The organism is Nonomuraea jiangxiensis (genome assembly GCF_900099965.1).
Lineage (GTDB): Bacteria > Actinomycetota > Actinomycetes > Streptosporangiales > Streptosporangiaceae > Nonomuraea > Nonomuraea jiangxiensis.
Genome location: NZ_FNDJ01000002.1, coordinates 166,397 through 223,413, shown reverse-complemented (window position 1 = coordinate 223,413; position 57,017 = coordinate 166,397). Strand labels below are relative to the sequence as shown.

50 protein-coding genes and 1 pseudogene (2 of these 51 running past the window's edge) are annotated in these 57,017 nt (G+C 71.2%); 24 read left to right on the top strand and 27 right to left on the bottom strand.

Features of this window, described 5'->3' with window-relative positions:
- Positions 1-335 carry the 3' portion of an OsmC family peroxiredoxin gene (locus tag BLS95_RS04305; RefSeq protein ID WP_090929536.1) on the top strand. It extends 91 nt beyond the left edge of the window, so only the last 335 of its 426 coding nucleotides appear in the window; its start codon lies off the left edge, out of view; the stop codon is at positions 333-335.
- A gap of 164 nt (positions 336-499) precedes the next feature.
- A complete protein-coding gene (glgX, locus tag BLS95_RS04300; protein ID WP_090929535.1) occupies positions 500-2,629 on the top strand; it encodes a glycogen debranching protein GlgX in 2,130 nt (709 codons plus the stop codon).
- A 61-nt stretch (positions 2,630-2,690) separates the two neighbouring features.
- Here the strand turns inward: glgX and BLS95_RS04295 are convergent, their stop codons facing one another.
- Positions 2,691-3,074, bottom strand: coding sequence for a hypothetical protein (locus BLS95_RS04295; protein WP_245764879.1), 384 nt, complete (start codon positions 3,072-3,074; stop codon positions 2,691-2,693).
- A 164-nt stretch (positions 3,075-3,238) separates the two neighbouring features.
- On the opposite strand from BLS95_RS04295, the gene BLS95_RS04290 reads away from it, so the two are divergent.
- Genes BLS95_RS04290 through BLS95_RS04280 form a run of 3 tightly spaced genes read left to right on the top strand, consistent with a single transcriptional unit; the run spans position 3,239 to position 5,477 of the window.
- A complete protein-coding gene (locus tag BLS95_RS04290) occupies positions 3,239-3,961 on the top strand; it encodes a pyrimidine reductase family protein (protein ID WP_090929531.1) in 723 nt (240 codons plus the stop codon).
- Entirely contained in the window at positions 3,958-5,100 is a 1,143-nt protein-coding gene (locus tag BLS95_RS04285; protein ID WP_090929529.1) for an ATP-dependent DNA ligase, read from the top strand. The genes BLS95_RS04290 and BLS95_RS04285 overlap by 4 nt, the downstream gene beginning before the upstream one ends.
- Before the next feature lie 26 nt (positions 5,101-5,126).
- Positions 5,127-5,477, top strand: a complete 351-nt coding sequence (locus BLS95_RS04280) for a hypothetical protein (protein WP_090929527.1) — start codon at positions 5,127-5,129, stop codon at positions 5,475-5,477.
- 33 nt (positions 5,478-5,510) lie between these two features.
- Here BLS95_RS04280 and pgeF read toward each other — a convergent pair whose 3' ends face one another.
- The 3 genes from pgeF to BLS95_RS04265 all read right to left on the bottom strand — a co-directional run bounded on the left by pgeF (position 5,511) and on the right by BLS95_RS04265 (position 7,701).
- Positions 5,511-6,218 carry a peptidoglycan editing factor PgeF gene (gene pgeF, locus BLS95_RS04275; RefSeq protein ID WP_176993010.1) on the bottom strand — a complete coding sequence of 236 codons (708 nt, stop codon included), beginning with the start codon at positions 6,216-6,218 and terminating at the stop codon, positions 5,511-5,513.
- 26 nt (positions 6,219-6,244) lie between these two features.
- The gene (locus BLS95_RS04270) at positions 6,245-7,015 is read right to left on the bottom strand and encodes an enoyl-CoA hydratase/isomerase family protein (RefSeq protein ID WP_090929525.1); all 771 of its coding nucleotides are present in this window, start codon (positions 7,013-7,015) and stop codon (positions 6,245-6,247) included.
- 101 nt (positions 7,016-7,116) lie between these two features.
- Positions 7,117-7,701: a GNAT family N-acetyltransferase gene (locus tag BLS95_RS04265; protein ID WP_090929523.1), complete on the bottom strand. Its 585-nt coding sequence runs from the start codon at positions 7,699-7,701 to the stop codon at positions 7,117-7,119.
- A gap of 78 nt (positions 7,702-7,779) precedes the next feature.
- On the opposite strand from BLS95_RS04265, the gene BLS95_RS04260 reads away from it, so the two are divergent.
- From BLS95_RS04260 to BLS95_RS04250, 3 genes are all read left to right on the top strand, one after another.
- On the top strand, positions 7,780-9,213 hold the full coding sequence (locus BLS95_RS04260; RefSeq protein ID WP_176993009.1) for an aldehyde dehydrogenase family protein: 1,434 nt from the start codon (positions 7,780-7,782) through the stop codon (positions 9,211-9,213).
- 19 nt (positions 9,214-9,232) lie between these two features.
- On the top strand, positions 9,233-10,108 hold the full coding sequence (locus BLS95_RS04255) for a tetratricopeptide repeat protein (protein WP_090929519.1): 876 nt from the start codon (positions 9,233-9,235) through the stop codon (positions 10,106-10,108).
- Positions 10,109-10,255: 147 nt separating this feature from the next.
- On the top strand, positions 10,256-12,781 hold the full coding sequence (locus BLS95_RS04250) for an ATP-binding protein (protein ID WP_090929517.1): 2,526 nt from the start codon (positions 10,256-10,258) through the stop codon (positions 12,779-12,781).
- Positions 12,782-12,876: 95 nt separating this feature from the next.
- On the opposite strand, the gene BLS95_RS04245 is transcribed toward BLS95_RS04250, so the two are convergent.
- From BLS95_RS04245 to ligD, 3 genes are all read right to left on the bottom strand, one after another.
- Complete coding sequence (locus BLS95_RS04245) at positions 12,877-13,611, bottom strand: class F sortase (protein ID WP_245764820.1); 735 nt, start codon at positions 13,609-13,611, stop codon at positions 12,877-12,879.
- Positions 13,601-14,062 (bottom strand): hypothetical protein, encoded by a 462-nt coding sequence (locus BLS95_RS04240; RefSeq protein WP_143043578.1) that lies wholly within the window; start codon positions 14,060-14,062, stop codon positions 13,601-13,603. The genes BLS95_RS04245 and BLS95_RS04240 overlap by 11 nt, the downstream gene beginning before the upstream one ends.
- Before the next feature lie 143 nt (positions 14,063-14,205).
- Positions 14,206-15,213 (bottom strand): non-homologous end-joining DNA ligase, encoded by a 1,008-nt coding sequence (ligD, locus tag BLS95_RS04235; RefSeq protein WP_090929513.1) that lies wholly within the window; start codon positions 15,211-15,213, stop codon positions 14,206-14,208.
- Between the two features lie 321 nt (positions 15,214-15,534).
- Here ligD and msrB point away from each other — a divergent pair, with 321 nt between their 5' ends.
- Positions 15,535-15,936, top strand: a complete 402-nt coding sequence (msrB, locus tag BLS95_RS04230; protein ID WP_090929511.1) for a peptide-methionine (R)-S-oxide reductase MsrB — start codon at positions 15,535-15,537, stop codon at positions 15,934-15,936.
- Between the two features lie 190 nt (positions 15,937-16,126).
- On the opposite strand, the gene BLS95_RS04225 is transcribed toward msrB, so the two are convergent.
- The 4 genes and pseudogenes from BLS95_RS04225 to hemG form a co-directional block, all read right to left on the bottom strand.
- Positions 16,127-16,969, bottom strand: a complete 843-nt coding sequence (locus tag BLS95_RS04225; protein WP_143043577.1) for a hypothetical protein — start codon at positions 16,967-16,969, stop codon at positions 16,127-16,129.
- Positions 16,970-17,066: 97 nt separating this feature from the next.
- Positions 17,067-17,171: pseudogene (locus BLS95_RS59735) on the bottom strand (glycine zipper family protein); the annotation flags it as partial.
- A 245-nt stretch (positions 17,172-17,416) separates the two neighbouring features.
- Complete coding sequence (hemQ, locus tag BLS95_RS04220; protein ID WP_090929507.1) at positions 17,417-18,118, bottom strand: hydrogen peroxide-dependent heme synthase; 702 nt, start codon at positions 18,116-18,118, stop codon at positions 17,417-17,419.
- A 5-nt stretch (positions 18,119-18,123) separates the two neighbouring features.
- The gene (gene hemG, locus BLS95_RS04215; RefSeq protein WP_090929504.1) at positions 18,124-19,527 is read right to left on the bottom strand and encodes a protoporphyrinogen oxidase; all 1,404 of its coding nucleotides are present in this window, start codon (positions 19,525-19,527) and stop codon (positions 18,124-18,126) included.
- A gap of 129 nt (positions 19,528-19,656) precedes the next feature.
- Between hemG and BLS95_RS04210 the strand changes: the two genes are divergently transcribed.
- A complete protein-coding gene (locus BLS95_RS04210) occupies positions 19,657-20,670 on the top strand; it encodes a DUF4349 domain-containing protein (protein ID WP_090929503.1) in 1,014 nt (337 codons plus the stop codon).
- A gap of 6 nt (positions 20,671-20,676) precedes the next feature.
- Here BLS95_RS04210 and hemE read toward each other — a convergent pair whose 3' ends face one another.
- Positions 20,677-21,705, bottom strand: a complete 1,029-nt coding sequence (hemE, locus tag BLS95_RS04205; RefSeq protein ID WP_090929501.1) for a uroporphyrinogen decarboxylase — start codon at positions 21,703-21,705, stop codon at positions 20,677-20,679.
- A gap of 609 nt (positions 21,706-22,314) precedes the next feature.
- On the opposite strand from hemE, the gene BLS95_RS04195 reads away from it, so the two are divergent.
- From BLS95_RS04195 to BLS95_RS04175, 5 genes are all read left to right on the top strand, one after another.
- Complete coding sequence (locus tag BLS95_RS04195; RefSeq protein WP_090929498.1) at positions 22,315-22,911, top strand: DUF3000 domain-containing protein; 597 nt, start codon at positions 22,315-22,317, stop codon at positions 22,909-22,911.
- Between the two features lie 45 nt (positions 22,912-22,956).
- Positions 22,957-24,183: a ribonuclease D gene (locus tag BLS95_RS04190; protein WP_090929496.1), complete on the top strand. Its 1,227-nt coding sequence runs from the start codon at positions 22,957-22,959 to the stop codon at positions 24,181-24,183.
- Positions 24,184-24,304: 121 nt separating this feature from the next.
- Positions 24,305-25,450, top strand: a complete 1,146-nt coding sequence (locus tag BLS95_RS04185; RefSeq protein WP_090929494.1) for a Gfo/Idh/MocA family protein — start codon at positions 24,305-24,307, stop codon at positions 25,448-25,450.
- Positions 25,447-26,613, top strand: a complete 1,167-nt coding sequence (locus BLS95_RS04180; RefSeq protein ID WP_090929493.1) for a dihydrodipicolinate synthase family protein — start codon at positions 25,447-25,449, stop codon at positions 26,611-26,613. Before BLS95_RS04185 ends, BLS95_RS04180 begins: the two co-directional genes overlap by 4 nt.
- Positions 26,610-27,512: a sugar phosphate isomerase/epimerase family protein gene (locus BLS95_RS04175; RefSeq protein WP_176993008.1), complete on the top strand. Its 903-nt coding sequence runs from the start codon at positions 26,610-26,612 to the stop codon at positions 27,510-27,512. Before BLS95_RS04180 ends, BLS95_RS04175 begins: the two co-directional genes overlap by 4 nt.
- A 108-nt stretch (positions 27,513-27,620) precedes the next feature.
- Here the strand turns inward: BLS95_RS04175 and BLS95_RS04170 are convergent, their stop codons facing one another.
- The 6 genes from BLS95_RS04170 to BLS95_RS04145 all read right to left on the bottom strand — a co-directional run bounded on the left by BLS95_RS04170 (position 27,621) and on the right by BLS95_RS04145 (position 35,974).
- Complete coding sequence (locus BLS95_RS04170) at positions 27,621-30,272, bottom strand: PEP/pyruvate-binding domain-containing protein (RefSeq protein ID WP_090929491.1); 2,652 nt, start codon at positions 30,270-30,272, stop codon at positions 27,621-27,623.
- Between the two features lie 79 nt (positions 30,273-30,351).
- Positions 30,352-31,272 (bottom strand): alkaline phosphatase family protein, encoded by a 921-nt coding sequence (locus BLS95_RS04165; RefSeq protein WP_090929489.1) that lies wholly within the window; start codon positions 31,270-31,272, stop codon positions 30,352-30,354.
- Between the two features lie 8 nt (positions 31,273-31,280).
- Complete coding sequence (locus BLS95_RS04160) at positions 31,281-32,054, bottom strand: sugar phosphate isomerase/epimerase family protein (RefSeq protein ID WP_090929488.1); 774 nt, start codon at positions 32,052-32,054, stop codon at positions 31,281-31,283.
- The gene (locus tag BLS95_RS04155; protein ID WP_176993007.1) at positions 32,051-33,061 is read right to left on the bottom strand and encodes a LacI family DNA-binding transcriptional regulator; all 1,011 of its coding nucleotides are present in this window, start codon (positions 33,059-33,061) and stop codon (positions 32,051-32,053) included. Before BLS95_RS04155 ends, BLS95_RS04160 begins: the two co-directional genes overlap by 4 nt.
- 65 nt (positions 33,062-33,126) lie before the next feature.
- Positions 33,127-34,392, bottom strand: a complete 1,266-nt coding sequence (locus tag BLS95_RS04150) for a hypothetical protein (protein WP_143043576.1) — start codon at positions 34,390-34,392, stop codon at positions 33,127-33,129.
- A 151-nt stretch (positions 34,393-34,543) separates the two neighbouring features.
- A complete protein-coding gene (locus BLS95_RS04145) occupies positions 34,544-35,974 on the bottom strand; it encodes an LCP family protein (RefSeq protein WP_090929483.1) in 1,431 nt (476 codons plus the stop codon).
- A 316-nt stretch (positions 35,975-36,290) separates the two neighbouring features.
- On the opposite strand from BLS95_RS04145, the gene BLS95_RS04140 reads away from it, so the two are divergent.
- From BLS95_RS04140 to BLS95_RS04125, 4 genes are all read left to right on the top strand, one after another.
- Entirely contained in the window at positions 36,291-37,019 is a 729-nt protein-coding gene (locus BLS95_RS04140) for a hypothetical protein (RefSeq protein WP_143043575.1), read from the top strand.
- Positions 37,020-37,080: 61 nt separating this feature from the next.
- Entirely contained in the window at positions 37,081-38,244 is a 1,164-nt protein-coding gene (locus BLS95_RS04135; protein WP_245764877.1) for a thiolase family protein, read from the top strand.
- Positions 38,241-40,331 carry a 3-hydroxyacyl-CoA dehydrogenase NAD-binding domain-containing protein gene (locus BLS95_RS04130; protein ID WP_090929479.1) on the top strand — a complete coding sequence of 697 codons (2,091 nt, stop codon included), beginning with the start codon at positions 38,241-38,243 and terminating at the stop codon, positions 40,329-40,331. The genes BLS95_RS04135 and BLS95_RS04130 overlap by 4 nt, the downstream gene beginning before the upstream one ends.
- A gap of 101 nt (positions 40,332-40,432) precedes the next feature.
- Entirely contained in the window at positions 40,433-40,804 is a 372-nt protein-coding gene (locus tag BLS95_RS04125; RefSeq protein ID WP_176993006.1) for an SSI family serine proteinase inhibitor, read from the top strand.
- Between the two features lie 72 nt (positions 40,805-40,876).
- On the opposite strand, the gene BLS95_RS04120 is transcribed toward BLS95_RS04125, so the two are convergent.
- Positions 40,877-42,352, bottom strand: a complete 1,476-nt coding sequence (locus tag BLS95_RS04120; protein WP_090929476.1) for an amino acid permease — start codon at positions 42,350-42,352, stop codon at positions 40,877-40,879.
- Positions 42,353-42,530: 178 nt separating this feature from the next.
- On the bottom strand, positions 42,531-44,411 hold the full coding sequence (gene dxs, locus BLS95_RS04115; RefSeq protein ID WP_090929474.1) for a 1-deoxy-D-xylulose-5-phosphate synthase: 1,881 nt from the start codon (positions 44,409-44,411) through the stop codon (positions 42,531-42,533).
- Between the two features lie 169 nt (positions 44,412-44,580).
- Here dxs and BLS95_RS04110 point away from each other — a divergent pair, with 169 nt between their 5' ends.
- A complete protein-coding gene (locus BLS95_RS04110) occupies positions 44,581-45,432 on the top strand; it encodes a neutral zinc metallopeptidase (RefSeq protein WP_245764819.1) in 852 nt (283 codons plus the stop codon).
- A gap of 69 nt (positions 45,433-45,501) precedes the next feature.
- The gene (locus BLS95_RS04105; protein WP_143043574.1) at positions 45,502-46,251 is read left to right on the top strand and encodes a neutral zinc metallopeptidase; all 750 of its coding nucleotides are present in this window, start codon (positions 45,502-45,504) and stop codon (positions 46,249-46,251) included.
- A gap of 7 nt (positions 46,252-46,258) precedes the next feature.
- On the opposite strand, the gene BLS95_RS04100 is transcribed toward BLS95_RS04105, so the two are convergent.
- Genes BLS95_RS04100 through BLS95_RS04085 form a run of 4 tightly spaced genes read right to left on the bottom strand, consistent with a single transcriptional unit; the run spans position 46,259 to position 50,740 of the window.
- Positions 46,259-47,518 (bottom strand): ROK family transcriptional regulator, encoded by a 1,260-nt coding sequence (locus tag BLS95_RS04100; RefSeq protein ID WP_090929904.1) that lies wholly within the window; start codon positions 47,516-47,518, stop codon positions 46,259-46,261.
- A 35-nt stretch (positions 47,519-47,553) separates the two neighbouring features.
- Entirely contained in the window at positions 47,554-48,816 is a 1,263-nt protein-coding gene (locus BLS95_RS04095) for a sugar ABC transporter permease (protein WP_090929468.1), read from the bottom strand.
- Positions 48,813-49,577: an ATP-binding cassette domain-containing protein gene (locus BLS95_RS04090; RefSeq protein WP_090929466.1), complete on the bottom strand. Its 765-nt coding sequence runs from the start codon at positions 49,575-49,577 to the stop codon at positions 48,813-48,815. Before BLS95_RS04090 ends, BLS95_RS04095 begins: the two co-directional genes overlap by 4 nt.
- A gap of 47 nt (positions 49,578-49,624) precedes the next feature.
- On the bottom strand, positions 49,625-50,740 hold the full coding sequence (locus BLS95_RS04085; RefSeq protein WP_090929464.1) for a sugar ABC transporter substrate-binding protein: 1,116 nt from the start codon (positions 50,738-50,740) through the stop codon (positions 49,625-49,627).
- Positions 50,741-50,957: 217 nt separating this feature from the next.
- Between BLS95_RS04085 and BLS95_RS04080 the strand changes: the two genes are divergently transcribed.
- Positions 50,958-51,323, top strand: a complete 366-nt coding sequence (locus BLS95_RS04080) for a VOC family protein (RefSeq protein ID WP_090929463.1) — start codon at positions 50,958-50,960, stop codon at positions 51,321-51,323.
- 24 nt (positions 51,324-51,347) lie between these two features.
- Here BLS95_RS04080 and BLS95_RS04075 read toward each other — a convergent pair whose 3' ends face one another.
- Together BLS95_RS04075 and BLS95_RS04070 are read right to left on the bottom strand one after the other, a co-directional pair.
- Positions 51,348-52,793 carry an ankyrin repeat domain-containing protein gene (locus BLS95_RS04075; protein WP_090929461.1) on the bottom strand — a complete coding sequence of 482 codons (1,446 nt, stop codon included), beginning with the start codon at positions 52,791-52,793 and terminating at the stop codon, positions 51,348-51,350.
- A gap of 146 nt (positions 52,794-52,939) precedes the next feature.
- Positions 52,940-53,677 carry a sulfite exporter TauE/SafE family protein gene (locus tag BLS95_RS04070; protein WP_090929459.1) on the bottom strand — a complete coding sequence of 246 codons (738 nt, stop codon included), beginning with the start codon at positions 53,675-53,677 and terminating at the stop codon, positions 52,940-52,942.
- 190 nt (positions 53,678-53,867) lie between these two features.
- Here BLS95_RS04070 and BLS95_RS04065 point away from each other — a divergent pair, with 190 nt between their 5' ends.
- The gene (locus BLS95_RS04065; RefSeq protein ID WP_090929457.1) at positions 53,868-54,113 is read left to right on the top strand and encodes a hypothetical protein; all 246 of its coding nucleotides are present in this window, start codon (positions 53,868-53,870) and stop codon (positions 54,111-54,113) included.
- On the top strand, positions 54,085-54,408 hold the full coding sequence (locus tag BLS95_RS04060) for a type II toxin-antitoxin system PemK/MazF family toxin (protein ID WP_218135598.1): 324 nt from the start codon (positions 54,085-54,087) through the stop codon (positions 54,406-54,408). The genes BLS95_RS04065 and BLS95_RS04060 overlap by 29 nt, the downstream gene beginning before the upstream one ends.
- A gap of 276 nt (positions 54,409-54,684) precedes the next feature.
- Here the strand turns inward: BLS95_RS04060 and acnA are convergent, their stop codons facing one another.
- On the bottom strand, positions 54,685-57,017 hold the 3' portion of the coding sequence (acnA, locus tag BLS95_RS04055) for an aconitate hydratase AcnA (RefSeq protein ID WP_090929453.1). Its footprint extends 409 nt past the window's final position; the window shows 2,333 of its 2,742 coding nt (coding positions 410-2,742); its start codon lies beyond the right edge, outside the window; the stop codon is at positions 54,685-54,687.

Below are 57,017 nucleotides of genomic sequence, written 5' to 3'. Positions count from 1 at the left end.
TTTTCGAGGTCACCTGGGCGTCCAGGTCCCAGGACGCCGACGGCAGGACCTCGCCCGAGGAGCTCATCGCGGCGGCACACTCCTCGTGCTTCTCGATGGCGCTCTCGCACGGGCTGGCCGGCGCCGGCACACCGCCGGAGTCGCTGCAGACCAGCGCCGACGTGACGTTCCAGCCCGGTGAGGGCATCACGGGCATCGTGCTCACGGTGCAGGGCCAGGTTCCCGGCATCACCGCCGAGCAGTTCCAGGAGGCCGCGGAGACCGCCAAGGCCAACTGCCCGGTCAGCAAGGCACTGGCGGGCACCACGATCACGCTCCAGGCCGAGCTGCTCTGAGCGCGCTCACGACGAGGCGGCTCTGAGTCCGCCCACTGAGCCCGGTCGGGGCTGGGCTGCTCAGGGCCGGATCGCGCTGATCACGCTCGGCGTCCGGCGGGGCGGTGACGGCGATCGGTTCATGGGGAGACCAAGAGCGCTTTGGCATGCGACAATTGGGCCACATGCGTGAGGTCTGGCCGGGCGAGCCCTATCCACTCGGCGCCACCTGGGACGGCGTTGGCACCAGCTTTTCGGTGTTCTCAGAGGTCGCCGAGCGGGTCGAGCTGTGCCTTTTTCACGACGACGACACCGAAGAACGCGTCGATCTGCCCGAGGTCGACGGGTTCGTGTGGCACGGCTATCTGCCGGGGATCCAGCCGGGGCAGCGTTACGGCTACCGCGTGCACGGCCGCTTCGACCCGCCGCAGGGCCACCGCTGCAACCCGGCCAAGCTGCTGGTCGACCCCTACGCCAAGGCCGTGGACGGCGACCTGCGGTGGAACCAGGCGCTGTTCCCCTACTACTTCACCGATCCCAGCCGGCGCAACACCGAGGACAGCGCGCCCTACGTGCCGAAGAACGTGGTGGTCAACCCGTTCTTCGAGTGGGGCAACGACCGGCCGCCGCGCACGCCGTACCACCAGACCGTGATCTACGAGGCGCACGTGCGCGGGCTCACCAAGCGGCACCCGGACGTGCCGCCCGACCTGCGGGGCACATACGCCGGGATGGGGCATCCGGCGGTCATCGACCACCTGCTGTCGCTGGGGGTGACGGCGGTCGAGCTGATGCCGGTGCACCACTACATGCCCGAGCACTTCCTGGTGGCGCGCGGGCTGACGAACTACTGGGGCTACAACACCATGGCCTACCTGGCCCCGCACGGCGGCTATTCCAGCGCGGGCACGCGGGGGCAGCAGGTGCTGGAGTTCAAGGCCATGGTGCGGGCGCTGCACGAGGCGGGCATCGAGGTCATCCTCGACGTGGTCTACAACCACACGGCCGAGGGCGACCACATGGGGCCCACGCTGGGGTTCAGGGGGATCGACAACGCGGCCTACTACCGGCTGCACGACGGTGACCGGCGCTACTACCTCGACTACACCGGGTGCGGAAACTCCCTCAACGTGCGCTCGCCGCACGCGCTGCAACTGATCATGGACTCGTTGCGTTACTGGGTGCTGGAGATGCACGTGGACGGGTTCCGGTTCGATCTGGCCTCGGCGCTGGCCAGGGAGTTGCACGACGTCGACCGGCTGAGCGCGTTCTTCGACCTGATCCAGCAGGATCCGGTGATCTCGCAGGTCAAGCTGATCGCCGAGCCGTGGGACGTGGGTCCGGGCGGGTACCAGGTCGGGAACTTCCCTCCGCTGTGGACGGAGTGGAACGGCAAATATCGGGACATCGTGCGAGATTTCTGGAGGGGTACGCACTCCGCCCTTCCCGAGTTCGCCTCCCGCCTGACCGGCTCCGCCGACCTGTACGAGTCCTCCGGCCGCCGCCCGGTCGCCTCGATCAACTTCGTCACCTGCCATGACGGGTTCACCCTCACCGACCTGGTCTCCTACGACCACAAGCACAACGAGGCCAACGGCGAGGACAACCGCGACGGCACCAACGACAACCGCTCCTGGAACTGCGGCGCGGAGGGCCCGGTCGAGGATCCCGCGATCGTCCGGCTCCGGCACCGCCAGCGCCGCAACTTCCTGGCCACCCTGTTCCTGTCGCAGGGCGTGCCCATGTTGTCCCACGGCGACGAGCTCGGCCGCACCCAGCGGGGCAACAACAACGCCTACTGCCAGGACAACGAGCTGGCCTGGGTGGACTGGTCGCTGCTGCACAGCGAGCCGACGCTGCTGGAGTTCGTACGCGCGCTGTCGAAGCTGCGCCGCGAGCACCCGGTCTTCCAGCGCCGCCGTTTCTTCCACGGCCGCCATCCGGACAACGGCGCCCGCGACCTGGTCTGGCTCACCCCCGGCGGCGTGGAGATGACGGCGGGCGACTGGCACATCAGCTACGCCAAGTCCCTCATGGTCTACCTCAACGGCGAGGCAATCACTGAGCCCGGCCCGCGCGGCGAACGCATCGTGGACGACTCGTTCCTGCTGCTGATCAACGCGCACCACGAGGATCTGCCGTTCACGCTGCCCGGCCCGGAGTTCGGCACCGGGTGGCAGCCGGTGCTCGACACCGACCATGACGGGGTGGAGGACGCGTTCACCGACGAGAAGTGGCAGGCCGGCGACGTGATCGCCGTCACGGCGCGCTCGCTGCAGGTGCTGCGCAAGCCCCGCCCGGCCAGGTCCTCCTGACCCCACCCGCTCCCAGAGCCATGCCGTCCTGAGGTCAGTGCCGGGCCACGCCCTCTTGACCTCAGAAGACTCGGGCCGCGCTGGCCGCGAGGAACACCAGGGCGAAGGTCGCCACCCCGGCCAGCCCGTGCAGGGTGACCGCCAGCACCGGGAACCCGGCACCGGCCCGTCCGTGCCGCCCCGCCCCGAGCCAGCGCGTGAACATCGCGAAGCCCAGCAGTGCCGCCGCCGCCAGCTCGCCGAACGCCACCCACGCCAGCGCCCGGTTCCCCGTGATCAGCGCGGCGGCCCAGCACACCAGCGCCGAGACCGCCAGCATCGGGTGGGAGAAGACCACCGCCGCCGGGAAGCGGGTGACCTTGGGCCGCTCGCCGCCGGACAGCCAGCGGCTCAGCAGGTAGACCCCGGCGAGCGCGGCGATCGTCCATGTCACTCCGGTGACCATCCCCACGGATCCTCCCCTCTCCCTGCCACGTAAGCACGGAACCGGGCAGCCGTCCCCAAATCCACAAAAGTGAGGATGTGAACGATTGAGGGTGACTCCCCGGCTCGTAAATCACCCCAAACCCCCAGCGGCCGATTGTCGGCGGCTTGTGCCAAGGTAGAGGAGTGCGGCGCATCTATCCCGACATAGAGGACAATCCAGACATCCCGCAGGCGTACGCCTACCCGGAGGACCGGCCATGGCTGCGGCTCAACATGGTCGCGAGCGCCGACGGCGCCGCCTGGCTGAAGGGGCGTTCCGGCGGCCTGTCGAGCAAGGGCGACAAGCGGATCTTCCAGGTCCTGCGCGGGCTGGCCGACGTGGTCGTCGCGGGCGCGGCGACCGTCCGCAAGGAGGGATACGGCCCGGTCAAGCCACGCGAGTCGTGGGCCGAGATCCGCGCGGGCCGGCCGGAGGTGCCGCCGATCGCGGTCATCACCCGAAGCCTCGCCTTCGACCTCGACGACGAGCTGTTCACCGACGCCACCAGCAGGACGATCGTGATCACCTGCGCGTGCGCGCCGCACGAGCGGCTCAAGGCGGCGGCCAAGCGGAGCGACCTCATCGTGGCCGGTGAGGAGGCCGTGGACATGCGGCAGGCCATGGCCGAGCTGCACGATCGGGGGCTGACCAGGATCCTGTGCGAGGGCGGGCCGCGGGTCAACGCCCAGCTCTCGGCGGACGGCCTGGTCGACGAGTTGTGCCTGTCGACCAGCCCCATGCTGGTCGGGGGCGGCGCGGCGCGCATCATCAACGGCGAGCCCGCACAGGTCAGCCTGGATCTCAGCCAGGTGCTGGAGGAGGACGGGGTCCTCTTCTGCAGATACACGAGGGAGCAGAGCCCATGACCACCGACCCCGCCGACGAGCCCGTCGAAGAGCCGGTCCCGAACCTTCCCGTACGGCCGCCGGTGCCGCCGATGCTGGCCAAACCGGTCAAGGCCATGCCCAAGCAGGACGGCACGCTGTTCTACGAGCCGAAGTGGGACGGGTTCCGGTGCATCGTGTTCCGCGACGGCGACGAGGTCTACCTGGGCAGCCGCAACGAGCGGCCGTTCACGCGCTACTTCCCCGAGCTGGTCGAGGCGGTCCGGGCCGAGTTGCCGGATAAGTGCGTCGTGGACGGCGAGATCGTGCTGCCCGTGGGGTCGCACCTCGACTTCGACGCGTTGCAGCAGCGCATCCATCCGGCCGCGTCCCGGGTGAAGATGCTCTCGGAGCGCACGCCGGCCCAGTTCTTCGCGTTCGACCTGCTGGCGCTGGGTGACGAGTCGCTGATGGAGGCGCCGTTCTCGGAGCGGCGGGCACGGCTGGAGGGGATCTTCCCCGAGCGGGGCGGGTCCATCCGGCTGACCCCGGTCACGACCAGCCAGGAGCAGGCGGACGAGTGGTTCGAGACGTTCGAGGGGGCGGGGCTCGACGGCATCATCGTCAAGCCCGGTGACCAGCCCTACATCCCCGACAAGCGCACCATGTTCAAGGTCAAGCACGAGCGGACGGCCGACGTCGTCGTGTGCGGCTACCGGGAGCACAAGTCGGGGCCGATCGTGGGTTCGCTGCTGCTCGGCCTCTACGGCAACGACGGGCGGCTGCATCACGTGGGGGTGGCCGCCTCCTTCCCGATGGCGCGCCGGGCCGAGCTGGTCGAGGAGGTCAAGCCGTACCTCACCGAGCTGAGCGAGCATCCCTGGGGCCACTGGGCCGAGCAAGCGGCGGCCCACATCGGGCAGCCTGCGGCCGGGCCCGCGACGGGCGGGCAGCGGGTGCCGGGCGCGATCTCGCGCTGGAGCGCCAAGAAGGACCTGTCGTTCATTCCGCTCCGGCCGGAGCTGGTGATCGAGGTGGCCTACGACCAGATGGAGGGTGACCGGTTCCGGCACACCGCGCATTTCCGGCGGTGGCGAACGGATCGCACTCCTGAATCGTGTACGTACGAGCAGCTCGAACGGCCGGTGAGTTACAACCTGGACGACATTCTTGCTCGCTAGCCATAAGTCGCCAATAGTGTCGAAATATGAGCACAGGAGATGAGCTGCGGGCGGCCGTGTCCGCCCGCCGCGACCTCGGCCCGGAGTTCGAGGACGCCATAGTGGAGTCCTTTCTCGACAAAATGGGCCAGGAGGTCGACCGGCGGGTGGATGAGCGGCTGGCTCAATTAGGCCCGGCGAGCGCGGAGGCCGCCAAGCGGCAGAATGTGGCGAACGGGCAACGGCTCGCCCTGGCGATCGTCTCGATGTCCCTCGGCACCATCCTCACCATCCTGTTCATGCTGGTCGGCGATGAGCAGGGAGGGTCGCTGTTCTGGGTCTGGACCGGCATCGTCCTGGTGAACGTGATCTTCAATTCGAACCGGCACAAGGACTGAGCACTTTTGCGGCGCCCGCCAGGCCGGGGGTGGTCAGGTGAGCCAGATGAGGGCGGCGAAGCGGCCGCCGGGCTGCTCGCGGCGGTGGGAGTAGAGCTCGGGTGACTCCATCGTGCAGCGCGCGTCGTGGCGCACGTCCGCCAGCCCCGCCGCCCGCAACTGGGCCTCGATGCCCGCGCGCAGGTCGAGGGCGGGGGTGTCCCAGGACGTCGTGGACCACGTCTCGGGCACCTTGGCGGCCACCTCCTCGCGCATGCCGGCGGGCACCTCATAGCAACGGCCACAGACGCCGGGGCCGACCATCGCGACCATGCGCTCCGGCGAGGCGCCCTTGGCGGTCATGGCCGTCACCAGCGCCGTCGCGATCCCCGCCTCGGTGCCGGGACGGCCGGAATGGGCGGCGCCCACCATGCGGGCCACCGGGTCGGCCACCAGGACGGCCGGGCAGTCGGCCCCGAGCGAGGCCAGCGCCAGCCCCGGCTCGGTGGTGAACACCCCGTCGAGGCGCGGCGGGTCCTCGCCGAACGGCTCGCTCACGTAGGCCACCTCGGCGCTGTGGACCTGGCGCATGAACACCACGGCCCGCACGCCGAGCTCGGCGGCCACTCCGTCGCGGTTGGCCCGCACGGCCGCCGGGTCGTCGCCGACCATGCCGCCGAGGTTGCGTGAGGAGTATGGTCCGGTGCTGGCCCCTCCGTGTCGGTCGGTGACGGCGACGTGCACTCCTGGGCTCAGCTCCATGGCTCGATCCTAGAGCCAGGCCGGAGTCAGCGGCCCTGCCAGTCCACCTTCTCCTTGGCCAGGAAGGCGCGGACGGCCCGGTGGAAGTCGTCGCTGCCGAGGACCGCGGCCACGATGTCGTCGCCGTCCGGCAGGTTGGCCACCCGCAGCCGCCGGAGGGCCTCCTTGGCCGCCCACATGGTCAGCGGCGCGTGGCCCAGCAGCCGCTCCTCCATCGCCGCCAGCCGTTCGGGCAGCTCGTCCGGCCCGCAGAGCTCGGCCACGAACCCGGCTGCGTGGGCCTCCTCGGCGGTGTAGGTACGGGCCCTGAGCAGCATGTCCAGCGTGCGGGCCGGGCCGAGGTGGTGGACGAGCAGGGAATAGGTGTTCATGGACAGGCAGTTGCCGAGCGTCCGGGCGATCGGCACGCCGAACGTGGCCGCGGGTACGGCGATCCGCAGGTCGCACACCGAGGCCACGATCAGTCCAGCGCCCAGGCAGTGCCCCTCGATGACGGCCACGGTGGGGACCTTGACCCGTTCGAGGCGGTCGATGACGCGCTGCAGCCTGCGCTCGTAGACGACGCCGTCGGCACCGTCGGTGAAGGCGGTGAACTGGGAGATGTCGGTCCCGGCCACGAACGCCCGGCCGCCCGCCCCCGACAACACCAGCAACTTGATCGCGGGGTCGGCGTCGGCCCGCTCGCTGGCCTCCTCCAGGCCGTCCCACATGGCCCAGGTCAGTGCGTTGTGCCGGTCCGGCCGGTTGAACACCACTCGCAGTACGGGTCCGTCGGCGGTGACCACAAGCTCGCTCACGTCATCTCCTTGTCATCCCGAACCTCTCGGTCATGAAATATCCGATCAAATCGGGTGCCAACCTCACCAGCGACGAGAGCGAGCCACAGCAGCCGAGCGGCTCACCCTCTCCGAGGGGACCAGCCGGGGCCACCCGGGGCCGAGCCGCGCAGGATCACGTCCGGCTCCCTGCCCAGATCGAGGAACATGCGTACGTCGTCGAAGCGTTCCGCCCCGATCTCGATCACGTTCGGCAGCCGGCCCCACTCGCGGAAGCCGAGCGACTCGTACAGCTCGATCGCGCCATGGTTGTTGCCCCGCACACCGAGCTCCAGCGTCTCGATCCCGGCCGCGCGGGCACTGTCGACGAGGGCCGACACCACGCGAGCGCCCAGCCCCAGCCCGCGGGCCTCCGGGTGAGCCATGATCTTGCCGAGTTCGGCCGAGCGGGTGAAGACCGGCGACGGGTTGCGCCGCCACAGCCCCATGGCCTGCACGGTGCCGTCCACGCGGGCCAGCGCGAGGCGGGCGTCCCCGTCGCGAACCGCCTTCAGGATCTCCTCCAGCCAGGGATCGGTCTGGTCCCGGCTCGGCGGGTCGAGGTAGCCGACGGCCCCGCCCAGCGCCACGACGGCGCGCATGACTCGGTGTACGGCGGCCAGCAGGGCTTCGTCGGAGGTGTCCGGCCAGGTCAACTCAGTTCTCACGATGGGCCATCATCGCGCATATGCCCGACATTTCATGACACCTGGTCCGGCTAACCGAGCAAGCATATGCTTGTTCGCATGCCCGAGTACCGCAACCTGATCGGCGGCGAGCTGCTCCCCGCCCCCCGGACCATGGACTCCGTCAATCCGGCCACCGGCGAGGTGTGGGCCACGATTCCGGCCAGTGGCCCGGGCGAGGCCGAGGCGGCCGTGGCGGCGGCCCGTCAGGCGTTCCCCGCCTGGTCGGCGCTGCCCGCCCTGGCCAGGACGGGCTACCTGCGCGAGGTGGCGAAGCTGTTCGAGCGGCACGCCGAGGAGCTGGCCAGGCTGGAGACGCGCGACAACGGCAGGATCCTGCGGGACACCCTGCGGCGGGACCTGCCGGGCATGGCGATGCTGTGGCAGCTGGCCGCCGGGCAGTGCCTCGACGCGGTCAAGGGCGACACCGTCATCCTCGGTCCCGACACGCTCGGGATGACGCGGCGCGAGCCGTACGGGGTGGCGGTCTGCATCATCCCCTGGAACTCCCCCATCTCGACCTTCTCCGCCAAGGCCGCGTACGCGCTGGCGGCGGGGAACACGGTGATCGTCAAGCCCGCCGAGCAGGCGAGCGCGTCGGTGCTGCGGCTGGGCGAGCTGCTGGCCCCGGTGCTGCCGCCGGGCGTGCTGAACATCGTCAGCGGGCTGGGCGAGGAGGTGGGCGACGCCCTGGTACGCCACCGCGACGTCGGCAAGATCAGCCTCACCGGCTCGACGGCCACCGGCCAGGCGATCACCCGGGCCTCGGCGGACTCGCTGAAGCCGATGACGTTCGAACTGGGCGGCAAATCACCGAACATCGTCTTCCCCGACGCGGACCTGGACGCCGCCACCCGGGGCGTCACCGTGAACTCCGTCTACACCGGCAACGCCGGCCAGGTGTGCGTCGCGGGCTCGCGCATCCTCATCCACCGCTCGATCTGGGACGACCTGATCGGCCGCATCCGGGCCGCCTGCGCGAACCTGGTCCTGGCCGACCCGCTGGACCTGGCCACGACCATGGGCCCGATCGTCTCGGCGGGCCAGTACCAGCACGTGACGTCGTACCTCGAACTGGCCGAGAAGGAGGGCGCCGAGCTGGTCTTCGGCGCGCGGGTGGGCGCCGAGGTGGTTCCCGGCCTGCCGGGTGGCTACTGGGTCGCGCCCACGCTCTACACGACGACGGACAACTCCCTGCGCGTCTGCCAGGAGGAGATCTTCGGCCCGGTGGCGGTGGCGCTGCCGTTCTCGACGGACGAGGAGGCGCTGGAGATCGCCAACGACTCCCCCTACGGCCTGGCCGCCGGGGTGTGGACGCGCGACCTGGGCCGGGCGCACCGCTTCGTCCGCGATCTGCGCAGCGGCACGGTCTGGGTGAACACCTTCCGCCAGATGCCGCCCGGCCTGCCGTTCGGGGGCGTCAAGGACAGCGGGTACGGTCACGACGCGGTGCTGGAGTACACCCGCGAAAAGGCGGCCATTATCCAAATTTAGTTGGATAGATTTACCCCTCATGAGCGAGGGGATCAAGGACCACCCTGGGCTGTCCGACGCAGCCGCCCAGTCCCGGGCATCGGTGCTACGCAGCCGTGCCGAGTCGTACATCGCGCTGTCGAGGCACGAGGCGGCCATCGCGGACCTGACGGAGTCGATCGCGTTGGCGCCCGACCACGCCCGCGCCTGGCGGCTGCGCGGCGAGAGCCACCGGATCACCGACCGGTACGAGGAGGCGCTGGCGGACTTCGACGAGGCTCTGCGGCTGGAGCCGGACAGCGCGTACGCCCTCGGCTCGCGGGGCCAGACCTACGCCGCCATGAACCGCTTAGAAGAGGCCATGGAGGACTTCGAGCATGCCCTGACCCTCTCCCCCGACTCCCTGTGGATCCTGGAGGCCAAGGCCGAGGTCCTGGTGGACCTGAACCGCCTGGACGAGGCGCTGCGCGTGTACGCCAGGATCATCGCCCAGAACGAGGAACTGGCCTACTCCTGGGTGGCCCGTGGCGACCTGTACCAGCGCATGCACCTGTACGAAGAGGCGATCGCCGACTACACGAAGGCCCTGACGGCCGACCCCGAGTACGTCCGGGCTCTCAGCAGGCGAGGTGAGGCATTGCGCATGATCGACCGCTACGACGACGCCCTGGCGGACCTGAACCGGGCCCTGGAGCTGGATCCGGAGAACGACCGCGCGTTCGGCAGCCGGGGCGCGGTGCTGAGCGAGCTGGGCGACAACGAGGCGGCGTTGCGGGATCTGAACCGGGCGATCGACCTTGATCCCGAATACATCTGGGCATATCGCGTACGCGGCGAGATCCAGCAGGAGCTGGACCGGCACGAGGAGGCCGTCGCCGACTTCACCCAGGCCCTGCACCTCGAATTCGGCGACTGAAAGCACCGGCCTGCGGCGTTCACGCTTGTCTCCGATGCCGGTCAAGCTTGCCTATAAGCCCGCAGAACATTAGACAAATCCCAACGAAAGGGGCGTCCGGGGCGAGCAGAGTGAGACAGAGGGGACCGGGGAGGAAGAAGCGGGCACATGGATGTTGTCGGCCAGGAAGGCCTCACCGCTCTCGAGTGGGCCCGCAAACGTTTCTGCGCCGGCGAACCCGTCGAGAGCGGCGTGCGGCCCTGGGTGCTGACCTCCTGGGAGCGCAGCCGGCACATGGGGGTCGTGCCCTACCAGGTGCCCACCGTGCTCGACCTGGACATCGACGTGGACGGCAGGCTCATACAGGCTGCCGCGCCGGTGCTCGACCAGCTCGAATCCCAGTTGTCCGGCATCAAGGTGGCCGTGGTCCTCGGCGACGCGCACGCCCGGGTGCTGCAGCGCCGGGTCGGCGAGCCGTCGCTGCTCCGGTGGCTCGACCACAATCTGGTGGTGCCGGGCTTCGGGTTCCCCGAGCAGGCCATCGGCACGAACGGCATCGGCACCGCACTGGCCGAGCGGCGACCCGTCCTCATCTGGGGACGGGAGCACTACGCGGACATCTGGGGTGAGCTGGTGTGCGCCGCCTCGCCCGTCCGCGACCCGGTGAGCGGCCGGGTCGAGGGCGTGCTGAACCTGGCGTGCCTGGACCGGTTCGCCGACGCGGCGATGCTCGGCATCGCCGTGGACGCGACCGCCCGCATCGAGGAATGCCTGCTCGAACAGACCTCGCAGCGGGAGCAGGTGCTGCTGCGCGCGTTCCTCGCGGCCCGGCGCGAGGCCGGCGGGGGGGCCGCCGTCGCCTGCCGGCCGATCACCGAGGCCGTCCCGATCGCCCCCCACGACCGGCACAGCCTGCTGGAGAAGGCCGCGGAGCTGATCTCCGCCGACCGCACGGGGGTGGCGGTGGTACTGCTGTCGGGGGGCCGCTCCGCCACCCTGGTCAGCCGCGCGATCGAGAATGCCGCCGGGACGCGCGGCATTGCCGTGGAGGCCATCCTGACCGACGGCTCGTTCTGGCACGTGGCCTCCGGCCCCCGAGAAGTTCAGCGCGACGGCCCCCCGGAGGCTCAGCGCGACGGATCCCGGGAGGCTCAGCGCCACGAACCCGGGGAGGCTCGGGGCGACAGGCCGCGAGCGGCTCCGGGCGACGGAGCGGGGGTGCGGTGGGAGCCGCCGCCCGCCGTTGCTCTGGCCCCCCTTCCGCCGGACGATTCGCTTCCGGACACCCCTGTCACCGCGGACGACCGGTGGTTGCTCGCCGTGGGCGAGCCCGGCGTCGGACGGCTCGCCCTCCAGGCACGTGAACGGCTCAGCCTCCTCTGGGAGGCCGGCGCCCGCGTCGGCACCAGCCTGGACGTCACCAGGACCGCCCAGGAGCTGACCGAGGTGGCCGTCCCCCGCTTCGCCGATTTCGTCGCCGTCGACCTGCCCGACCCCGTGCCGCGCGGCGACGCGCCCGGCGCGCTCGATACCGGGCTGCGCCGGATCGCCCTCGCCACCACCCTGCGGAACTTCGACCTGGCCGGCGTCGGCGCGCTCGTCCACCCGCACCCGGCCACGCCGCAGGGCCACTGCCTGGCCGGCGGCCAATCGGTGCTCAAATCCGAGCTGGACGGCACGCTCTGGTTGATGGCACAGGACCCGGCAGGCACCCGGAAGGCGCACGAGCAGGGCATCCACTCGGTCATCGTGGTGCCGATGCGGGCCCGGGACGTCACGCTCGGAGTGGTGAGCTTCTACCGCTCCCGGCGCATGAGCGTGTTCGAGGAGGACGACCTGGCCCTGGCCGAGGAGCTGGTCGGCCGGGCGGCGGTGTGCGTGGACAACGCCCGCCGCTACACCCACGAGCACATGATGTCGGCGGAGCTCGAACGGGCCGCGGAATCGCTGAAGCAGTCGCTCGATCGCCAGCGGCGCTTCACCACCGACGCCTCGCACGAGCTGCGTACCCCGCTGGCCGGGCTGCGGGCCCAGCTGGAGGAGGCGCAGCTGCACCCCGGCGAGACCGACCTCACCGCGCTGCTCGACCACGCCCTGGGCGACGTGGACCGGCTCCAGGCCATCATCACCGACCTCCTGCTGCTGGCCCGGCTCGAAGCCGTTCCTGCCACCGCCTTCGAGCGCGTCGAGCTGGCCCGGATCGTCGAGGGCGAGGTCTCGCGGCGGTTCGGCGACCGCTGCCCGGTGCGGCTCGACCTCGACCCCGGTGTGATCGTCAACGCCGTCCCCACGCAGATCCGCCGGGTGCTGGGCAACCTGCTGGACAACGCGCGCCGGCACGCCGCCCACGCCGTCGTGGTACGGGTGAGCCGCGCCGGCGACCGCGCCGAGCTGAGCGTCACCGACGACGGGCCGGGGATCCCGGAGGCCGAGCGCGAGCACGTCTTCCAGCGCTTCGCCCGGCTGGACACCGCGCGCAGCCGGGGGTACGGCGGCGCGGGCCTCGGGCTGGCCATCGCCCGCGACATCGCCCACAACCACCAGGGCACCCTGCACGTCGAGGAGGCCCGCCCGCACGGGGCCCGCTTCGTCTTCCGTCTCCCGCTCGCCGAACCACCGGCCGCCGAACTCGCCCACACCGGCCCCGCACGACCCCGCCGCTCCCATCGCACCCGCCGGTCCCCGCGTACCTGACCCACGGCCCATGTCGCCGGACGCCGTGCCACGCGGCGGTCGCCGAGGGCCGAGCCGTTCCCGGCGCCGGCGGGTGAGGGCGGGGCGGCTCCTGATCAGCTCCCGGGATGGTACGGCGCCGCCAGGTGCGCGTACACGATCGTGTGTTCGCGGTAGCTGTGCGCCGCCTGGTCGAACGTCCCGCCGCAGGTCACCAGCCGCAGCCCCGGATAGGAGAGCTTGGCGTAGACCTTCCTGGCGGGGAAGCTCCGCTTCGGCGTGTGCTCCACGGAGTCGACCACGAAGACCGCCACCGAGCGGTCGGCGCGCAGCACCTGCACCTGGTCGCCGCGCTTGACGTCCTTGAGCCGGGCGAAGACGGCGGGGCCGGTCCTGGTGTCGAGGTGGCCGGTGATCACGGCGGCGCCGCGCTGGCCGGGGACGGGGCCGTAGCGGTACCAGCCTGCCAGGTTCGGGGAGTCGAGGGGCGGGTTCTGGATGGCGCCCTCCTGGTCCAGGCCGAGTTCGATCAGCGGTGCCCGCACGCCGATGGAGGGGAGGTAGACGGCCGTGGGGCGGGCGGCCCGCATGGGCGCGGCCGCTTTCGCCGGGGGTACGCCGGTGAACAGGGACGGCCTCGGCTCGCGGGTCTCCGCCGCGACGGGATCCGGCTCGGGCCCGCCGCCCAGGATGCCGCCGAGCCCGAGCGCGATCAGCAGCACCCCGGCCAGCGAGAGCAGCCCGGCCCCTGCCAGGATCGCCTTCTGACCCCGCGCCCGGCCCTGGTCCCGCGCCCGGCCCTGGTCCCTCGCCCCGCCCGTGTTCCGGGCTCCGGCGGATCTAGGCGGCACTCTTGCGCCGCACCGCGTACCCGGTCAGACCGGCCCCGGCCAGCAGCGCCGCGCCGCCCAGCGCGAACGGCCACGCCGGGCCGTCGTCCGGCGCGAGCCCGCCGCCGCCGGTCTCAGGGTGTCCCCTGGGCACCCTGTGCTCGTCCTCGCCCGCGGGCCGCCACGGGCGCAGGGTGTCCGCCGAGGGCGGCCGGTCCTCCGGTTCGTGCTTCGCCGGGGGCGGCTCCGTCCAGGACTCCTGGGGTTCGTGGTGATCCGGCTCTTCTGGCGGGTCGTCGCACAGCAGCGGCAGCCGCAGCGGTATCAGGCAGTCGGGCAGCACGTCAGGCAGCTCCGGACCGGACTGCGCGGAGGCCGTGCCCCCCGCCAGGCTCAGGCCCGCGATCACGAAGGCGGTCACCGCTCCGGCCGCCGCGAATCGGCGTGCTCTTGCCAGTCGCGCTCTTGCCATGAGAAGGCTCCAGACTCGGTTGTCGCCCCCCGATGCACAAGCGAGCCTTGCGAACTATTAGACCGCCAGTCAAGTAATGTGACCGAAGTGAAACCAGCCGGATACGGAGGGTTCGCGCCCCCGCCGGCCGTCCCGCTCCGGGGTCAGTCGGCCTGGGTGTTCCTGGCCCTGCTCGGCTGGACGCGCATCGGCTCCCCGGGCATCTTCGGGTAGCTGGGCGGGTACGGCATGTCGCCCCGGTCGTCCTTCGCGTAGAGCTCCAGCAGCGGCTCGATCGAGTAGGCCCGGTCGTCGATGGCCGCGTGCACGTCGCCGACCTCGGCGAAGCGGGCGGGCACCGTGCGGATGTCGAAGTCGCGCGGGTCGGCGTCCTCCAGCTCCTCCCAGGTGAGCGGGGTCGAGACGGGGGCGTGCGGCTGGGCCCTGACGGAATATGCGCTGGCCACCGTACGGTCCCTGGCGTTCTGGTTGAAGTCGATGAACACCCGCTCGCCGCGCTCCTCCTTCCACCAGGCCGTGGTCACCAGGCTGGGATCGCGCTCCTCGATGGCCCTGGCCAGGGCGATGCCGGCATGGCGCACCTGGACGAAGTCCCAGCGCGGCTCGATGCGCACGGCGACGTGGGCGCCGCGGTTGCCCGAGGTCTTGACGAACCCGGCCATGCCCAGCTCCTCCAGCACGTCCCTGGTGAGGAAGGCGGCGCGGCGGGCGGCGTCGAACTCCAGGCCCGGCTGCGGGTCCAGGTCGATGCGCAGCTCGTCCGGGTGCTCGACGTCGGCGGCCCGCACCGGCCAGGGGTGGAAGTCGATGGTGCCGAGGTTGGCACAGTAGGCGATGGCGGCCACCTCGGTGACGCGCAGGGACTGCGCCGTACGGCCGCTGGGGAAGGTGACGGTCACCGACTGGAGCCAGTCGGGGTGCCGGGGCGGCATGCGCTTCTGGTAGATGGCCTCCGTCTGCACGCCGTCGGGATGACGCTTGATGTTGGTGGGCCGGTCCTTGAGCGCGCGCAGGGCCCCCTCGCCGACGCTCACGTAGTATTCGACGAGCTCCCGCTTGGTGGCGCCAATCGCTGGAAAATACACCTTGTCGGGGTTGGTGACCTTGACGGTCCTCTCGCCCACCACAAGCTCTATGTACGGCGATGCCATGCCAACGAACCTACCTTCCCCGTCAAGCGAGGTGGGCCCGCCCCGGAGCCGCCTCGGTGGCGGGACCGAGGGCTCGACGGGGCGGGCCTACAGACCGTTCGCTGCCGTTCCGGGCGCTGGCGCGCCACCCGGCCGGCCATGGCGATCCCCCGGCGGCGCCAGCACGGGCGTGGGCTGTGCCGCTCGGATGGGATCTGCGAACGATCTCACCCCTGACAGGGAGCGATGACACCCCCTTGCCTACAAAGACGCGAATTCGCCCTAAGAAGGATGCTTCACCCTGCGGAGATCTCTTTTTGCCGGATCTCGTACTCTGGACGCATGGAGAAGGTGGTCAAGAGCGAGGCCGAGTGGCGGGCCCAGCTTTCGCCGGAGGAGTTCAGCGTCCTCCGGGAAGCCGGGACGGAGCGCCCCTTCACGGGCGAATATGTCGACACCAAGACCGAGGGCGTCTACTCGTGCCGCGCCTGCGGGGCCGAGTTGTTCCGGTCGGACACGAAGTTCGAGTCGCACTGCGGGTGGCCGAGCTTCTTCGAGCCGTCCGAGTCGGAGGCGGTGCGGCTGATCGAGGACCGCAGCCATGGGATGGTCCGCACCGAGGTGCGGTGCGCCCGATGTGACTCTCACCTGGGGCATGTCTTCCACGGAGAGGGTTACGCGACTCCGACGGACGATCGCTACTGCATCAACTCGATTTCGCTGCGACTCGAACCCAAGGTGTGATCGAATAGCGACAATGCGTACCGATCGTCGGCCCCGGGTAGGAGTGCTCGCGTGGGCTTTGTCCATCTTCGCCACCGGTGGGTGACGATCGAGACCATTGGCCGGGTCGTGACTCAGCGGTGCGAGGTGTGCTCGAAGACCCGCGTACGGATCCGCTAGCCCCTCGCCCGCCGGTCCGGCGCTTCGGTTGTCAGTCCGGGGTCGGGTGGGTGACCCGGCAGTCGCGGTCGGCGGGGCCGAGCACGTTCGCCAGCACCGGATTCCCGTTCCCACCGAACTCCGCCTGGACGAACACCACCGGATCGGCCACCCCGGCGGCCCGCAGGTACTCCAGGCCGCGTTTGCACAGCGTAATGGCGTGCGCGGAGTTGGCCGCAGAGTCCGGCATATCCGTATATATGCGCAAATATCCGCCTACCGTGCGGATCTCCTTGAGGCGTTTCATCGCCTTGTCCTTCGGCCCCCAGTGCGTACGGAAGTACGCGTACGCCCGCCGGTCGGTGTGCCGCGACGGCCCGTCTGCCTTGAAGCCCGCGGAGTCGTTCGGGGGCGGCTCCCCCGAGTCGATGATCCCGTCCACGAGCCCCGGCTCCACCTGACCCGGCTCGACCCGACCGGGCTCGACCTGATTGGGCTCCGCCTGGCTGGGCTCCACCCGGTCCTGCTCCACCCGATCAGGCTTCACCGCGGCGGCAGTGGCGGACGGCGGCGTCTTGCGGATCTCGCGCCGGCGGACCTGTGCCTCAGCGCCCGCCCGCGGCGCGCTCCCGGTCGCGGCTCCGGCGTCGCCGGGCGACGCCGACGCGCGGTCCTCCCGCCCGGCCCGTCCCGCCCCTCCGGCAGCCGCCGGCACCGGCCGGTCCGAGGCAACGGACCCGGCGACGGTCAGCGCCCCGCCGAAGGTGCCCTCCGCCGCCCCGTTGCCGCTTAGCAGCAGCCCCGCTCCCCCGCCCGCCAGCGCCAGCGCCAGCGCGCCCACCGTTAACCGGCTCGGCCCGGAGCGCCGCCGCGCGTGCCGCGACCGCCCTACCACCCGCCCACCAGCCGCGTGCCGCCCCGCAACCTGCACCTCAACAGACCGCACCTCCCCAGAGCGCACCTCAGCAGTCCGCACCTCCCCAGAGCGCACCTCAGCGGACCGCACCTCGGACCGCGCCTCGGACCGCGCCTCGGACCGCGCCTCGGACCGCGCCTCGGACCGCGCCTCGGACCGCGCCTCGGACCGCGCCTCGGACCGCACCTCGGACTGGGCCTCAGCGGGCCGTTTCTCCGCATGCCGGCCCGCGGCGTGCCGTCCTGTCGTGCGGCCATCGGCGGCACGCCGCCGCCTACCCGGCCGATCCGGCTTTCCCGACTTCTCCACCCTGCCCCCTTGGAACGTGCTACGTGGAGCCGCTCAACGCACAAGGGATTTCCCTGATTGTGACAAAGGGGATAGATCACTTCAGTGGGATGGAAAAACTCGGGGCTCGATCTTTCGTCAGGGCAGGGCGGCGACGAGCTCGCTCACCGGCTTACGGGCCCCCGTGTAGAAGGGGATCTCGACGCGCGTGTGCCGCCGCGCCTGCGCGCCCCGCAGCGTCCGCATCAGGTCGACGATCCGGTGCAGCTCGTCGGCCTCGAACGCCAGCATCCACTCGTAGTCGTTGAGCGAGAAGCAGGAGACGGTGTTGGCCCGCACGTCGGGATAGTCGCGCGCCATCCGCCCGTGCTCGGCCAGCATCGCCCGGCGCTCGGAGTCCTCCAGCAGATACCACTCGTAGGAGCGCACGAACGGATAGACGCTCACGTAGGCACGCGGCTCCTCCTCGGCGAGGAAGGCCGGGATGTGCGACTTGTTGAACTCGGCCGGCCGGTGCAGCGCCATCGCCGACCAGACGGGCCTGCTGTGCCGGCCCAGCTCCGTACGGCGCAACCGGGAGTAGACGTCCTGCAGGTCCTCCGGGGTCGGCGCGTGCCACCAGAACATGTAGTCGGCGTCCGCCCGGAACCCGGCCACGTCGTAGACCCCCCTGGTCACGACGTCCTTGCCGGCGACCTGCTCCAGCAGGTCCGCCACCTCGCCGGCCATGCCGTCGCGGTCCGCCGGGCACGGCTCGGTCACCTGGAAGACCGACCACATGGTGTAACGGATCACCTGGTTGAGATCGCGGGCCTTGAGCCGCGCAGCGCCCTCTGTCATGGTGCCTATTCTCCCCGCAGCGACAGGTGGTCCAGAATCCGGGCGGCGGCCGTACGGGCGGTGCTGACACAGGCCGGGATGCCGATGCCGTCGTAGGCGGCGCCGCACACGGCCAGCCCCGGCTGCACGGACACCGCCGCGCGCACCCTGGCCACCCGGTCGAGGTGGCCCACGTTGTATTGCGGCAGCCCCCCGCCCCAGCGGGTGACCCGGCTGTCCACCGGCAGCCCGCGCACGCCCATCACCTCGGCCATCTCGACCGTGGCCAGCGACACCAGCTCGGAGTCGTCGCGCTGCAGCAGGTGCTCCTCGCCGATCCGGCCGATCGAGCAGCGCAGGATCACCAGGTCACCGGCCAGGTGCGGCCACTTCACGGAGCTGAACGTGACCGCCTTGACCGCCCGCCCGTCCACCGGCGGCACCAGGTAGCCGCTGGAGGTCGGCGGGTCGGGGAAGGCGTCGACCGGGTAGGCGAGGGTGACGATGGCCATGCTGGCGTAGTCGATCCTGGCCAGCTCGCTCGCCGCCTTGGGCACGTCGGACTTGAACAGCCGGGCGGCGGCCGCCCCGGGCGTGGCCACGATCACGGCGTCGGCCTCGACCACCTCGGGCTTCGGCACCGGGCCCGTGACGAGCCGCCAGCCTTGCTCGGTCCTGTGCAGCTCGCGCACGGTGACGCCGGTCCTGATGTCGGCGCCGGACTCCTTGGCGACCGCCTCGGGCAGGCCGCCGAGGCCGTTCTTCAGCGACGTGAAGACCGGTCCGGCCTCCTTCGGCGCCTCCTCGACGAGTTGCCGGGCGGCGCTGAGCAACGAGCGCTCGGACCGGGCCACGGCCGCCACCCGCGGCATCGTGGCCTCCAGCGACAACATGTCGGCCCGGCCCGCGTAGACGCCGCCGAGCAGCGGCTCGACCAGCCGTTCCACGATCTCGCCGCCCATCCTGGCGCGGATGTAGGCGGCCACGGACACGTCGGTGCGTACGAGGGTCGCCGGCAGGATCTGGTCGAGCGGCACGCGCAGCAGCCCGCCGGCCGAGACGATGCCCGATCTGGCCAGCTCCGCCAGGTCGGACGGCACGCCCATGACCTGGCCCTTCGGCAGGAACCGCAGAACTCCCCTGGAGTAGACGGCCGACCGGGTGGTGCCGGGCACCACCAGCTCGTCGCCCAGCCCGACCGCCCTGGCCAGCTCCGTGCCCTCGGGCCGGCGGGCCAGCATGGCCTCGGCGCCCGCGTCCACGCTCACCCCGGCCACCTCCGAGGTGTACAGCTTGCCGCCGATGCGCGGGCTGCCTTCGAGCACCGTCACCTTGACCCGCTCGCCCGCGCCCTGCCGGAGATACCACGCCGCGGCGAGACCCGAGATCCCCCCGCCGACGACGACCACGTGTGCCCGATTCCCTTCCACGTCTCCCGACGCTACCGTCTCACCGGCCTGCCCTGCTGCTCGGGGCCACGAGGCAACGCCGTCAGGGAGAGTGACCGTACCGTGATTATCATCGTCAAACCCGGATGATCCGGGAGCCGTCTTAAGAGCATGAGGAGAATCCGGTACGGCATTGTGCTCTCGGCCGCCTCCGCGGCCGTTCTCCTGGCGGGCTGCGGCGGCGGCAGCAGCCTTTCCGGCGCGGCCGACTACGACGCCGCCGCCCCCGCGCAGGCTCCCGCGCTCGCCGCGGAGTCCGCCACCAGCCAGAAGGCGCTCCCCACGGCGCAGGCGCGCGACCAGGGCGGCGGCGGCAAGGACGGCGGCATCGTCTCGAACGTCGAGGTCACGCAGCAGCAGCGGCAGGTCATCTACATCGGCACCATGGCCGTACGGGCCAAGCAGGTGAGTACGGCCGTCCAGCAGGCCAAGGGGATCGTGACGGCGGCCGGCGGCTATCTGTCCAAGGAGGAGACCAGCTCGGCCGACGACAGCCAGGACACCGCCACGCTGGAGTTCAAGATCCCGCCTGACAAGTACGCCGCGGTGGTCGGCCGGCTCGGCAAGGACCTGGGCGAGCAGGTCTCCATGAACCAGGGCACCGAGGACGTCACCCTGAAGGTGGCCGACGTGGAGAGCCGGCTGAAGTCGGCGCAGCGATCGCTGGAGTCGCTGCGCGAGCTGATGAAGCGGGCCGACACGATCGGCCAGGTGCTGGAGGTGGAGCGGGAGATCTCCTCCAGGGAGGCGGACCTGGAGTCGCTGCAGGCGCAGCAGAAGGAGCTGGCCGCGCAGGTCTCCATGGCCACGCTGACGCTCCAGCTGGTCGGGCCGGCCGCCGTGATCGAGGAGCCGGAGGAGGAGCCCGCGGGCTTCCTCGGCGGGCTCAAGACGGGCTGGGACTCGCTGGTGTCGTTCACCAGGGGGCTGCTCACGTTGTTCGGCGTGCTGCTCCCGTGGATGATCTTCCTGCTGCCCGTGATGGCCGTGATCGTCTTCCTGACGCGGCGCAACCGCACGCGGCCTTCCCTGCTGCCCGCGACGGCCTCGCCGTCGGGCCCCCGAACGCCGCCTCAGCCCCACCGCGGTGAACAGGCCCCCGAATCCACCGATGACCAGGCCTGATGGGGATCAGCTCGCCCGGCCGGCCTCGTGGACGAGGTCGGTCAGGCGCTTGAGCTGGTCGGGATCGGTCGAGGGCAGCACGCCGTGTCCCAGGTTGAACACGTGCCCCTCGGCCGCCCGGCCCTGCCGCAGCACCTCGCGGGCCTTGCGCTCCACCACCTCCCACGGCGCCAGCAGCACCGCCGGGTCGAGGTTGCCCTGCAGCGCCTTGCCGGGCCCGACCCGGCGGGCCGCCTCGTCCAGCGGGACCCGCCAGTCCACGCCCACCACGTCGGCCCCGGCCTCGCCGAGCACGCCGAGCAGCTCGCCGGTGCCCACCCCGAAGTGGATGCGCGGCACCCCGGCGACGCCCTCGAAGATGCGGCGGGTGTAGGGCAGGATGAACTCGCGGTAGTCGGCCACCGCCACCGCCCCCACCCAGGAGTCGAAGAGCTGCACGGCCGAGGCGCCGGCCGCGACCTGGATGCGCAGGTGCTCCAGCACGATGTCGGACAGCCGGTCCATCAGGGCGTGCCACAGCTCGGGGGCGCCGTACATCATGGCCTTCGTGCGGTCGTGGTTTTTCGACGGGCCGCCCTCGATCAGGTAGGAGCCGAGCGTGAACGGCGCCCCGGCGAACCCGATCAGCGGGGTGCCGCCCAGCTCGCCGGTCAGGGCGCGGATGGCCTCGGTGACGTAGGGCACGTCGCCGGGCTCCAGCGGGCGCAGCGCGTCGAGCCCCGCGGCGTCGCGGATCGGGTCGGCCACCACGGGGCCGACGCCCGGCTTGATGTCGAGGTCGACGCCGATGGCCTTGAGCGGGACCACGATGTCGCTGAAGAAGATCGCCGCGTCCACGCCGTAGCGGCGAACCGGCTGCATGGTGATCTCGACGATCAGGTCGGGCGTGGCGCACGCGGTGAGCATCGGCACGCCCTCGCGGACCTTGAGGTATTCCGGCAGGGACCGCCCGGCCTGGCGCATGTACCAGACCGGGGTGTGCGGGACGGGCTGACGGCGGCAGGCACGCAGGAACGCTGAGTCGGCGAGGTTCACGTGACAAGGGTCCCATGTACGGTGACCGGTCCCCGCATCGGCGCGAGGTGTCGGAAAAGCATGCATCGGACGCCCCAAATCATGATCAGATAGCCGGATGAAGGTTTACCGGTCTGCTCGGCATCGCGGCGGCGCCGGCGTCCCATCCGGGTCGAACACACCCCATGGCCGCCCAGACAGCCGGTCTCGACTGGGTCAAATGTTGCCCAAGCCACCGCGCGGCACCGATTCAGCGACCACTTTCGGGACACGCCGAGCGCGTTGCGGGGAATTGTCGGCGGCTCGTGCCAACGTCGGAGCCACGACCCGAAGAAAGGCCCCGGTGGAATGACTGGTGCGACGAACGCGATGTGGAGTTCCTCAGAGCGCCGCAATGAGCGCTGCGCTCCATGCGCCGGTGAGCGGCCCTTCGAGCAGCCGCCCTGCTTCGACGGGCACGAGCCGGGCGAGTGCCCGGAGTGGGCCTGCGTGGAGTGCGGTCATGCGATCTTGCTCGGCTCGGCCGAGTCCACCCGACCGGTTCGCCAGCTTGTTTCGGCAGCGGCTTGATCACGAAGGATGAGCACCCCCGTGGTCCCCTTCCGCCCGACTTCGACCTACGCTTCGGCTATGACACTCGGTGAGCAGCCACCGCCCCCGGCGGCGTTCACGCGTGCCGCGGCGAGCCTGCGGCAGGCCGAGGTCAGGCCGGAGATCGAGTTCGAGGACCTGCCCGCGCCGCAGCGGCTGGCCCCCTACTCGGCCGCCGTCGGCGCGTCGGTCTACCGCGATGACGAGGAGCTCGCGGTCGGCCGGTTGATCCTGCTCTATGATCCGGACGGCCAGCGCGGGTGGGAGGGCCCGTTCCGGCTGGTGGCCTACGTACGCGCCGACATGGAGCCGGAGATCACCTCCGACCCGCTGCTCGGCCCCGTCGCCTGGAGCTGGCTGACCGAAGCTCTGGAGGCTCATCAGGCCGACTACTCGGCCGCCGGCGGTACGGTGACAAGAGCCGTGTCCGAGGGGTTCGGCAACAAAGCCGACGATCCGGTCACGACCGAGCTCGAGCTGCGGGCGTCCTGGTCACCCGCCCAGGAGGATCTCTCCGGCCATGTCGCCGCCTGGTGCGACCTCATGTGCCTGGCGGCGGGGATCCCGCCGCTCCCGCCCGACGTGGCCGCGATGCCCCGTCGACGTGAAGATCCGGAGAGTGACCGTACGAAGTGAGGGCACCAGTCAAGACAGCACCAGCGTCATGAGGTCGGTGAGCTCATGACAGAAGAACGCACAGTCGTGCCCCTGCTGGAGCCGCGCGAGGGCATCCCCCCGGTCGTCGCGGACGCCGGCGGGCTGGCCAGGGTCGTGGAGAGGTTCGCCGCGGGCAGTGGTCCGGTGGCGGTCGACGCCGAGCGCGCCTCCGGCTACCGCTACGGCAACCGCGCCTACCTGGTGCAGTTGCGCCGGGCCGGGGCGGGCACCGCGCTGATCGACCCGGTCGGCTGCCCCGACCTGTCCGCGCTCGACGCGGCCGTGGCCGGCGCGGAGATCGTCCTGCATGCCGCGTCGCAGGACCTGCCGTGCCTGCTGGAGGTGGGGTTCCGGCCGCGGGAGATGTTCGACACGGAGCTGGCCGGGCGCCTGCTCGGCTACGAGCGGGTGGGGCTCGGCACGATGGTGGAGAGCGTGCTCGGGCTACGGCTGGAGAAGGGCCATTCGGCGGCCGACTGGTCCACCAGGCCGCTGCCGGAAGACTGGCTGCGCTACGCCGCGCTCGACGTGGAGGTGCTGGTCGAGCTGCGCGACGTGCTGCACAGCGAGCTGGCCGAGAGCGGGAAGCTGGAGTGGGCGCGCGAGGAGTTCGCCGCCGTGCTCAACACCCCACCGCCGATGCCCAGATCCGACCCGTGGCGGCGTACGTCGGGCATCCACAAGGTGCGTAACGTACGCGCGCTGGCCATCGTGCGCGAGTTGTGGACCATGCGCGACCGGATCGCCCGCGAGGCCGACCTGGCGCCGGGCCGGGTGCTGCCGGACGCCGCGATCGTCACGGCCGCGCTGGAAGGCCCGCGTACGAAAAAGGCATTGACCGAAATTTCAGCATTCACCGGGCGCAGCGCGCGGCGGTACATGAGCGACTGGCTCGCCGCGGTGGCCAGGGCGCGCGGGTTGCCCGACAGCCAGCTCCCGCAGCCCAGCACGCCGGGCGACGGGCCGCCGCCGCCCAACCGCTGGCCCGATCGCGACCCGGCCGCCGCCAAGCGCCTGGCCGCCGCCCGTGCCGTGGTCGCCACGCTGGCCGAGCAGCACCACATGCCCACGGAAAACCTGCTGCAGCCCGACGCCGTACGCAGGCTGACCTGGGAGCCGCCCGGGGAGATCACCGACGAGAGCGTGGCCGTCAGGTTGCGCGAGCTCGGTGCCCGCGAGTGGCAGCTGTCGCTCACCGCCCATCCCATCGCCAAGGCCCTGGCCCGATTGGAGAACCGGGGCGACCTGTAGGCCGCCCCAGGTTCCCGGGCTTTCCCGCAGCTCACGGCGGGTGCTACTTGACGCGTTCGGTGGCACAGCCGTACGGTTCGGGAAAGCGCTTTCCCCCCCCGTTTGTCCTGAAGGGATCCTCATGAGCGTGCGCACCATCGGCGTCGTGATGAACGGCGTCACCGGACGGATGGGCTACCGCCAGCACCTGGTCCGTTCCGTCCTGGCCATCAACGAGCAGGGCGGCGTCACGCTCTCGGACGGCGGCAGGGTGAGGCTGAGGCCCGTACTGGTAGGTCGCAATGCCGACAAGCTTGCAGATATCGCGGCGAAGCACGATATTTCGGATTTCACCACGGAGTTGGACGCGGCCCTCGCCGCCGAGGACAACCTGATCTACTTCGACGCCCAGGTCACCAGCGCCCGGGTCAAGGCCGTGCTGAAGGCCATCGAGGCGGGCAAGCACATCTACGCGGAGAAGCCCACGGCCGAGTCGACGCAGGAGGCGCTGGCGCTGGCCGAGGCCGCCACGGCCAAGGGCGTCAAGAACGGCGTCGTCCAGGACAAGCTGTTCCTGCCCGGCCTGCTCAAGCTGAAGCGGTTGATCGACGGGGGCTTCTTCGGCCGCATCCTGTCGGTGCGCGGCGAGTTCGGCTACTGGGTGTTCGAGGGCGACTGGCAGGAGGCGCAGCGCCCGTCGTGGAACTACCGGACCGAGGACGGCGGGGGCATCGTGCTCGACATGTTCCCGCACTGGCACTACGTGATGGAGAACCTGTTCGGCCGCGTCCAGTCCGTCTACGCCCGCGCCGTGACGCACATCCCCACGCGGGTGGACGAGCAGGGCAACGCCTACCAGGCGACCGCGGATGACGCCGCGTACGGGATCTTCGACATCGAGGGCGGGATCGTCGCCCAGATCAACTCCTCCTGGGCCGTCCGGGTGAACCGGGACGAGCTGGTGGAGTTCCAGGTGGACGGCACGCACGGGAGCGCCGTGGCGGGGCTGCGCGACTGCCGGGTGCAGCACCGCGCCGCCACCCCCAAGCCCGTCTGGAACCCGGACCTGCCGGCCACGGCGCGCTACCGCGACGGCTGGCAGGAGGTGCCGGACAACGCCGAGTTCGACAACGGGTTCAAGGTGCAGTGGGAGGGGTTCATCCGGCACGTGCTGGAGGACGCGCCCTTCCCGAACGACTTCGCCTCCGGCGCCCGCGGGGTGCAGCTCGCCGAGCTGGGCCTGCGCTCGTCCGCCGAGGGCCGCCGGATCGAGGTGCCTGCGCTGTGAGGATCGATCTGCCGGGCGCCGGCGCGTACGAGCTCAGGGAGCCGACCCCCTGGCCCGCGCCTGGGACGCCGGCCACCAGCCGGGTCGTCTACGCGGCGGCGCACGTGGTGGCCGACCCGCTGGGCGACAACACGCCGGGCTCCCCCGCCGCCGTGGACTGGGACGCCACCCTGCGCTTCCGCCACCACCTGTGGTCCTACGGGCTGCGGGTGGCCGACGCCATGGACACCGCGCAGCGCAACATGGGCCTGGACTGGGCGGCGACCAAGGAGCTGATCCGGCGCAGCGCCGCCGAGGCCCGCTCGCTCGGCGACCCGGCGACGCTGGTGGCGTGCGGGGCCGGCACCGACCACGCGCCCGAGGCCGCCGACCTGGACACGATCACGGCCGCGTACGCCGAGCAGATCGAGACCGTCCAGGCCACCGGCGCCGGGGTGATCATCATGGCCTCCCGCCAGCTCGCCAGGACGGCCACCGGGCCCGCGGACTACCACCGGGTGTACGGCAAGCTGTTCGGCCTGGCCGACCGGCCGGTGATCCTGCACTGGCTGGGCGAGATGTTCGACCCGCGGCTCGCCGGCTACTGGGGGGCGCGTGACGTGGCGGCGGCGACCGAGTCGTTCCTGGAGCTGATCCACGCCCACGCCCCGCTGGTGGACGGGGTGAAGGTGTCGCTGCTGGACGAGGAGCACGAGGTGGGGCTGCGGGCCGCGCTCCCCGACGGGGTCAGGCTCTACACGGGCGACGACTTCAACTACCCCTCGCTGATCAGGACGGGCTCGCACGCCCTGCTGGGCATCTTCGACGCCATCGCGCCGGCCGCGGCGGCCGCGCTGCGGGTGCTCGACGCGGCCGAGTCCGCCGAGGGCGCGACGGTGCGCGAGGAGTTGCTGGAGGCCTACGACGTGATCCTCGCCCCGACCGTGCGGCTGTCCAGGAAGATCTTCGAGGCGCCCACCTACCACTACAAGACCGGCATCGTCTTCCTGGCCTGGCTGAACGGCCACCAGGACGCGTTCGCCATGGTCAACGGCGCGCAGTCGGCCCGGTCGCTGCTCCACCTGTCGGAGGTGTTCCGCCTGGCCGACCAGGCGGGGCTGCTGACCGACCAGGAGCTGGCGGTGCGCCGCATGAAGGCGCTGCTGGCGGTGAACGGCCTGTGAGCGGGCAGATCATCGGCCCCGGCAGCCTCTCGCTCAACCAGTGGACGACCAGGCGCTGGTCCGTGGCCGAGGCCGTGGACGGGTGCGTACGCCACGACCTGGCGGCGGTCGGGCTGTGGCGGGAGAAGGTCGCCGAGCAGGGGCTGGCGGAGAGCGTCAAGCTGGTACGGGCGGCCGGGCTGCGGGTGTCGTCCCTGTGCCGGGGCGGCTTCCTGACGGCGGGCGGGCTGCCGGGCGAGGAGGGGCGCCGGGCGTACGCGCGGGCCCTGGAGGACAACCGGCGGGCCATCGACGAGGCGGCTGAGCTCGAAGCGGCGTGCCTGGTGATGGTGGTGGGCGGGCTGCCCGGCGTGAAACCCGGCGAACCTGCCGGGGACGGCCCGGGGGGCTTCTCCCGTGACCTGGCCGGGGCGCGGGACCGGGTGGCCGAGGCGGTGGCCGAACTGGCTCCCTATGCCGGGGAGCGGGGCGTCAAGCTGGCCCTGGAACCGCTGCACCCGATCTACTGCCCGGACCGGGCCGTGCTGTCCACCCTGGGCCAGGCGCTGGAGCTGAGCCTGCCCCACCCCGAGGAGCAGGTCGGGGTGGTGGTGGACACCTTCCACGTGTGGTGGGACCCGCGGTTGTTCGAGGACATCTCGCGGGCGGGCCGCCGGATCGCCTCCTACCAGGTGTGCGACTACCTGCACCCGCTGCCGGAGGACGTGCTGCTGGGCCGGGGCATGATGGGCGACGGCGTGATCGACTTCGGCCCGATCACGCGGGCGGTCATGGCGGCCGGGTACACGGGCGACGTCGAGGTGGAGATCTTCAACGCCGCCGTCTGGGCCGCCGACCCGGACGAGGTGGTGGCCACGATGAAGTCCCGCTACGAGGACGTCGTCCTCGCCACCCGATGACCGGCGTGCCGGCCGGCGGCCTCCTCCACCCGCCGACCGGCACGCCACAGCTTCTCATCGACGACCGGCGACCCCCGGAGAGCCGCCCGCGCCGGCTAACCGGCGGGCTTATCCCGGCGGGGTCACGGTCACGGTGCCCGCGGCGCCGTTCACGGTGAGCTCCTGGCCCGTGCTGATGCGGTGGGTGGCGTCGGGAACGCCCACGACGGCCGGGATGCCGTATTCGCGGGCCACCACCGCGCCGTGCGACATCGCGCCGCCCATCTCCATCACCAGCCCGCCCGCCGTCAGGAACAGCGGCGTCCAGCCGGGGTCGGTGGACGGGCAGACCAGGATCTCGCCCGGCTCCAGGTGCGCGCCGATCGGGTCGAGCACCACCCGGGCCACGCCCGTGACCGTGCCCGCCGAGGCGGCGGTGCCCGTCAGGGCGCCGTCGGTCTCGGCGCCGGTCGCCATGGCCTCGGGCTCGGTGCCGTCCGAGAGCAGCACCCGGGGCACGTGCCGGCGGCGCGACTCCAGCTCGTACGCCGCCCGCCGCCGCGCCACCACTTCCCGCAGGTCGCCCCCGCCCAGGGCCGCCCTGGTCTCCTTCAGGTCCAGGAAGAACACGTCGTCCGCCGAGTCCAGCACTCCGGCGCTCACCAGGTGCTCCCCGACCACGAACAGGCTCCGCCGCACCGCGGCCAGGGCCTTGACCACGTAGAACTTGGGCAGCTCGCGCAACCCCGCGAACATCCGCGTACGGCCGAGCCCGAACCGCACGACGGCGGCCCGCCACCGGCCCCTTCGGCGGGCCGCGGCCACCACGCGCGCCACGGCGGCCTGCGCCTCCCGCTCGCCCCTGGCGAACACCGCGGAGGGCGCGAGGTCGGTGCCACCCTCCATGCGCAGGTAGTTGGCCAGCACACCGAGGATGTGCGCGGGTTCCTCTGACCAGCGGGGCACGCCCACGTCGATCTCCGCGACGCCGCGGTGGCCGTACCTGCCGAGGAAAGCGGTGATCTCGCGCTGTGCGACGGGCGGGAGCTGCCCGGCCCGGTAGCGGCGGACCAGCTCGGACACCGGCTCCTGCCGGAACGGCTCGGGCTCGATGCGGGTGGCCAGCGCCCACAGCTCCAGGTCCATCTCGGTGGTCGGGTTGTGGGGCAGGCTGCGCAGGACGTCCTGCATGTCGCCGGCGGGGACGCCGGACAGCTTGGCGGACAGGGCGAACAGGCCGTACCCGGTGACCACCATGGGCATGATCGAGACGATGGCCGGGAAGGCGCCGCCCATCAGGCGTTCGACGTGGTCCAGGTGCTGGGCCGGGGTGGCCGGGGTGGGCGGGTCGAGCCGCCCGTCGAGTTGCTCGCCGACCCTGGCGGCGTACCGGAGGGCCTTGTCCGGGCTGGTCAGCGCCAGGAACACGCGGGACGGGGCGTGGATGCCGCGGGCGAACCGGCGCAGGCTGCGCAGAACCGGGCGGAGGGAGGTGTGCGTCAGCGAGAGCCGCGGATCGGTCGCCAGCCGGTCGAAGACGGGCGCGGTTCGGGCCTCGCCGAGGGCCAGCATCCTGGGCGCGACGGCGCGCCCCGCGCGGCTGCGTACCGCCGTGGTGATGTCGATCCACAGGCGCTGTCCCGCCTCGGTCAGGGCCGGGGCGCCGTCGCGGCGATCGGCCGGACCGTAGCCGAACAGGCCCGCCGCCCCGGCGCTGAACATCCGCAGGGCCGCCACCCCCATGGGTGTCAACGGACCCATGACGCCCTGGAAGACGTTGAACGAGAAGTACACCCGCAGGCCCGGCCTGGGCCGCTCGGGCAGCGGGTAGAGGGTGGTGATCGGGCGCGCCTGGGTGAGCCAGAGCGTGCCGTCCTGGTCGATGGCCCACTCGGTGTCCTGCGGCGCGCCGTAGTGTTCCTCGACCCGGGCGCCGAGCGCCGCCAGGTCGCGCACCTGCGCATCGGTGAGACAGAACCCCCCATCACCTAAGTCCAAGGTGTCCCCTGAACCAGCCGCACCCTGCCCGGCGGCGCCGGGATCGGCGCTGGCCGGGGTGGTGACGCGGGTGGTGCCGCCGCCTGGTAGCGGGCGGATGGCCAGGTGTTTGTCGCCCGCGTGGCGGTCCAGGATCTCGCCGTCGAAGACCACGAAGCGGTCGGGGTTGACCGCGCCCGAGACGACCGCCTCGCCGAGCCCAGGGGCGGCGTCGATGACGGCCTGGTGGCGCCGGCCGGTCACCGGGTCGGCGGTGAACATCACGCCCGCCACCTGCGCGTCCACCATGACCTGGACGACCACCGCCAGCCGGACGGCGGCGTGGTCGATGCCGTTGGACTCGCGGTAGGCCACGGCGCGATCGGTCCAGAGGGAGGCCCAGCAGCGGCGTACGGCGGCCACCACCGCCTCCGCCCCGACCACGTTGAGGAACGTGTCCTGCTGCCCGGCGAAGCTGGCGAACGGCAGGTCCTCGGCCGTGGCGGACGAGCGCACCGCCACCGGCACGTCGACCCCGAGCGCGGCGTAGGACTTCACGATCGTCTCGTGGACGGCGTCCGGCACCGGCGCCCCGAGCAGGTGCCGCCGGGCCCGCTCCGCCAGCCCGTCGCCGCCGCTGGCGTCCAGGCCCTCGGCGACCTGCCGGTAGGCCTCGGTCGTGAGCACCCAGCCCGGCGGCACGGGCAGCCCTGCCCTGGTCAGCTCGCCGAGGTTGGCGGCCTTCCCGCCCACCTCGGCCAGCATTCCCGCGTGGATCTCTGCGAAGTCCAGCGCTGTCTTCATCGGTTGCACCCCAGCCGTTCAGCGTCCTGTTAAGAGTCTCACGCTTCCCGGCGAAAAATTCAACACATGATGAAACTTGTCACAACGCCAGCGGAACCCCGTCCAGGTCCCAGCCGGGATCGACCTCCACCCCGAGCGCGGCCAGCGCCGTCGGCCCCACGTCCACCAGCCTCGGCCCGGCCAGGACCCGGCCGCCGAGGTCGGCGTCCAGCCGGCTCGCGATCACGAACACCGTGCGCTCCTCGTCCGTGGTGCCCCCGTGCCCGCCCGCGTCCACGTGCCCGTGGTCGGTCGTGACCAGCACGGTCCAGCGCTCGCCGGGGTACGTGGCCCGCCCGCGGATGGCGGCGAGCAGGCGGCCCAGGTAGGCGTCCTGGGTGGCGAGGGCGGCGAGGTACTCGGGGCAGTGCGGGCCGAGGTCGTGGGCCACCTCGTCGGTGTCGCCCAGGTACACGAAGAGGGCGTCCGGGTCGGCCGTGGCCAGGTGCCGCTCGGCGGCCTCGGCGACCTGCCGGTCCGCCGCGGCCCAGCCCACCGTGTAGCCGTCGAGGACGAGGCGGTGGTCGATCGCGCGGCTGAACGCGCCGTGCTCGTCCAGCGCCGCCCACGAGAAGAACGCGGCCGTCGCCAGCTCCGGCCGAGCATTCTTCGCACGAGTCAGGAAGTCCGGAAATTTCTGGAAGTTGGGTGCCGCGAAACCGTTGTCCACGACGCCGTGCTTGTCGGGCCAGGCCCCGGTCGCGATGGACGACCATCCCGGCCCCGAGTCCGTACGCGACCTGATGACCCTGCCGCCGTCCCCCGGCTCGGGGGTCTTGGGGACGACCTCGCCGGGCGACTCCGTACGCGGTGTCCCGGCCTCGCCGTAGGGGAGCCTGCTGGTGCCGTACGCGCCGGCGGCCATCAGGGCGGCCAGTACGGGCGCGCCCAGGGCCTGGAGCCGGTCGAAGCGCAGCCCGTCCATGCCGACGACGAGCACCTTATTCATTAATGCGGACATCACCCCATTTAAGCGGCGAAACGCCGTACCCATTCAGCCGCCCCCGGGAGGATCTCCTCGACCGGAGCGACCTGCGGATACCAGGTGCGCTCCCACTCCAGCGACACCCACCCGTCATATCCGGCCCCGCGCAGCAGCTCGCCCGCCTCCTCCAGCGGCACGGACCCGCGGCCCATCGGCACCGGCGTGGTGTCCACGGCCGACACCGCGTCCTTGACCTGGACGTAGCGCAGGTGGGGCCCGAGCGCGGCCAGGGTGTCCGCCGGGGGTTCGCCGTGCCGCCACGGGTGCAGCAGGTCCCAGATCGCGCCCGTGGCGCCGGGGCGATCGGCCGCCGCCAGCAGCCCGGCCACGGCGGCGCCGGTCGCCATGAGGTCGTGGGTCTCGACGAGCACGCGGCGGCCGAGCTCGCCCGCCGCTCCGGAGACCGCCTTGAGGCGGCGGGCGCCGACGGCGGGGTCGTCGCCGCGCGGGAACACCCGTACGCCCGGCGCGTCCAGGTCGGCGGCGAGCCGCAGGTCGGCGAGCAGCGCCTCGATGACCGGTTCGTCCGGCCCAGGCTCACAAATCCTGACATATCCAGCGAGGGCGGCGATCTCCAGCCCCGCTCGCTCCACCCGTTCCCGTACCGACCGCCGCTCGGCGGCCCCCAGCCCGGCATGCACCCCGGTGTCCGGGTGCAACCGCAGCTCCAGCCCCTGGCAGCCGTGCCCGGCCGCGATCTCGATCGCCCTGTCGAGCCCCTCGCCCGGCAGGCCCAGGGTGCTGACCGCCAGCCTCACACCATCCTCCGTACGCTCTCCCGCAGCACGACCTCGCCCGCGACCTGCTCGACCACGACCGATTCCGCCTTCCCGGGGTCCGCCTCGGCCAGCGCCAGCTCAAGAGCCCGCGCCCCCATGTGCTTCAGCGGCAGCCGTACGGTGGTCAGCGCGGGGACGTGATCACGGAGAGTGACGATGTCGTCGAACCCGGCCACCGACACGTCCTCGGGCACCCGGACTCCGCGCTCCCGATAGGCCGCCAGGGCCCCCACCGCCATCACGTCGTTGACCGCGAACACGCAGGTGGCCTCGTCCGGGACCTGTTGGGCCACCGCGTATCCGCCGTCGCGGTCGAACGGCCCGTGGATCACGTGCGGCGCGGGCAGCCCCAGCTCTTTCAGCGCCTCGGTGAACCCGGCGCACCGGTCGGCGGCAGTCACCAGGTGAGGCGGCCCGGCCAGCACCGCGAACCGCGTGTGCCCGAGCCCCGCCAGCGCCCGCGCGAGCTCCGCCGCGCCCTCCCGGTTGGCGGGCGCGACCGTGTCCACGCCGAGCAGGTCCTGGCCCACGCACGCCGCCCGGCCGCCACCTGCCCGGTATCTTGCCAGCTCCTCGCGCAGCCGCCCGGTGACGGCCGGGTCGGCCACGCGCGAGCCGACCAGCAGCACGGCCCGTACCCGCTGCGCGTTGAGCGTGGCCACATATGCGATCTCCTGCTCGGGATCGCGATGCGTGGTGCCCACCATGACCAGCAGGCCCTCGGTGGCCGCCGCCCGCATCGCCCCGTCGGCCAGGGCCGCGAAGTAGGGGTCGGTCAGGTCGTGCACCACGATGCCGATGACGTTGCTCGCCCCCCGGGCCAGGGTCTGGGCGGCGATGTTGGCGCGGTAACCGAGCTCGTCCGCGGCCCGTTCGACCCGCGCCCGCAACGCCGCCCCCACCTGGCGGGTGCTGCCGTTCAGCACCCGCGAAGCGGTCGCGAGGGAGACGCCCGCCTGCTTGGCGACGTCCTCAAGCGTGACCACGAGACCTCCAGGAAAACGGTTTCCAAGTGTGCCAGACAGGCACCGGAACCGCATCCTCGCACGTCTCAGGCCCAGGGGAACAGGATGTCGAGCAGGCCGCCCCCCTTGTCCTCCTCCGGCGGCGGGGCCAGCGTGGGCGGCGGCGCCACGGTGGGCGTGTCCTGCTGCTGGTTCTGCTGAGGGGTGTTGTTCCGCGACGAGTCGGCCGGGCGGTCGTCGCCGGTGGTCTCCTCCACCTGGTTCTCAGGAGCGCGGGTGGTCTTGCCGCTGGGGCTGGTCGACGGCTCCCTGTGCTGCTGCCGCGTGGGCGTGGCGCGCGAGGAGGGCTCATCCTCCTCGGCCTGCTGCTGCGGCCTGGCCCGCTGCGTCGGCGCCGTGGTGGGCGCCGCGGACTCGGAGCCGGTCGGGTCCTCGGCCTCCGAGTCGGTGGGCTCGGGCGTGTCGGCCTGCTCCTCCTCGGTCGGCAGCGCCGTTTCCTCATCGGGAAGCGCGGTGTCCGACGGGGAGCTCACCTCGCCCGCGCTGGCGCACTGGCTACCCGAGCACGGGTCGTCGGAGGAGTTGCCGGTGAGCATGAAGCCGGCGCCCACGCCGACCAGCACCACCGCGACGGCCGCCACCAGCAGCACCCGTGTGCGGCGGCGCACCTCTCCCACGCCGCCGCTGGAGGGCTCGTCCTGCGAGTCGTCGGTCCAGCCCGAGCCGAGGAAGCCACGCTTGGGCCGGTCGTCGTCCCACTCGTCGTCCCGCCCGGTCTCGTAGCTCCGGTCGAGCGGCAGGTAGGGGTTGTCGTCGTCCTGCCGGTCGCCGTGCTCGCCCCGCCTCTCGTGCGGGTCGCCCAGGTCGTCGTAGTCACGACCGCCGGCGCCGGAGAAATCGTGGGCGCCGCTGGGCCCCCCGAAGTCATGGGCGCCGCTGTGGCCGCCGAAGTCATGGGCGCCACTGGGGCCGCCGAAGTCGTGAGCCCCGCTGGGGCCGCCGAAGTCGTGCTGCTCCCCCGAGCCGCCGTACTCGTAGTCGCGCGAGCCGCCCAGCTCGTGCGCGCCACCGGACGTGCCCAGCACGTCGTGTCCGCGCGGCCCGTCGAGCACGTCGTGCCCGCGGGGGTCGTCGAGCACGTCGCGCATGCCGTCGCTGATGAGCTGCGGCTCGCCCAGCGAGCCCTTGTCGGGCGGGAGGATGTAGGTCTCGTTGCCGACCACCTGGATGGCGGGCTGCTCGTCAGTGTCCTCCGTGCTCCACCGCGGCGACAACACGTCACCCGAGAGCTCCGGGTTTAACGACCTCCCCTGCCCTTCCTCGTATGGCCTGTCGTTCTCGTCGCGCGCCACGATGGAACCTCTCTTGTACGAATTCTGCCGCGCCCCTTCCTACCACCACTTGTCCGGATATTTCACACGTTTCCCTAAAGTCACTCTCCGTAACATCGACCCATCCAGCCCCACCACGAGGCCACCTTCGACGCGCCGGGCCGACCGGCGGTCAGAGGCAGGGATTGGTCGTGGTGTCGACGACCTTGTCCTTGAGGGACTCGGGGATGGCCGAGACCACCCGCACGCCGGGCCAGTCGGCCCCGATGACGAGCTGGATGATCGGCCCGCCCGGCGCCTTCGTGGCGGCCGCGGCCGCGGCCGCGTAAGGCTGCACGGTGACCGGCCTGACCTTGCCCACCACCGGGGTCCGCTTGTCCTTCGACAGCCGGGCGGCGACCGCGTCACCGTAGGCCGGGCCGTCCTTGGTGTCCTTCTTGGCGTACCGGATCGTCGTGGTGGCGGTCGCGGGGGCGTTGCCCACCTCGGTGACCACGAACCCCTGCCCGGCCAGCTCGTCGGCCACCGTGCCGGCCTTGCCCCCCTCGGAGGTGCCGTTCAGCACCTGCAGGCGCACCTGGGAGTTCTCGACCTTGGGGGTCGTGGCCTTGCCGGGGATGGTGACGGCGGTGACCTCGGTGTCGTTGCGGACGTTCTCGAAGAACGCGCGGGCGGCCGGCTGGGCGAACTGCACCCGGTTCTTGTCGGCCGGATAGGGCTCGGTGGGGACCGTGATGCCCTTGAGCTCCTTGGCCGTCAGGCCCTGGACGCTTCTGGCGATCTCCAGCATGCGCTCGAGCGTGAGCCCGTCGTCCACGGTGACGGCGGCGGTGGCCGCCCCCAGGAAGCTGTTGAGCTTGACCGGATTGGTCAGCAGGCCGCCGTCGGTGACCTTCTTCAGCACCTGGGTGAGGAAGACCTGCTGGCGCTGGATGCGGCTGAGGTCGCTGCCGTCGCCCAGGGCGTACCTGGTGCGTACGTAGCCCAGCGCCTGCTCCCCCTTGACCACGTGTTTGCCGGCGGGGAGCACCAGCTTGGCCTTGGGGTCGTTGACCGGCTTGGGCAGGCAGATCTCGATGCCGTCGAGGGCGTCGATGATGCCCTTGAAGCCGGTGAAGTCCACCTTCACGAAGTGGTCGATCTTGATGTTGGTGAGAGACTCGAGGGTCCGGATCGTGCAGTTGATACCGCCGTCGTTGAAGGCGGAGTTGATCTGCCGCAGGCCGCCGGGGAGCACACCGCCGGTCCTGGTCTCGCACTGGGGCAGCATGACCATAGAGTCGCGCGGGAAGCTGATCATGGTGGCCTTGTCCCGGTTCGGGGAGATGTGCAGGAGCATGATCGTGTCGGTGCGCTCCCCCAGGCCCACGGACTTGGGGCCGTACTGCTTGTTGTCGCCCTCGCGGGAGTCGGAGCCGACGAGCAGCACGTTGAGCGCGCCGGTCTCCGGCGGGCGGGTGGGGCCGGCGTTGATGTGCTCGCGTTCGATGCCGCTCTCGACGTAGCGGTAGTACCCGTAGCCCCCGAGCGAGATCAGCACCAGCAGGAGCGTCAGCCCCACGCTGACCCAGCCCAGGGGGGTCAGCGGGATGCGCCGCGGCATGGGCGCGCGCCGGTCCGGGGGTGGCGGCGGAGCGACACGACGACCCAGAACCGCCTCATCCTGTTGCCGTTTCACCCGGTCCACCCCTCGAGCCATGATCGCGAAGCATAGTCACAAACAGGACCCCGCGGCACACCCGCGCCAGTCCGCCCCCGGGCGGGGAACGATCCCGCCCCCACGCTAATTCGCCGATCCGCCAACGGGGAGACTGTGTCCGCGACGGTACCCCTTCCTCACCCGCCGGAGGAGCGAGGACTCCATCCGAAGCACCGGAATCCGGGGCGTCACCACGCATGGGGCCGCCATCATGGCGTTCATGCTGTTGACCGAGATGGCGCCGCCCCCCGGCGCCGAGGCGGTGGCCGGGCTGCGGGCCGGGGCCAGGGCCGCCCGCCGCCGCGCCCTCGTCGCGCTCTCCTCCTCGATCGCGCTCCTGGCCGCCGTCCAGTTGCTCGCCGACCGGGCGCCGACCAGGGAGCAGACGCTGCCGCTGGCCGTGCTGTCCCTGGCCGTCCTCACCATCGCCCTGCCCACGCTGGCGCTCACCCAGTACGTCTGGGGCAGGCGCGCCCGCCTGGTACGGCGGCGCGAGCGCGAGCTCTACTCCGCCGCCCCCGCGGGGCTGGCGCGGGTGCTGAGCAGGATCGGCATGGCCGCGGGCTGGGCGGTGGCGCTGCTGCTCGGCTGGACCACACCGCGCCAGTTCCGCCAGGCCGCTCTGTACGACTTCGCCGACGCCCTGAGCCGGGCCGTCGAGGTCCTGGTGGTGCTGAGTTGCGTGGCCGGGGTGTTGTTCCTGTTCTGGTGGGCACGGGACACGCTGGGGATGCTGACGCGTGCCGCGCGCTCGGGTGGATCACCTGGCGATCCGTGGGACCCCGGCCACGGCACGCGCCAGCCAGGCAACCCGGCGCTCTGGACCGGCGCCGCCGTGACGGTCGCCGCCCTGCTCGGAGCCCGCGCCCACGTGTGGGAGCCGGCCACCGCCCTGGTGTACGCGCTCCTGACCGCGGCCCTCGTCTGCACCGTAGTTACCGACGAGTAGCATAGGAACGGAACCCCATTCGGCAACGAGGAGCGAATTCGTGCCTTCCTCTCGTGACGTCGTGTTCGTCGACGGCGTACGCACCCCCTTCGGCAGGTCAGGGCCGAAGGGCATGTACGCGGAGACCCGTGCGGACGACCTGGTCGTCCGGGTCATCCGCGAGCTCATCAGGCGCAATCCCGGCCTGCCCCCCGAGCGCGTGGACGAGGTCGCCATCGCCGCGACCACACAGATCGGCGACCAGGGCCTGACCATCGGCCGCGCGGCGGCGGTGCTGGCCGGGCTGCCCAAGACGGTGCCCGGCTACGCGATCGACCGCATGTGCGCGGGCGCGATGACCGCGGTCACCACGGTCGCGGGCGGCATCGCGTTCGGCGCGTACGACGTCGCCATCGCCGGCGGCGTCGAGCACATGGGCCGGCACCCGATGGGCGAGGGCGTGGACCCGAACCCGCGTTTCCTGTCGGAGAAGCTCGTCGACCCGAGCGCGCTGGTCATGGGCATGACGGCGGAGAACCTGCACGACCGCTACCCGTCGATCACCAAGCAGCGCGCCGACGCGTACGCGGTGTTGTCGCAGGAGAGGGCGGCCAAGGCCTACGCCGACGGCCGGATCCAGCTGGACCTGGTGCCGACCGCGATCAGGACGGCCGAGCGGGGCTGGGGCCTGGCGGTCGAGGACGAGGCGCCCCGGCCCGGCACCACGATGGAGGGCCTGAGCGGGCTCAAGACGCCGTTCCGGCCGCACGGCAAGGTCACGGCGGGCAACTCCTCCGGCATCAACGACGGGGCCACCGGCTGCGTCGTGGCCGCCCGGGAGGTCGCGGCCGAGCTGGGGCTGGACGCGAAGATGCGGCTGGTGTCCTACGCGTTCGCCGGGGTGGACCCCGAGGTCATGGGGGTGGGACCGATCCCGGCCACGGAGCGGGCGCTGCGCCTGGCAGGTCTGGATATTTCGGATATCGGGTTGTTCGAGATCAACGAGGCGTTCGCCGTCCAGGTACTGGCGTTCCTGGAGCACTTCGGTCTGGCCGACGACGATCCCCGGGTGAACGCCTACGGCGGCGCCATCGCCTACGGCCACCCGCTCGCCTCCTCCGGCGTACGGCTGATGACACAGCTCGCCCGGCAGTTCGGCGAGCGTCCCGACGTGCGTTACGGCATCACCACGATGTGCGTCGGCATGGGCATGGGCGGCACCGTGATCTGGGAGAACCTGGCATGAGCGAGCTGGAGAACTGGCGGGCGCTGCTGAGCGAGCACAACGCCGACGAGGTCGTCACCAAGGCGCTGGTCCGCGACGTGCGGCTGCCCGGCGGCGCCGGCACGATGGCGCTGATCACGCTGGACAACGGCTTCGACCACACCAAGCCGAACACGTTCGGCGCGCACGGCCTGTTCGCGCTCAACGGGGCGCTGTCGGAGATCGCCGCCCGCACCGACCTGGCCGCCGTGGGCGTGACGGGCAAGCCGTTCATCTTCGCCGTCGGCGCCGACCTCACGGGCGTGGCCGCCGTGACCAGCCGCGAGCAGGCCCGGGCCGTCGGCGAGCTGGGCCACCACGTCTTCCGCAGGCTGGCCGAGCTGCCGATCCCGTCGTTCGCGTTCGTCAACGGCGCGGCCATGGGCGGCGGCCTGGAGCTCGCGCTGCACTGCGACTACCGGACGATCTCCGCCGGGGTGCCCGCGGTGGCTCTGCCCGAGTGCTTCCTCGGCCTGATCCCCGGCTGGGGCGGCACGCAACTGCTCCCCCGCCTGATCGGCCCCGCGAACGCGATCAAGCTGATCATCGAGAACCCGCTGTCGCAGAACCGCATGATCAAGGGCGCGCAGGCCTTCGAGCTGGGCGTCGCGGACGCGATGTTCGAGCCGGCCGACTTCCTGGAGGAGTCGCTGCGCTGGGCCGCCAGGGTGGTCAGGGGCGAGGTCACCGTGTCCCGGCCGGAGCGGCACGACGGCTGGGCCAAGGCGGTCGCCGACGCGCGGTTCCTGGTGGACATGAAGCTGCGCGGCGCCTCCCCCGCCCCCTACCGGGCGCTCGACCTGATCGCCCTGGCCGAGACCGCCGGCCGCGACGAGGGGTTCGCCGCCGAGGACACGGCCATCGCCGACCTGCTGATGGGCGACGAGGTACGGGCCGGGCTCTACTCCTTCGACCTGGTGCAGCGCCGCGCCAAGCGGCCGGCCGGCGCCCCGGACGCGTCGCTGGCCCGCAAGATCACGAAGGTCGGCATCGTGGGCGCGGGCCTGATGGCCTCGCAGATGGCGCTGTTGTTCGCCCGCCGCCTGGAGGTCCCGGTCGTGCTGACCGACCTCGACCAGGTCAGGCTCGACAAGGGCGTCGGATACGTCCACGCCGAGGTCGACAAGCTGCTCGGCAAGGGGCGGATCACGGCGGACCAGGCCAACCGCCTCAGATCCCTCGTCACCGGCTCGCTGACCAAGGACGCCTTCGCCGACGCCGACTTCGTGATCGAGGCCGTGTTCGAGGACCTGGCGGTCAAGCAGCAGGTGTTCCGCGAGGTGGAGGCCGTGGTCGCGGACACCGCCGTACTGGCCACCAACACCTCCTCGCTGTCCCTCACCGAGATGGGCGCCGGTCTGGCGCACCCGGAGCGGCTGGTCGGGTTCCACTTCTTCAACCCGGTCGCCGTCATGCCGCTGCTGGAGATCGTCAGGGGCGCGAAGACCGACGACGCCACGCTGGCCACCGCGTTCGCCGTGGGCCGGTCGCTGAAGAAGTCGTCGGTGCTGGTGAAGGACGCTCCGGCGTTCGTGGTCAACCGGCTGCTGACCTGCTTCATGGGCCAGGTCGTGGCCGCCGTGGACGAGGGCACGCCGCTGGAGGTGGCCGAGCACGCGCTCGACGGGCTGGGGCTGCCGATGACGCCGTTCGCGCTGCTGCAGCTCGTCGGCCCGGCCGTCGGCCAGCACGTGGCCGAGACGCTGCACGCCGCCTTCCCGGACCGCTACGGCCTGTCCGAGGGCCTGGCCAAGCTGGTCGCCGCCGGCAAGCCGGGCGTCTACCAGCCCGACTTCACGCTGGACCCGGAGGCCGTGGCGCTGTTCGCGGGCGGCACCACCCCGTCCACCGCCGAGCAGGTACGCGAGCGCGTCCTGACGGCGCTGGCCACGGAGATCCGGATCATGCTGGACGAGGGCGTCGTCGCGGCGGCCCAGGACATCGACCTGTGCATGATCCTGGGCGCCGGGTGGCCGTTCCATCTCGGCGGGATCACCCCGTACCTGGACAGGACCGGCATCGCCCAGCCTCGTTTCCTCGCTCCGGGGGTCGCCTCGGTGCCCGCGTGATTTTGCGGGGGCCCGCTCGGCGGGCCTCCGCCCCACTCGGACCGCCTCCGTCGTAACGTTTGGTAGCGTTCAACGAACGGAGGGTAATCATGATGAGAGCGATGGGCACTGTCGTGCTCTGCGGGGCCTTCATGCTGGGCGCGTCGTCACCCGCGACGGCCGCCAACGACCCGAAGGCGCAACTCAAGATCCTCGATGCCGCCAAGGGCGGGGCGACGAAGACGGCCTGGCTCCACTGCGGGCCTGCCGGGGGCACGCACCCGCACGCCCGCGAGGCCTGCCGCCTGCTGCGGGCGGTGCACGGCAAGCCGGACGCGCTCAACGTCAAGCCGCAGACCATGTGCACGCACGACGTGGCCCCGCATGCCGTCGTCATCGCGGGCCGCTGGTTCGGCCAGGACGTCTCCTGGGCCAAGGTCTTCAGCAACGCCTGCGCGCTGAAGGCGGCGACCGGAGCGGTCCTGGCGCTCTGACCCGCCGGGGCGGCCGGTCCGTCCCGCACCCAACCGCCTGAGGGGGCGGCCGGTTCCCGCCTCCTCGGGCGCTCACGGGACCTTCTCGAGCGTGTCCTGCTGCCGCATCCGGCTGTGCCGGTAGCCGAAGGCGAAGTAGACGAGCACGCCCACGGCCATCCAGGCCAGGAACCGCAGCCAGGTCTGCACCGGCAGGTTGAGCATCAGATAGAGGCAGGCCAGCACGGACACGATCGGCAGCACCGGCACGAGCGGCACGCGGAACGCCCGTGGCAGGTCCGGCCGGGTCCGGCGCAGCACCACCACGCCGATCGAGACGACGACGAACGCGAAGAGCGTACCGATGTTGACCAGCTCGGCCAGCTCACCGAACGACACGAAGCCGGCCAGCGCCATCGTCACGAGCCCGACGGCGACCGTGAGCCGGGCGGGCGTGCCGAAGGTGGGATGCACCTTCGACAGCGAGCGGGGCAGCAGACCGTCCCGGCTCATCGCGAACAGCACCCGCGTCTGGCCCAGCAGCAGCACGAGCACGACCGTGGTCAGCCCGGCGATCGCGCCCACGCTGATGATCGTGGCCAGCCACGCCTGGCCGGCCGCGATGAACGCGTCCGACAGCGGTGCCGTGGTGCTCAGCTCGCTGTAACGCTGCATGCCGACGACGACGAGGGAGACGGCGACGTACAGGGCGGTGCAGATGGCCAGCGAGCCGAGGATGCCGCGCGGCACGTCCCGCTGCGGCGCGACGGTCTCCTCCGCGGCGGTGGCCACGATGTCGAAGCCGATGAACGCGAAGAACACGATGGCCGCGGCCGAGAAGATGCCGACGATCCCGAACGCCACCGGCGTGATCCCGAACAGCACCTGGATCAGCGGCGCCTTCAGCCCCTCCACGCGCGCCGTGGCGACCGCCTCGGGCACGAACGGCGTGTAGTTGGCGCCCTTGACGAAGAACAGCCCGGCCACGATGACCAGCAGCACCACCGTGACCTTGGTGATGACGAGGATCAGGTTGACCCGCGAGGAGATCTTGATCCCGACGAGCAGGACCACCGTGAGGATGAGGACGATGAGTACGGCCGGCAGGTTGAACACGGGGTCGTCGCCCGCGAGGGCGGCGGGCAGGTCGATGCCCAGAGAGGACAACAACGAGGCGAAATAGCCCGACCAGCCAACCGACACCACGGCTGCCGCCAGCGCCAGCTCCAGGACCAGGTCCCAGCCGATCACCCAGGCGGGAAACTCGCCCAGGGTCGCGAAGGAGAAGGTGTAGGCGGACCCCGCCACCGGGATCGTGGAGGCGAACTCGGCGTAGCACAGGGCCGCCAGCCCGCACACGACGGCCGCGACGACGAACGAGATCGCCACCGCCGGACCCGCCAGCTCCTTGGCGACCTGCCCCGTCAACACGAAGATTCCGGTGCCGACGATGACGCCGATGCCGAAGACCGTCAGGTCCGTGGCGGTCAGGCGCTTGCGAAGCCGGTGCTCCGGGGCCTCGGTGTCGCGGATCGATTGCTCGACGCTCTTCGTGCGAAAGATATCCACGAGGGGTGAGTCTTCCCCCACCAAGGGTGATCATTCCCCACGGCTGGGATGCCGTTGACCGCGGCATAGGACAGGGGTCCCGCCTCACACCCTCACCAGGCAGGAGCCGGGGCCGGCGATGACCTTCCCGCCGGCCCCGATGCCACTCCGCAGGCCGCTCCGTACGGCCGCGCGGCGCTCAGCGGCGGACCGGCTCCGCGTGGGAGGTCCGCTTGGCGACCGCCTCGGTGATCTGGCGGGCCAGGTCCTGCCCGGTCAGGCCGATCCGGCCAAGGATCGCGGCGCGCTTGGCGTGGTCGAGGAACTCCTGCGGGATCCCGAACGTACGCACCGGCACGTCCACGTCGCCGTCGCGCAGCAGGCGGGCCACGGCGTCGCCCACGGCGCCCACCCGCCCGTTGTCCTCCACGACGGCCACCAGCTTGTGCGCCCCCGCGGCCAGCACCAGCGCCTCGTCCAGCGGCTTGACCCAGCGGGGGTCCACCACGGTGGCCGCGATGCCCTGGGCGTCGAGCAGCACCGCGGCGTCCAGGCAGACCTGCGCCATCGGCCCCACGCCGACCAGCAGCACGTCGGGCTCGCCGGCCGGGGCGCGCAGCAGGTCCATCTCGCCCAGCTTGCCGACCGGCTCGACCGACTCGGCCACCGGGCCCTTGGGGAAACGCAGCACGGTCGGCCCGTTGGAGACCTCGACTGCCTCGCGCAGCAGCTCGGTGACCCGCTCCCCGTCCCGTGGCACCGCGACCCTGAGCCCCGGGACGACCTGGAGGATCGACAGGTCCCACATGCCGTTGTGGCTGGCGCCGTCGTCGCCGGTGACGCCCGCCCGGTCGAGCACCACCGTGACCGGCAGCCGGTGCAGGGCGACGTCCATGAGGAGCTGGTCGAAGGCCCGGTTGAGGAAGGTGGCGTAGACGGCCACGACCGGGTGCATGCCGCCCAGGGCGAGCCCGGCGGCGCTGGTCAGCGCGTGCTGCTCGGCGATGCCGACGTCGTGGATCCGCTCGGGGAAGGCCTCGGCGAACGAGTTGAGGCCCGTCGGGTGCAGCATGGCCGCGGTGATCGCGACCAGGTCCTCGCGCTCCTTGCCCAGCCGGACGAGCTCCTCGCTGAACACGTTGGTCCAGATGCGGGCCTTGGGCTTCTCCACGCCGGTGGCCCGGTCGAAGGCGCCGGGCGAGTGGAACTGGTCCTCGTCGTGGTTTTCGGCGGGCGTGTAGCCGCGGCCCTTCTGGGTGACGGCGTGCACGATGACGGGGCCGCGGAAGTCGCGGGCCTGGCGCAGCGCCGCCTCCATGGCCTGCTCGTCGTGCCCGTCGATGGGCCCGACGTATTTCAGCCCCAGGTCCTCGAACATGACCTGCGGCGCCAGCACGTCCTTCACGCCCTTCTTGAAGCCGTGCAGCGCGTCGTAGAGCACCGGGACGTTGCCCAGCTTCTCCTTGACGTATTCCAGCATGTCCTCGTAGCGGCGGTTGACCCGCAGCGAGGACAGGTGGGAGGCCAGGCCGCCGATCGTGGGCGAGTAGGAGCGCCCGTTGTCGTTGACCACGATCACGACCGGCAGGTCCTTGTTAGCGGCGATGTTGTTGAGCGCCTCCCAGGCCATGCCGCCGGTCAGCGCGCCGTCGCCGATCACCGCGACCGCCGTGCGGTCGTGCTCGCCACGCAGTTTGTACGCCTTGGCCATGCCGTCGGCGTAGGACAGCGCGGTCGAGGCGTGGGAGTTCTCCACGAAGTCGTGCTCGGACTCGGCCTGGCTCGGATAGCCCGACAGGCCGCCCTCCTGCTTGAGCGCCTGGAACCCGGCGGCCCTGCCGGTCAGGATCTTGTGCACGTATGACTGGTGGCCGGTGTCCCAGATGACGGGGTCGCGCGGGGAGTCGAAGACCCGGTGGATGGCGATGGTCAGCTCCACCACGCCGAGGTTGGGGCCGAGATGGCCGCCGAACCTGGCGCAGGCGTCGACGAGCAGATCACGGATCTCGACGGCGAGCCGAGGCAACTCCTCGATTGTGAGCCGTTTGACGTCATGCGGTCCCTCGATCGAGTCCAGCAACCCGCTCACGGATCCGACTCCCCTCTGCTCTTGTTCGCCGATTCCCCCGAGTCTAGTTCGCGGACGCCTCGGTGACTCCATCGAGTCAAATGCACCCACATATGTCCGATCTTGACCTAGTCTTTCGATACCTATGAACTCCGTCCCAAAAGGCAAGCTCTTAGCACTTGTGGCAGCTCTGCTGGCCCTTGCCCTGGCAGCGGTTGCTTTGGTGCTCGTCCTGGCGGACGTCGCCACGACGTCCACGGGCTTGACCAACGGGGCGCAGCAGATCGCCTCGCCGCCGGCCGGGGCGGGCGGGCAGGACAAGCGGCTGCCCGACCTCGGCAGGACGCTGGCCACGGACAGCGCGCTGTACCGGACGGGGCGGCTGGCCGACGTGAACTGCTCGCCGGGAGAGCTGCCCGCCCAGAGCATCACCGCCTACCGGCGGTTCCTGACGCGGGTGACCAACTGCCTGAACAAGGCGTGGGGGCTGCAGTTCCGCAAGGCGGGGCTGACCTTCGCCAAGCCGCGCCTGCGCATCATCTCCCGGCAGGTGCCCACGCCCTGCGGCGCGTGGAACGCCGGCGCCGACGGCGTCTACTGCTCCACCGACCGCACGATCTACATGATGATCGGCAAGGACCAGCTGCGCAATCCGTTCCCGCTGGGCATCAGCCGGCTGGTCGCCCACGAGTACGGCCACCACATCCAGCAGATCTCCGGCATCTGGGGCTACTACTGGGCAGCCAGGACCGGAGCGGACAAGGCCCGGCGGCTGCAGCTCTCGCGGAACTCCGAGTTGCAGGCCGAGTGCCTGTCCGCGGTGTTCATGAGCACGATGAAGGGCACGCCGCTCGTCACCGACTCCGACTGGGCCTACACCGTGGACTGGTTCCGCAAGAACGGCGCCAAGGGCTGGCCGCAGAACGACCACGGCAAGGGCGCGACGCAGGCCGCCTGGATGACGCGCGGCTTCAACCGGGGCGGTCCCGGCGCGTGCAACACGTGGGCGGCCTCGCCCCGCAGCACCCGCTGAGCACGTCCCACGACTCTGGCCGCGCCGGCGAGGAACAAATCACCATCTTGTCCCCTATGATTCGCGATCGTGCGCATATCCCTCATGGCGGCGGCCGCGTGCCTGCTCGCGGGTGTGTTCGTGCCGGGACCGGCCGCCGCCGCCATGCGCACCCCACGGGCCGGGCTGGCCGCCGAGATGACCGGCGAGTCCGCCCCCTGGACCTGCGAGATCCCCCCGATCCGGGCGGGGAGTGTCGCCTCGCTCAGGGCGTTCCACCGCGCCATGGCCGCGTGCGCCGACGGCTTCTGGGCCGCCAGGTTCGCGGCCGCCGGGCAGCCCTACAGCCCGCCCGGGGTCACCATCACGACGGGCGGCGACTCGGTCTGCGGCGAGATCACCGGCACCGGCGCCCAGTACTGTCCCGTGCAGCGCACCATCGCCATCCGCATCCTGAAGCAGGATCTCCGGGACCCGTTCCGGATGAACATCGCGCACTCCGTGGCCCACGAGTGGGGGCACCACGTACAGCAGCTCATCGGCGTGCTGGACGCGCAGAACGCGCTGTACTGGCCGGCTTCCGAGAGCGCGCGGTCCCTGCTCAGCCACCGGCTGGAGATGCAGGCCGAGTGCCTGGCCGGCGTCTTCTACAGCGCCGCGCTGGAGTCGATCGACCCCGGCATCTCGTGGGAGGAATGGATCGAGGCGGTCCGCGGCGCGGACGAGAGCGAGATCCACGGCAAGCCGCGCAACCTGGCCTCCTGGCAGGACCGGGGATACCACGGCGGCGCCGTGGGCTTCTGCAACACCTGGACGGCCAGGGAGTCGAAGATCAGGTGACGGCGCCTCAGCCGGTGACCCGTGCCAGCACTTCCAGCGGGTCGGAGAGCACATGGGCGAAGGCCAGCTCGGCCGCGCCCACCAGCGTGGCCGCGTCCCCCAGCGCGGACGTGCGCAGCCGCAGCCGCTCCCGCTGCGGCGCCATGGCGTGCAGGGCCAGCTGGGTACGCACCTGCGCCGCCGAGCCCAGGTAGATCTCCCTCAGCGTGCCGCCGAAGATCACCATTTCCGGGTTGAAGATGTTCACCAGGTTCGCCACGCCGAGCCCGAGCCAGTCGCCGATCCTGGTGAGCGCGTCCTGCGCCATGATGTCGCCCCGGTCGGCGCCCTCCACCACGGCCCGCACCGCGTCGCGGCCACGCTGCCCGGGCGGCTCCGGCTCACGCGGTTGTCCCGGTGGCTCCTGTTCGGCCGGCTGTCTCTGCCGGGTCCGGCCCGCCGACTCCAGCAGCGCCCGCTCCCCCACCTCCGCCTCCAGGCAGCCGTTCGAGCCGCAGCCGCAGGCCCGGCCGCCCGGGTTGACCACCATGTGGCCGACCTCGCCCCCGTAACCGTCGTGCCCGCCGAGCAGGTGGCCGCCGGCGATGATGCCGCCGCCGATGCCGACGTCGCCGTGCAGGTAGATGAGGTCCCTGACGGCGGCTCCGATGCCGCGGCTGTGCTCGGCCAGCGCGGCCAGGTTGGCGTCGTTGCCCACGCTGACCGGCAGGCCCAGGCCCAGCCTGCGGCCCAGCTCCTCGCCGAACGGCACCTCCTCCGCCTTCAGGTTGGGGCCGAACCTCACCACGCCGTCGCCCTTGCGCACGCCTCCCGACACGGCCGCCGCCGCTCCCACGCAGACGGTGTCGGGCCTGGTCTTGCGGCGCATCTGGCGGGCGAACCCGGCCAGCGTCCCGGTCAGCTCGTCCAGCTTGAACGGGCCGCGCTCGCGTACGGACTCGCGGCGGTCGAGGATCACCCCGCCGAGCCCGACACGGGCGGCGGCGAGCCGGTCGGGGCCCACGTCGAACGCGAACACGTAGACCCGCGCCGACTCGGGCCGCACCACGAGCGAGGGCCGCCCGGCGCGGCCCGTCTCTCGCGGCAGCTCCTCGCGCACCAGCCCCGCGGCGGTGAGATCGGAGGTCAACGCCATGATCGTGCTGCGGTTGAGCCCCATCTTCGAGGTCAGCTCGGCGCGCGAGATCGGCCCGCCCAGGTGGACATGGCGCAACAGCGCGCCGAGGTTGTGGCGTCTGATGTCCTCTTGGGAGGGACCGGCACGCATCGTCTGGGATTCCTTCAGGGGCTGCGAGTCGCTGATCACCTTAGACCAGCGGCTGCCGCCCGCTTGCGAGCCAGGGCGTCGACACCTGCGGCGAGCAACAGGACGGACCCTGTGACCAGGTATTTCACACTGGCTCCATACCCCATCAGGCCCATGCCGTTCTCGATCACGGCCACCACCGCGCCGCCGAGCACGGCGTCCAGCACCCGGCCCTTGCCGCCGAACAGGCTCGTGCCGCCGATGACGGCCGCGCCGACGGCGTAGAGCAGGACGGAGCTGCCGCCCGTGTTCGGGTCGACGGAGCTGGCCCGGGAGGCGGCCACGATCCCGCCGACCGCGGCCATCGAGGAGCAGATCACGAACGCGCTGATCCTGATCCGGTCCACCGCGATGCCCGCCCTGCGGGCGGCCTCCGCGCTCCCGCCGACCGCGTAGATGTGCCGTCCGAACGCGGTCCGCCGCAGCACCATCGTCCACAGGACCAGCAGCACCAGGATGAGCGGCACCACGATCGGCACCCCGGTCAGCGAGACCAGCGCCGGGTTGCGGCTGCGCTCCAGGTTGAGCACGTAGACCGCGAGCCCGGCCAGCACCGCGAGCGCGCCCACCCGGGCGGCGATCAGCGAGAGCGGGTCGGCCACCAGTCCGCGCCTGGTACGGGTCCTGGCCCGCAGCAACTGCACGGCCGCGAAGATCACCACGCAGCCGGCGTAGAGCGCCCAGCCGAGCCAGGGCGGCAGGTTCCGGTTGGCGATGGCGACGATCACGTCGTCCCTGATGGAAATGTTCGTGCCCTCGTCGACCAGCACCAGGACCAGGCCCTGGAAGGCGAGGAACGCGGCCAGCGTGACCACGAACGACGGTATGCCGACCTTGGCCACCAACGTGCCCAGCACGATGCCGATGATCACGCCGGTGACGATCGCGGCCACCGCGCAGACGTACCAGGGCAGGCCCAGGCTGGTGAGCGTGACGGCCAGCACCGCCGCGCACACGCCGCTGGCGAAGCCGGCCGACAGGTCGATCTCACCGAGCAGCAGCACGAACACCAGGCCCATCGCGATCAGCGTGATGGCGGCGCCCTGGGTGAAGAGGTTGGCGAAGTTGCCCGCGGTGACGAAGGCGGGGCGGGCGACGGCGAAGACCGTGCAGAGCACCACCAGGCCGAGCACGGCGGGCAACGCTCCCATGTCGCCGCCGCGTACCCGCTCGATGTAGGCGAGGAAGCTGTTGCCGATCGACGGGGACTGCGTCGCGGCGACGATGGCCTCGCCGGGGAGTTCCTTGACCTTGCTCATGGGGTGACACCGTTCTTCAGGCCGAGATCCCCGCTGCGGCCGGAGGTGATCAGTTCGACGACCTGCGCGTGCGTCACGTCGGCGGTCTTGACCTGGGCGGCCATCCTGCCGAGGTAGAGCGCCGCGATCCGGTCGGAGACGGCGAACACGTCGTTCATGTTGTGCGAGATGAGCACGACGGCCAGGCCCGTGTCGGCCAGCCGGCGTACGAGCTCCAGCACCTGCGCGGTCTGGGCCACGCCCAGGGCCGCCGTCGGCTCGTCGAGGATGACGACCTTGCTGTTCCACAGCACGGCCTTGGCGATGGCCACGGTCTGCCGCTGCCCGCCGGACAGGCTGGAGACCTGCTGCCTGATGGACTTCACCGTACGCACGGACAGGCTGCTGAGCGTCTGCTCGGCCAGCTCCTCCATGCTGTCCTCGTCGAGCAGGAGGCCGCTTTTGCGCTCCCTGCCGAGGAACATGTTCTGCACGATGTCGAGGTTGTCGCACAGGGCCAGGTCCTGGTAGACGATCTCGATGCCCAGCTCGCCCGCGTCGCGGGGGCCGTGCACGTGGACCTGGCGGCCGTCGAAGAAGATCTCGCCCGCGTCGATCGGGTAGATGCCGCCGATGCACTTGACCAGCGTCGACTTCCCGGCGCCGTTGTCGCCGACGAGTGCCGTCACCTCGCCGGCGTACGCGGAGAACTCGACGTCGTGCAGGACCTTCACCGGACCGAAGCTCTTGTCGATCCCGCGCACTTCAAGGAGGGGGGTCATGGGGCTCCCTAAAGGGGGGTACGGCCGCCGGCCGCACCCCCTCGGCGTTACTGGATTCCTGCCTCGGTGCACTTCTCGGCGAAGTCACCGGTGCACAGTTCCTCCTTGGTCACGTAACCGTCGGCCACCACGTCCTTGACGTTCTCCAGGTAGATGGCCTGCGGCTCCATGAGTTCGGCGGGAACGTCCGCACCCGACTCCGGGTCCTTGACGCTGGCGGACGCCGTCGGCTTCTCGCCCTTGGCCAGCGCCACGGCGAGCTTGGCCGCGGCGTCGGCCTCCTTCTTGACCGCCTTGTAGACGGTCATGCACTGGTCGCCCGCGAGGATGTTCTGCAGGCCCTGGACGGTGGCGTCCTGACCGGTGACCGGCACCTTGCCGTTGAGGTTGTTCTTCTTCAGCACGGTGATGGCGGCGTTGCCGAGGCCGTCGTTGGCGGCCAGCACGCCGGCGATCTTCGGCTCCTGGGTCAGCATCTGCTCGAAGATGGTGCCGGCCTGGGTGTTGTCCCAGTCGGGCACGGCCTGGTCGGGACCCTTGACGTACTCGCCGCCGTCGAACTTCGGCTTGAGCACGCCGTCGTAGCCGTTCTTGAACAGGGTCGCGTTGTTGTCGGTCGGCGAGCCGTTCAGGTAGGCCACGATGGGCTTGTCGGCCTTCTTGTCGGTCAGGCACTTGCTCAGGCCCTCACCCTGGAGGGTGCCGACCTTGGTGTTGTCGAAGCTGACGTAGTACGCGGCGCCGCCGCCCAGCGTCAGCCGGTCGTAGTCGATGGTGGGCACGCCCTGTGCCTTGGCCTTGTCGATGACCGTCTTGCCGGTGCCGCTGTCCAGGTTCACGATCATCAGGACGGTGGCGCCGTTGGTGATCATCTGGTCGGCGATGGTCTGGAACGCCGTCTTGTCGTTCTGGGCGTTCTGGATGTCGTACTCGACACCGGCGGCCTGGAACGCCTCCTGCAGGTACTTGCGGTCCGCCGTCTCCCACCGGGCCGAGGACTTGCTGTCCGGCAGGATGACGCCGATCTTCCCGGCCTTCCCGGCCGCCGAGGCGGTGGCCGACGAGGTCGACGTCGTGGTCTGACCGCTGTCGCCCCCGCAAGCGGTGAGACCGAGGGCGAGCGCGGCTGCCGCGGCGGTCAGGCTGAGGATCCCCTTGCGCATGGTGCAGGGTCCTTTCTTCCGGAGGGGCCCGGATGAATGTTGTTTGCGGCAACGTATTCCGGGATCGCCTGCTTTGGAAGGCCCAGCCACGCGGGAGTTTGTTGTTTCGGGTAACAATCCAGAAACATGCGCCCGTCCCGGCATCGAGGCGACCGATGAGTTTCCCGGTGTGCCGAGGTCGTCATACCGACGCCGCAACCACTCAGGAGGACTCGCGATGGGACAGCCAGTTGTGCACTTCGAGATCATCGGCCGGGATCCGGCGAAACTGCGTAGTTACTACGGCGAATTGTTCGGGTGGGGCTTCCACACCGGCGACGCCATCACCGAGACCGTGTCCCAGCCCGGTAACTACGGGTTCGCCGACGGGGCAGGGATCAACGGCGGGGTCGGCGGTGGGGCGGGTTTCGACGGGCGGGTCCTGTTCTACGTGGGGGTTCCCGACGTCGAGGCCGCGCTGGCGCAGGCCGAGCGCCTCGGCGGGAAGCGCCTGATGGGCCCCGAGGGCACCCCCGGGACCCTTGTGGTCGGCCAGTTCACCGATCCGGAGGGGAATCTGATCGGGGTGGCCGGCACGCGATGACCGGCATTTCACGACAGGGGGGCGTCACTCCGGCGCCACGCTCCGCAGGTATGCCGCCACGTCGTCCCGGCCGCCGTGCTCGGCCCAGCCGAGCGGGGTGGCGTCGAACCGGTCGTCCTTGATCGTCGCGTCGGCGCCGAGCTCGATCAGCGTCCTGGCCGTCTCGACGTCGTCGTTCCAGGCCGCCGTGTGCAACGGGGTGGCGGGGTGCCGGTGGTTCACGTCGAAGCCGAGCCCGGCGAGCAGCCGCACCGCCGCGGGCTTGCGGTGCCCGGCGGCGGTGACGATCAGCTCAGGGGACCGGGCGAGCGCTCGGGCCGGCGGCTCCGGGCCGAACCCGGCCACGGCGTCCGCGTCGGCGCGCATGCAGGCGGCGGTGAACGCCTCCAGCTCGTCCAGCGCCGCGGTGCCGCCCGCCGCGGCGAGGATCTCCGCGACTTCGGTGTGCCCGTTCAGCAGGGCCAGCTCGTACGGCGTGCGCCCGCCGTAGGCCGGATGCGCGCCGAGGCCGTTCACCTCGGCACCATGGGCGAGCAGCAGCCGGGCCCGCCGTGGGCCGCCCCGCAGCGCGGCGGTGGCCAGCTCCTCGCGCACCAACTGCCGCGGGGACTGGAGGGTGGGCCCCAGCCGAGCATGCCACGGCCCGCCCGGGCCGCGGCCCAGGCCGAACTCCAGCAGCAGCACGAGGTGAGCGGTGTCGTCGGAGAAGGAGCCGCCGAGCCCGCGGTTGTAGAGGGTCTGGCTGTCGTTGGGGTCGGCCCCGGCCTCCAGGAGCAGCCTGGCCAGTGCCGGCTCGTCCGGATGGGGCGGCTGGTCGCCCTCCCCGCCGCCGAACGCGCCGGTGAGCGCGGTGAACGGCGAGGTCAGCCCGTCCCACAGGAATCCGGCGTTCGGATCGGCGCCGTGTTCGAGGAGGAGCCGGGCGGCCGCCACGTACCGGCCGGGAGTGCCGAGACGCGCGTAGGCCAGGTACAGCAGCGGCTCCCAGCCGAAGGGTCCGCCCTGCGCCCGGGCGAGTCCCGGGTTTCCGGCCAGCGTGGCGGCCAGCGCGTCGGCTGATCCGGTGGCCGCCATCGTGAAGATGTTCGCGGTGGACAGGTGCGGATTGCGGGCCAGCAGCCGATCGGCCTGGGCGGTCCGGCTCGGGTGGTCGGCGCCGTAGGTGAGGCAGGCCAGCCGCAGGAACTCATCCGCCAGGTCCTCGCTCGGCGCGACCCGGTGCGGCGAGCGGGAGTAGCGCTCGACGGTGCCGATGTGCTCCTTCAGCCTGGACCAGCTCGCGAAGCCGTACCGGCGGGCGGTGACGAGTTGCGCGTCGGCCAGCTTGAGCTCCTCCGGCGGGCGGGGGTGGAACTCGGCGACGAGCCCGCGCGCCTCGGGCGCCCCCGCCCTCACCTGCCTGAGGAGTGTCTTGGCCTGCTTGCGGAGCCGTTCGAGGCTGGGGTTGTCGGGCAGACGATGGACAGGCACGAGGGCCTCCTTTCCGTCTGGCCTGGCGTCCGCGTCATCAGGCCGGAAAAGAGGTCGGGCCGAAGCAGTCAGGAGAACATCGGGTGGGCTCGGCCCTTTCCGCGGACTGGCGGCGTCCCGTGGCGCGCACCACCCAGCCTACGCCCTCAGTTCAGCAGCCACATGGCGGCGTTCTGCACGATGAGCACCACGGCGGAGGCGGCGGCCACGATCAGCACGGCCGTCCGCACCTTGCCGCCGTCGACGTAACGCCGCACCGGCGACGACACCAGGAAACCCAGCACCATGGGCACCAGCAGCACCGCCCCCGTCACCAGGGCCTGGGGCGGCAACTCGCCCACCACCGCCAGGACGAGGATCGACTGCGCCGCGCTGAGGAAGAAGAACATCGCCAGCGTCGCCCTGATCTGGGGCCCCTTGGCGTGCTGGTAGACGAGCGCGATGGGCGGGCCGCCGATGCCGGTGGCCGTCCCGGTGACCCCCGACACGAACCCGGCGGCGGTGACCGTCGCCCCGTTACGCGGCACGCTCAGCGCCCTGGCCGTCAACCCCACCGCGATCAGCACCATGACCGCCACGAAGACGCCACGAGTGTATGCGGAAAAGTAGACAACAATGACTGCACCGACGACGCTTCCCGGCACTCTGCCCAGCACCGCGAACCTGATCCCCCGCCAGTCGATCCGCCGCCATTCCACGGCCAGCGTGAACAGCGGCAGAACCATGTTGACCACCTGGATGGCGCCGGGCATGAGGTCGGGGCCGAGCAAGGTGAGCACGGGCGCCGCCACCAGCCCCGCACCGAACCCGACGCTGCCCTGGACGATCGCACCAACAAAAACCGCTAAGCCCCCGAAGGCCAGCACCAACGCCGCATGAGTCATGCACGAGAGTCAATCATCTTTACTCTCAGTTTATATTGTTGCTCGGAGAGTGACCGTGGTGGTGTAGTGTGCTGGCAGACGCGGACGTAGTCTCAGGAGTATGGCCATGAAACCCAAGGCGACCACGATACGCGTCAGCGTCCGAACCCGTGACCGAATCGCAGCACTGGCCAAGAAGGCAGGTGAACCCATGACCGCGATCATCGACCAGGCCATCCGGGAGATGGAAAAGAAGCACCGCTGGCAGCGCGTCGCGGAGCAGATGGAGCAGACACAGAAAGAAGATCCGCAGGCTTGGGCCGACTACCTCACCGAGTCCGAGTTGGTCCATGGTCCACGACCGCGCTCCACCCGCATCGCACCGGAGTGGGAGGGGCTCATCACGTTTTCCGAGGAGAGAGATGAGGGTGATCCAGGGCGAGATCTGGCTCGCTGACCTGGGCGAGCCGAGCGGCCGCGAACAGGGCTACCGCCGCCCTGTGCTGGTCGTCAGCAACGACGACTTCAACGCAGCGACCGCAGTCAAGATCATCGTTCCGCTGACCACGACCAACCGGGGCTGGGAGAACCACATTCCCATTCCCCGTGAGGGCACCGGGTTGGAGAAGCCTAGCTGGGCCATGGTCGAGCACGTGCGAAGCGTGTCTCCGCAACGGTTCGGCAGGAGGGTCGGGATCGCTCCTGACGAAGTTGTCCGCGAAGTGACGGACTGGATCACGGACATGATGTAGAAATTTCGCCGCCCGGCGAAATAGAGCTTCGCCGGGTGGCACGTCTCATCGTGCCACAGTTCGCCGGTCCGTCAGGCCGCTTCGCCGCAGGCGCGTGTTCCGGTGCGCCCCCGACGAGAGGAGCCGCCCGGGTGGGGGTCGTCCCTCCGGGCGGCTCTTCGGTGTGTCGGGTGGTTCCCCCGATACGGGCGCGTGAGGATCACGCCCCACCCCCGGCATGGCGCCAAGGGTTTCCCGGCCCCCGCGTGGCTCATGACCGCGCGGGGACCCGGGAAGTCACTTCGCCAGCAGCGAGCGCAGCACGTACTGCATGATGCCGCCGTGGCGGTAGTAGTCGGCCTCGCCGGGGGTGTCGATGCGGACCACCGCGTCGAACTCGACGTCGCCGGCCTTGACGTGCACCGTGCTCGGGATGCCGCCCTGGTTGAGCTCCGTCACGCCCGTGATGTCGAACGCCTCCTCGCCCGTCAGCCCGAGCGCCTCCGCCGAGCCCCCCTCGGGGAACTGCAGCGGGAGCACGCCCATGCCGATCAGGTTGGAGCGGTGGATGCGCTCGTACGACTCCGCGATGACCGCGCGCACGCCCAGCAGCGCCGTGCCCTTGGCCGCCCAGTCGCGCGAGGAGCCCGAGCCGTATTCCTTGCCCGCCAGCACCACCAGCGGCGTGCCGGCCGCGGCGTAGTTGACCGAGGCGTCGTAGATGTAGGACACCGGGCCGTCGGGCTGGGTGAAGTCGCGGGTGTAGCCGCCTTCGGTCCCCGGCGCGATCTGGTTGCGCAGGCGGATGTTGGCGAACGTACCCCTGATCATCACCTCGTGGTTGCCGCGCCGCGAGCCGTAGGAGTTGAAGTCCTTGACCTCGACCCCGTTGGCCTGCAGGTATTGCGCGGCCGGGGTGCCGGCCTTGATGGAGCCGGCCGGCGAGATGTGGTCGGTGGTGACCGAGTCGCCGACCTTGACCAGCACGCGGGCGCCGGTGATGTCGGTCACGGGCTCCGGCTTCGGCGGCATCCCGTCGAAGTAGGGGGCCTTGCGCACGTAGGTCGAGGCCGGGTCCCACTCGAAGGTGTCGCCGGTGGGGATCGGCAGCGAGCGCCAGTGATCGTCGCCCTTGAACACGTCGGCGTAGTCGCGCTCGAACATGTCGCGGCCGATCGAGGAGTTGACGACCGCCGAGATCTCCTCCGGCGAGGGCCAGATGTCCTTGAGGAAGACCGGCTCGCCGTCGGCGCCCAGCCCCAGCGGCTCGGTGTCGAGGTCGATGTCCATGGTCCCGGCCAGCGCATAGGCCACCACGAGCGGCGGCGAGGCCAGGTAGTTCATCTTGACGTCGGGGTTGATGCGGCCCTCGAAGTTGCGGTTGCCGGACAGCACGGCGGTGACCGCCAGGTCGTTGGCCTGGATGGCGTCGGAGATCTCCGGCAGCAGCGGCCCCGAGTTGCCGATGCAGGTGGTGCAGCCGTAGCCGACGAGGTTGAACCCGATCTTGTCGAGGTACGGCTGCAGCCCCGAGCGCTCGAAGTAGCCGGTGACGACCTGCGAGCCGGGCGCCAGCGAGGTCTTGACCCACGGCTTGCGGGTCAGGCCCTTGTCGACCGCGTTGCGGGCCAGCAGCGCCGCGCCGAGCATGACGTACGGGTTGGAGGTGTTGGTGCACGAGGTGATCGCGGCGATCGAGACGATGCCGTGGTCGATCTCGAACGAGGTCCCGTCGGCCAGCGTGACCGGGACCGGCTTGTGCGGCCGGCCGCCGTTGGCCTGGGCGTTGGAGGCGGGCGCGTCGGAGGCCGGGAAGGACTCCTCGACCGCCTCGTCCACGCCGTCGGCCGTGTAGTTCTGTACGTCGTGGCGCCAGGTCGCCTTGGCGGCCGACAGCGCGATGCGGTCCTGCGGGCGCTTGGGCCCGGCGATCGACGGGACGATGGTGCCGAGGTCGAGCTCCAGGTATTCGGAGAACACCGGCTCGGGCGAGGCGGGGTCGAGCCAGAGGCCCTGGGCCTTGGCGTAGGCCTCGACGAGCGCGATCTGCTCCTCGCCGCGCCCGGTCAGCCGCAGGTAGTCCATGGTCTGGCCGTCGATCGGGAAGATCGCGCAGGTGGAGCCGAACTCGGGGCTCATGTTGCCGATGGTGGCCCGGTCGGCCAGCGGCACGGACGCGACGCCCTCGCCGTAGAACTCCACGAACTTGCCCACCACGCCGTGCTTGCGCAGCATCTCGGTGATGGTCAGCACCAGGTCGGTGGCGGTGGCGCCGGCGGGCAGCTGGCCGCTGAGCTTGAAGCCGACCACGCGCGGGATGAGCATGGAGATCGGCTGGCCGAGCATCGCGGCCTCGGCCTCGATGCCGCCGACGCCCCAGCCGAGCACGCCGATGCCGTTTTCCATGGTGGTGTGGCTGTCGGTGCCGACGCAGGTGTCGGGGTAGGCCCTGACCACGCCATCGTCGCCACGGGTCATGACCACCCGCGCCAGGTGCTCGATGTTGACCTGGTGGACGATGCCGGTGCCGGGCGGCACCACCTTGAACTCGTCGAAGGCCGTCTGCCCCCAGCGCAGGAACTGGTAGCGCTCGCGGTTGCGCTCGTATTCGCGCTCGACGTTGCGCTGGA

Coding starts and splice junctions, on each gene's coding strand:
- glgX (WP_090929535.1), top strand. CDS start 500: ATGCGTGAGGTCTGGCCGGGCGAGCCCTATCCACTCGGCGCCACCTGG.
- BLS95_RS04295 (WP_245764879.1), bottom strand. CDS start 3,074: ATGGTCACCGGAGTGACATGGACGATCGCCGCGCTCGCCGGGGTCTAC.
- BLS95_RS04285 (WP_090929529.1), top strand. CDS start 3,958: ATGACCACCGACCCCGCCGACGAGCCCGTCGAAGAGCCGGTCCCGAAC.
- BLS95_RS04280 (WP_090929527.1), top strand. CDS start 5,127: ATGAGCACAGGAGATGAGCTGCGGGCGGCCGTGTCCGCCCGCCGCGAC.
- pgeF (WP_176993010.1), bottom strand. CDS start 6,218: ATGGAGCTGAGCCCAGGAGTGCACGTCGCCGTCACCGACCGACACGGA.
- BLS95_RS04260 (WP_176993009.1), top strand. CDS start 7,780: ATGCCCGAGTACCGCAACCTGATCGGCGGCGAGCTGCTCCCCGCCCCC.
- BLS95_RS04255 (WP_090929519.1), top strand. CDS start 9,233: ATGAGCGAGGGGATCAAGGACCACCCTGGGCTGTCCGACGCAGCCGCC.
- BLS95_RS04250 (WP_090929517.1), top strand. CDS start 10,256: ATGGATGTTGTCGGCCAGGAAGGCCTCACCGCTCTCGAGTGGGCCCGC.
- BLS95_RS04240 (WP_143043578.1), bottom strand. CDS start 14,062: ATGGCAAGAGCGCGACTGGCAAGAGCACGCCGATTCGCGGCGGCCGGA.
- ligD (WP_090929513.1), bottom strand. CDS start 15,213: ATGGCATCGCCGTACATAGAGCTTGTGGTGGGCGAGAGGACCGTCAAG.
- msrB (WP_090929511.1), top strand. CDS start 15,535: ATGGAGAAGGTGGTCAAGAGCGAGGCCGAGTGGCGGGCCCAGCTTTCG.
- hemQ (WP_090929507.1), bottom strand. CDS start 18,118: ATGACAGAGGGCGCTGCGCGGCTCAAGGCCCGCGATCTCAACCAGGTG.
- BLS95_RS04210 (WP_090929503.1), top strand. CDS start 19,657: ATGAGGAGAATCCGGTACGGCATTGTGCTCTCGGCCGCCTCCGCGGCC.
- BLS95_RS04195 (WP_090929498.1), top strand. CDS start 22,315: ATGACACTCGGTGAGCAGCCACCGCCCCCGGCGGCGTTCACGCGTGCC.
- BLS95_RS04190 (WP_090929496.1), top strand. CDS start 22,957: ATGACAGAAGAACGCACAGTCGTGCCCCTGCTGGAGCCGCGCGAGGGC.
- BLS95_RS04185 (WP_090929494.1), top strand. CDS start 24,305: ATGAGCGTGCGCACCATCGGCGTCGTGATGAACGGCGTCACCGGACGG.
- BLS95_RS04170 (WP_090929491.1), bottom strand. CDS start 30,272: ATGAAGACAGCGCTGGACTTCGCAGAGATCCACGCGGGAATGCTGGCC.
- BLS95_RS04165 (WP_090929489.1), bottom strand. CDS start 31,272: ATGTCCGCATTAATGAATAAGGTGCTCGTCGTCGGCATGGACGGGCTG.
- BLS95_RS04145 (WP_090929483.1), bottom strand. CDS start 35,974: ATGCCGCGGCGCATCCCGCTGACCCCCCTGGGCTGGGTCAGCGTGGGG.
- BLS95_RS04140 (WP_143043575.1), top strand. CDS start 36,291: ATGCTGTTGACCGAGATGGCGCCGCCCCCCGGCGCCGAGGCGGTGGCC.
- BLS95_RS04130 (WP_090929479.1), top strand. CDS start 38,241: ATGAGCGAGCTGGAGAACTGGCGGGCGCTGCTGAGCGAGCACAACGCC.
- BLS95_RS04125 (WP_176993006.1), top strand. CDS start 40,433: ATGGGCACTGTCGTGCTCTGCGGGGCCTTCATGCTGGGCGCGTCGTCA.
- BLS95_RS04100 (WP_090929904.1), bottom strand. CDS start 47,518: ATGCGTGCCGGTCCCTCCCAAGAGGACATCAGACGCCACAACCTCGGC.
- BLS95_RS04095 (WP_090929468.1), bottom strand. CDS start 48,816: ATGAGCAAGGTCAAGGAACTCCCCGGCGAGGCCATCGTCGCCGCGACG.
- BLS95_RS04090 (WP_090929466.1), bottom strand. CDS start 49,577: ATGACCCCCCTCCTTGAAGTGCGCGGGATCGACAAGAGCTTCGGTCCG.
- BLS95_RS04085 (WP_090929464.1), bottom strand. CDS start 50,740: ATGCGCAAGGGGATCCTCAGCCTGACCGCCGCGGCAGCCGCGCTCGCC.
- BLS95_RS04080 (WP_090929463.1), top strand. CDS start 50,958: ATGGGACAGCCAGTTGTGCACTTCGAGATCATCGGCCGGGATCCGGCG.
- BLS95_RS04070 (WP_090929459.1), bottom strand. CDS start 53,677: ATGACTCATGCGGCGTTGGTGCTGGCCTTCGGGGGCTTAGCGGTTTTT.
- BLS95_RS04065 (WP_090929457.1), top strand. CDS start 53,868: ATGACCGCGATCATCGACCAGGCCATCCGGGAGATGGAAAAGAAGCAC.